The sequence below is a fragment of the Alcanivorax sp. P2S70 genome, from assembly GCF_000475295.1.
Taxonomy (GTDB): domain Bacteria; phylum Pseudomonadota; class Gammaproteobacteria; order Pseudomonadales; family Alcanivoracaceae; genus Alcanivorax; species Alcanivorax profundi.
On record NZ_AXBZ01000012.1, the window covers coordinates 1 to 56,949 of the forward strand.

General features: G+C 59.9%; 51 protein-coding genes and 1 riboswitch (1 of these 52 only partly in view). Of the genes, 23 read left to right on the forward strand and 28 right to left on the reverse strand.

The genetic code is table 11. The features are described 5' to 3' along the window. Positions 1 to 83: 83 nt before the first annotated feature. From Q672_RS22295 to Q672_RS22305, 3 genes are all read right to left on the reverse strand, one after another. Positions 84 to 446: a response regulator gene (locus Q672_RS22295; protein WP_022984653.1), complete on the reverse strand. Its 363-nt coding sequence runs from the start codon at positions 444 to 446 to the stop codon at positions 84 to 86. Between the two features lie 166 nt (positions 447 to 612). Then, the gene (locus tag Q672_RS22300; protein ID WP_022984654.1) at positions 613 to 4,221 is read right to left on the reverse strand and encodes an efflux RND transporter permease subunit; all 3,609 of its coding nucleotides are present in this window, start codon (positions 4,219 to 4,221) and stop codon (positions 613 to 615) included. Continuing rightward, on the reverse strand, positions 4,218 to 5,525 hold the full coding sequence (locus tag Q672_RS22305; RefSeq protein ID WP_022984655.1) for an efflux RND transporter periplasmic adaptor subunit: 1,308 nt from the start codon (positions 5,523 to 5,525) through the stop codon (positions 4,218 to 4,220). Before Q672_RS22305 ends, Q672_RS22300 begins: the two co-directional genes overlap by 4 nt. A gap of 245 nt (positions 5,526 to 5,770) precedes the next feature. On the opposite strand from Q672_RS22305, the gene ompR reads away from it, so the two are divergent. After that, entirely contained in the window at positions 5,771 to 6,481 is a 711-nt protein-coding gene (gene ompR / locus Q672_RS22310) for an osmolarity response regulator transcription factor OmpR (RefSeq protein ID WP_022984656.1), read from the forward strand. A 27-nt stretch (positions 6,482 to 6,508) separates the two neighbouring features. Further along, positions 6,509 to 7,825, forward strand: coding sequence for an ATP-binding protein (locus Q672_RS22315; RefSeq protein ID WP_031226144.1), 1,317 nt, complete (start codon positions 6,509 to 6,511; stop codon positions 7,823 to 7,825). Positions 7,826 to 8,250: 425 nt separating this feature from the next. On the opposite strand, the gene Q672_RS22320 is transcribed toward Q672_RS22315, so the two are convergent. From Q672_RS22320 to yrfG, 10 genes are all read right to left on the reverse strand, one after another. Beyond that, positions 8,251 to 9,459: an MFS transporter gene (locus Q672_RS22320; protein ID WP_022984658.1), complete on the reverse strand. Its 1,209-nt coding sequence runs from the start codon at positions 9,457 to 9,459 to the stop codon at positions 8,251 to 8,253. Between the two features lie 201 nt (positions 9,460 to 9,660). Continuing rightward, the gene (locus Q672_RS22325; protein WP_022984659.1) at positions 9,661 to 11,619 is read right to left on the reverse strand and encodes a CocE/NonD family hydrolase; all 1,959 of its coding nucleotides are present in this window, start codon (positions 11,617 to 11,619) and stop codon (positions 9,661 to 9,663) included. A gap of 116 nt (positions 11,620 to 11,735) precedes the next feature. Beyond that, the gene (locus tag Q672_RS22330; RefSeq protein ID WP_022984660.1) at positions 11,736 to 12,911 is read right to left on the reverse strand and encodes a PQQ-dependent sugar dehydrogenase; all 1,176 of its coding nucleotides are present in this window, start codon (positions 12,909 to 12,911) and stop codon (positions 11,736 to 11,738) included. Between the two features lie 157 nt (positions 12,912 to 13,068). Beyond that, the gene (locus tag Q672_RS22335; RefSeq protein WP_022984661.1) at positions 13,069 to 14,286 is read right to left on the reverse strand and encodes a lytic murein transglycosylase; all 1,218 of its coding nucleotides are present in this window, start codon (positions 14,284 to 14,286) and stop codon (positions 13,069 to 13,071) included. Between the two features lie 111 nt (positions 14,287 to 14,397). Beyond that, complete coding sequence (locus Q672_RS22340; RefSeq protein ID WP_022984662.1) at positions 14,398 to 15,297, reverse strand: YihY/virulence factor BrkB family protein; 900 nt, start codon at positions 15,295 to 15,297, stop codon at positions 14,398 to 14,400. A 145-nt stretch (positions 15,298 to 15,442) separates the two neighbouring features. Continuing rightward, on the reverse strand, positions 15,443 to 16,735 hold the full coding sequence (locus Q672_RS22345) for an NAD(P)/FAD-dependent oxidoreductase (RefSeq protein ID WP_022984663.1): 1,293 nt from the start codon (positions 16,733 to 16,735) through the stop codon (positions 15,443 to 15,445). 259 nt (positions 16,736 to 16,994) lie between these two features. Beyond that, the gene (locus Q672_RS22350; RefSeq protein WP_022984664.1) at positions 16,995 to 18,539 is read right to left on the reverse strand and encodes a phosphoenolpyruvate carboxykinase; all 1,545 of its coding nucleotides are present in this window, start codon (positions 18,537 to 18,539) and stop codon (positions 16,995 to 16,997) included. A 366-nt stretch (positions 18,540 to 18,905) separates the two neighbouring features. Further along, positions 18,906 to 19,760 (reverse strand): Hsp33 family molecular chaperone HslO, encoded by an 855-nt coding sequence (gene hslO, locus Q672_RS22355; protein ID WP_022984665.1) that lies wholly within the window; start codon positions 19,758 to 19,760, stop codon positions 18,906 to 18,908. A 48-nt stretch (positions 19,761 to 19,808) separates the two neighbouring features. Then, positions 19,809 to 20,195: an RNA-binding S4 domain-containing protein gene (locus Q672_RS22360; protein ID WP_022984666.1), complete on the reverse strand. Its 387-nt coding sequence runs from the start codon at positions 20,193 to 20,195 to the stop codon at positions 19,809 to 19,811. Between the two features lie 25 nt (positions 20,196 to 20,220). Further along, a complete protein-coding gene (yrfG, locus tag Q672_RS22365; RefSeq protein WP_022984667.1) occupies positions 20,221 to 20,874 on the reverse strand; it encodes a GMP/IMP nucleotidase in 654 nt (217 codons plus the stop codon). A gap of 62 nt (positions 20,875 to 20,936) precedes the next feature. Here yrfG and nudE point away from each other — a divergent pair, with 62 nt between their 5' ends. The 3 genes from nudE (at position 20,937) to Q672_RS22380 (ending at position 23,382) form a co-directional block, all read left to right on the forward strand. Beyond that, positions 20,937 to 21,482, forward strand: coding sequence for an ADP compounds hydrolase NudE (gene nudE / locus Q672_RS22370; protein WP_022984668.1), 546 nt, complete (start codon positions 20,937 to 20,939; stop codon positions 21,480 to 21,482). 68 nt (positions 21,483 to 21,550) lie between these two features. Beyond that, on the forward strand, positions 21,551 to 22,366 hold the full coding sequence (gene cysQ, locus Q672_RS22375) for a 3'(2'),5'-bisphosphate nucleotidase CysQ (RefSeq protein WP_022984669.1): 816 nt from the start codon (positions 21,551 to 21,553) through the stop codon (positions 22,364 to 22,366). Positions 22,367 to 22,488: 122 nt separating this feature from the next. Next, positions 22,489 to 23,382, forward strand: a complete 894-nt coding sequence (locus Q672_RS22380; RefSeq protein ID WP_022984670.1) for an alpha/beta hydrolase — start codon at positions 22,489 to 22,491, stop codon at positions 23,380 to 23,382. Here the strand turns inward: Q672_RS22380 and Q672_RS22385 are convergent. Continuing rightward, on the reverse strand, positions 23,379 to 23,618 hold the full coding sequence (locus Q672_RS22385) for a hypothetical protein (RefSeq protein WP_022984671.1): 240 nt from the start codon (positions 23,616 to 23,618) through the stop codon (positions 23,379 to 23,381). The two genes, Q672_RS22380 and Q672_RS22385, sit on opposite strands and share 4 nt — an antisense overlap. Before the next feature lie 205 nt (positions 23,619 to 23,823). Then, on the reverse strand, positions 23,824 to 24,060 hold the full coding sequence (locus Q672_RS22390; RefSeq protein WP_022984672.1) for a hypothetical protein: 237 nt from the start codon (positions 24,058 to 24,060) through the stop codon (positions 23,824 to 23,826). A 124-nt stretch (positions 24,061 to 24,184) separates the two neighbouring features. Here Q672_RS22390 and Q672_RS22395 point away from each other — a divergent pair, with 124 nt between their 5' ends. From Q672_RS22395 to Q672_RS22440, 10 genes are all read left to right on the forward strand, one after another. Beyond that, complete coding sequence (locus Q672_RS22395; RefSeq protein WP_022984673.1) at positions 24,185 to 24,517, forward strand: hypothetical protein; 333 nt, start codon at positions 24,185 to 24,187, stop codon at positions 24,515 to 24,517. A 253-nt stretch (positions 24,518 to 24,770) separates the two neighbouring features. Next, complete coding sequence (locus tag Q672_RS22400) at positions 24,771 to 26,270, forward strand: flavin-containing monooxygenase (RefSeq protein WP_022984674.1); 1,500 nt, start codon at positions 24,771 to 24,773, stop codon at positions 26,268 to 26,270. Positions 26,271 to 26,434: 164 nt separating this feature from the next. After that, a riboswitch (cobalamin riboswitch) is annotated at positions 26,435 to 26,648 on the forward strand. 111 nt (positions 26,649 to 26,759) lie between these two features. After that, on the forward strand, positions 26,760 to 28,592 hold the full coding sequence (locus tag Q672_RS22405) for a TonB-dependent receptor domain-containing protein (protein WP_022984675.1): 1,833 nt from the start codon (positions 26,760 to 26,762) through the stop codon (positions 28,590 to 28,592). 50 nt (positions 28,593 to 28,642) lie between these two features. Continuing rightward, on the forward strand, positions 28,643 to 29,533 hold the full coding sequence (locus tag Q672_RS22410; RefSeq protein ID WP_022984676.1) for a cobalamin-binding protein: 891 nt from the start codon (positions 28,643 to 28,645) through the stop codon (positions 29,531 to 29,533). A 55-nt stretch (positions 29,534 to 29,588) separates the two neighbouring features. After that, positions 29,589 to 30,500 (forward strand): iron ABC transporter permease, encoded by a 912-nt coding sequence (locus tag Q672_RS22415; protein WP_052017482.1) that lies wholly within the window; start codon positions 29,589 to 29,591, stop codon positions 30,498 to 30,500. Continuing rightward, positions 30,500 to 31,264 (forward strand): ABC transporter ATP-binding protein, encoded by a 765-nt coding sequence (locus Q672_RS22420; protein ID WP_022984678.1) that lies wholly within the window; start codon positions 30,500 to 30,502, stop codon positions 31,262 to 31,264. Before Q672_RS22415 ends, Q672_RS22420 begins: the two co-directional genes overlap by 1 nt. Positions 31,265 to 31,278: 14 nt before the next feature. Continuing rightward, positions 31,279 to 32,607 carry a cobyrinate a,c-diamide synthase gene (locus Q672_RS22425; protein ID WP_052017481.1) on the forward strand — a complete coding sequence of 443 codons (1,329 nt, stop codon included), beginning with the start codon at positions 31,279 to 31,281 and terminating at the stop codon, positions 32,605 to 32,607. A 22-nt stretch (positions 32,608 to 32,629) separates the two neighbouring features. Then, positions 32,630 to 33,241 carry a cob(I)yrinic acid a,c-diamide adenosyltransferase gene (cobO, locus tag Q672_RS22430; protein WP_031226152.1) on the forward strand — a complete coding sequence of 204 codons (612 nt, stop codon included), beginning with the start codon at positions 32,630 to 32,632 and terminating at the stop codon, positions 33,239 to 33,241. Positions 33,242 to 33,488: 247 nt separating this feature from the next. Further along, complete coding sequence (locus Q672_RS22435) at positions 33,489 to 34,958, forward strand: cobyric acid synthase (RefSeq protein ID WP_022984681.1); 1,470 nt, start codon at positions 33,489 to 33,491, stop codon at positions 34,956 to 34,958. A gap of 252 nt (positions 34,959 to 35,210) precedes the next feature. Further along, the gene (locus Q672_RS22440; protein WP_022984682.1) at positions 35,211 to 37,271 is read left to right on the forward strand and encodes an alkyl/aryl-sulfatase; all 2,061 of its coding nucleotides are present in this window, start codon (positions 35,211 to 35,213) and stop codon (positions 37,269 to 37,271) included. 68 nt (positions 37,272 to 37,339) lie between these two features. On the opposite strand, the gene Q672_RS22445 is transcribed toward Q672_RS22440, so the two are convergent. After that, the gene (locus tag Q672_RS22445; protein ID WP_031226154.1) at positions 37,340 to 37,828 is read right to left on the reverse strand and encodes an FKBP-type peptidyl-prolyl cis-trans isomerase; all 489 of its coding nucleotides are present in this window, start codon (positions 37,826 to 37,828) and stop codon (positions 37,340 to 37,342) included. Positions 37,829 to 37,999: 171 nt separating this feature from the next. On the opposite strand from Q672_RS22445, the gene moaA reads away from it, so the two are divergent. Together moaA and can are read left to right on the forward strand one after the other, a co-directional pair. After that, complete coding sequence (gene moaA / locus Q672_RS22450; protein WP_022984684.1) at positions 38,000 to 39,013, forward strand: GTP 3',8-cyclase MoaA; 1,014 nt, start codon at positions 38,000 to 38,002, stop codon at positions 39,011 to 39,013. Positions 39,014 to 39,034: 21 nt separating this feature from the next. Continuing rightward, entirely contained in the window at positions 39,035 to 39,682 is a 648-nt protein-coding gene (gene can, locus Q672_RS22455) for a carbonate dehydratase (RefSeq protein ID WP_022984685.1), read from the forward strand. A 162-nt stretch (positions 39,683 to 39,844) separates the two neighbouring features. Here the strand turns inward: can and Q672_RS22460 are convergent, their stop codons facing one another. The 8 genes from Q672_RS22460 to Q672_RS22495 form a co-directional block, all read right to left on the reverse strand. Beyond that, positions 39,845 to 40,579, reverse strand: a complete 735-nt coding sequence (locus tag Q672_RS22460) for a copper resistance protein B (RefSeq protein WP_022984686.1) — start codon at positions 40,577 to 40,579, stop codon at positions 39,845 to 39,847. Beyond that, entirely contained in the window at positions 40,579 to 42,486 is a 1,908-nt protein-coding gene (locus tag Q672_RS22465) for a copper resistance system multicopper oxidase (RefSeq protein ID WP_022984687.1), read from the reverse strand. The genes Q672_RS22460 and Q672_RS22465 overlap by 1 nt, the downstream gene beginning before the upstream one ends. 33 nt (positions 42,487 to 42,519) lie before the next feature. Next, a complete protein-coding gene (locus tag Q672_RS22470) occupies positions 42,520 to 42,966 on the reverse strand; it encodes a hypothetical protein (protein ID WP_152521816.1) in 447 nt (148 codons plus the stop codon). A gap of 14 nt (positions 42,967 to 42,980) precedes the next feature. Beyond that, positions 42,981 to 43,634: a LysE family translocator gene (locus Q672_RS22475; protein WP_022984689.1), complete on the reverse strand. Its 654-nt coding sequence runs from the start codon at positions 43,632 to 43,634 to the stop codon at positions 42,981 to 42,983. A gap of 190 nt (positions 43,635 to 43,824) precedes the next feature. Beyond that, entirely contained in the window at positions 43,825 to 44,331 is a 507-nt protein-coding gene (locus Q672_RS22480) for a DUF411 domain-containing protein (RefSeq protein ID WP_022984690.1), read from the reverse strand. Between the two features lie 39 nt (positions 44,332 to 44,370). Beyond that, the gene (locus Q672_RS22485; RefSeq protein WP_022984691.1) at positions 44,371 to 44,739 is read right to left on the reverse strand and encodes a cupredoxin domain-containing protein; all 369 of its coding nucleotides are present in this window, start codon (positions 44,737 to 44,739) and stop codon (positions 44,371 to 44,373) included. After that, on the reverse strand, positions 44,736 to 45,386 hold the full coding sequence (locus Q672_RS22490) for a class I SAM-dependent methyltransferase (protein WP_022984692.1): 651 nt from the start codon (positions 45,384 to 45,386) through the stop codon (positions 44,736 to 44,738). The genes Q672_RS22485 and Q672_RS22490 overlap by 4 nt, the downstream gene beginning before the upstream one ends. Then, positions 45,383 to 47,869 (reverse strand): heavy metal translocating P-type ATPase, encoded by a 2,487-nt coding sequence (locus tag Q672_RS22495; RefSeq protein WP_022984693.1) that lies wholly within the window; start codon positions 47,867 to 47,869, stop codon positions 45,383 to 45,385. Before Q672_RS22495 ends, Q672_RS22490 begins: the two co-directional genes overlap by 4 nt. 216 nt (positions 47,870 to 48,085) lie before the next feature. On the opposite strand from Q672_RS22495, the gene Q672_RS22500 reads away from it, so the two are divergent. Then, on the forward strand, positions 48,086 to 48,670 hold the full coding sequence (locus Q672_RS22500; RefSeq protein WP_022984694.1) for a hypothetical protein: 585 nt from the start codon (positions 48,086 to 48,088) through the stop codon (positions 48,668 to 48,670). 91 nt (positions 48,671 to 48,761) lie between these two features. Here Q672_RS22500 and Q672_RS22505 read toward each other — a convergent pair whose 3' ends face one another. Continuing rightward, complete coding sequence (locus Q672_RS22505) at positions 48,762 to 49,670, reverse strand: hypothetical protein (RefSeq protein ID WP_022984695.1); 909 nt, start codon at positions 49,668 to 49,670, stop codon at positions 48,762 to 48,764. 68 nt (positions 49,671 to 49,738) lie between these two features. Continuing rightward, on the reverse strand, positions 49,739 to 50,392 hold the full coding sequence (locus tag Q672_RS22510) for an HAD family hydrolase (RefSeq protein ID WP_022984696.1): 654 nt from the start codon (positions 50,390 to 50,392) through the stop codon (positions 49,739 to 49,741). A 203-nt stretch (positions 50,393 to 50,595) separates the two neighbouring features. Here Q672_RS22510 and Q672_RS22515 point away from each other — a divergent pair, with 203 nt between their 5' ends. Genes Q672_RS22515 through Q672_RS22525 form a run of 3 tightly spaced genes read left to right on the forward strand, consistent with a single transcriptional unit; the run spans position 50,596 to position 54,884 of the window. Next, positions 50,596 to 51,174 (forward strand): RNA pyrophosphohydrolase, encoded by a 579-nt coding sequence (locus Q672_RS22515; protein WP_022984697.1) that lies wholly within the window; start codon positions 50,596 to 50,598, stop codon positions 51,172 to 51,174. Then, positions 51,167 to 53,443: a phosphoenolpyruvate--protein phosphotransferase gene (ptsP, locus tag Q672_RS22520; protein ID WP_022984698.1), complete on the forward strand. Its 2,277-nt coding sequence runs from the start codon at positions 51,167 to 51,169 to the stop codon at positions 53,441 to 53,443. Before Q672_RS22515 ends, ptsP begins: the two co-directional genes overlap by 8 nt. 1 nt (position 53,444) lies before the next feature. Further along, complete coding sequence (locus tag Q672_RS22525) at positions 53,445 to 54,884, forward strand: M20/M25/M40 family metallo-hydrolase (protein ID WP_022984699.1); 1,440 nt, start codon at positions 53,445 to 53,447, stop codon at positions 54,882 to 54,884. A gap of 20 nt (positions 54,885 to 54,904) precedes the next feature. On the opposite strand, the gene Q672_RS22530 is transcribed toward Q672_RS22525, so the two are convergent. Next, a complete protein-coding gene (locus tag Q672_RS22530; RefSeq protein ID WP_081703612.1) occupies positions 54,905 to 55,720 on the reverse strand; it encodes an enoyl-CoA hydratase-related protein in 816 nt (271 codons plus the stop codon). Positions 55,721 to 55,733: 13 nt separating this feature from the next. Next, entirely contained in the window at positions 55,734 to 56,237 is a 504-nt protein-coding gene (locus Q672_RS22535) for a hypothetical protein (RefSeq protein WP_022984701.1), read from the reverse strand. Positions 56,238 to 56,312: 75 nt separating this feature from the next. On the opposite strand from Q672_RS22535, the gene Q672_RS22540 reads away from it, so the two are divergent. After that, the gene (locus tag Q672_RS22540; RefSeq protein WP_031226159.1) at positions 56,313 to 56,903 is read left to right on the forward strand and encodes a TetR/AcrR family transcriptional regulator; all 591 of its coding nucleotides are present in this window, start codon (positions 56,313 to 56,315) and stop codon (positions 56,901 to 56,903) included. After that, a protein-coding gene (locus Q672_RS22545) for a PaaI family thioesterase (protein WP_022984703.1) crosses the window boundary here: on the forward strand, positions 56,904 to 56,949 show its 5' end (the start). 377 nt of this gene lie beyond the right edge of the window; the window shows 46 of its 423 coding nt (coding positions 1–46); its start codon is at positions 56,904 to 56,906; its stop codon lies beyond the right edge, outside the window.

Genomic DNA, 56,949 nt, shown 5'->3' on the forward strand with positions numbered 1-56,949 from the left:
GCGCCCCTCTTTACCTTTTGACCCAGTAAGAGGGGCGAACCAGCCGGAAAGACTGAGCACGCAAGGCGTTATACCGAGGTTCCTTAGCCCAGTGCCTTGTTGATCATGGCCACCAGTTCGGCTTCCACCGGGGGTTTGACCACATAGCCAAAGGCGCCTTGGCGTTCGCCCCAGACCTTGTCGGTTTCCTGATCCTTGGTGGTCACCAGAATGACCGGGATGTTTTCGGTGCTGGGATCGCGGGTGATCTTCCGGGTGGCCTGGAAGCCGTTAAGCTCAGGCATGACCACATCCATCAGGATCAGGTCGGGTTTTTCCTGGCGGGCGATTTCGACCCCTTCCATACCGTTGCTGGCGGTGACGACTTCATGGCCCTGGCCCTGGACAATCTTGACCAGGTTGGTCAGTTGGGTCGGGGAGTCGTCCACCACAAGAATTTTTGCCATCTCTTGCTCTCCTCAATGCCGACGTATTTTACGGTCCGGGTCGGCCCAATTCTGTTTTTTTATGTGTGTAATTCTATCAATCCCGCATCATAGCAGTCATCGGGATAAAGGTAAGCTGTCGAATTCTGGCACTCAGGTGACGCAGAATGTCGCTCACGGGCCGTGGTTAGCGGGTCAGCGTGTGTGCGCTGCGCCGGGTCCAGAACAGCAGTGGCAGCAACACCAGGGCAATCCACAGTGTCGTTTTCGCCTGTCCCCAGAAGGCCAGCGCCAGACGGTTGCCTTCCGGTCCGGCCAGCGGTGCCACCATGGCCATCAGCAGGCCCCCTGCCACCACTGTGAGCAGCCAGCGTGCGGCGCTGTATGGTGCCTGTCTCTTGCGACGCAATAACTGCCACAGGAATATCGCCCCAAGACCGGTCATCAGCGCCCACAGGATCCCGACAGGAATGGCCAGCGCGAGAGGCCCGGATCTGGCGGTTTCCAGTAGCACCGGTAACTTGCCCAGTATCATCAATAACAGCAAGGGGGCGAAGATCATCACCCACCAGAGGTGCCCTCCAAGCCCTTGCGGACCGGGTTGCTGGCGGTAGTGAACCGGATCAAAACGCCACACCTGTTGGGCCAGATGCCCCCAGTTGGCCGGAGCCAGTCGTTGGCCCATGCCACGGAAATGATCCCGTTGTTCCTCGATGATCATCAGCATGGCGGGGACAACCAGAAGGATGAGGGCGGTGCCGAAAAACAGGCCGAAAACGATGCTCACGGCCATGGGTTTAAGAAATTGTGCCTGCAGGGAGGTCTCGAAGAGCATGGGGGTCAGGCCGGCAACGGTGGTAATGGAGGTCAGCAGGACTGCCCGCAAGCGCCTTACGCAGGCTTCCACGATTGCCTGGAAGCGCTCCATGCCCTCGGCGACCAGTTGTTGATAAAAGCTCACCAGAACGATGGAGTCGTTGACGATAATGCCCGACAGGCCGAACAGGCCCATGGCGGAAAACATGGAGAAATGAATGCCAAAGGGGGCGACGAAAAGGTGGCCAATCACTGCCCCGGTGAGCCCGAAGAAAATGGCCGTCATGATCGCCAGTGGCCACGAATAGGAGCTGAATACCCAGGCCAGCACGATGTAGATAATGGCCAGGCCAAGGAGTGCACCGGTCGCCATATCACGCAGGTTGTCGGCCTGTTCCTGCAGTTTGCCTTCGTAACCGATGCCGATACCGTATTTGGCCTGAAGCTCCGGCAGAATGCCGTTGTTGAGCGAGGCTATGATCTCATTGGCATTGCCCTGCTCCGGGTCCAGGTCAGCGTAAATCGTCACCGCCAGTTCGCCGTTCACCCGGCGCAGCAGGTCTACTCCCTGACGGGCTTCGAAGTGCACCACGTCGCGCAGGGGGATTGCTTCGCCCTGGGGGGTGATCACGGGCAGCCGCTCGATAGCACTGAAGTGACGGCGTTCGCTATCCGGCAGCATGACCCGGACCTCGATTTCATTGTCTTCTTCGTTATAAAGTTGCGCGAGGCTGCCATCAAAGGCCGCCCGTAACTGGCTGGCGACATCATTGAGAGTCAGTCCCAGTGCGCGCCCCTGGGGGGTGAGCTGGAACGTCAATTGTTCCTTGCCGTAGGGCAGGTCGTCGTCCACGTTGCTGACCCCGGAAAACGTCAGCAAACGTTCCTGTAGTTGCAGTGAGGCTTCCTTGAGAATGGGGGCGTCTGAGCCGGTCAGCTTGACCTCGATAGGCTTTCCGGGAGGGCCCGCTTCCGGTTGCGAAATGCTGAGTTGGTCCAGGCCAGGCGGCAGGGAGAGCTTGTCACGCCAGGTCTTGATCAGGGTCTCGTTGCTAATGTCACGGTCGGCACCGACATACACTTCCACGACCAGGGTGCCATATTCGTCGCCGAACTTGTCCTGCCTGCCCCCGGGGTTGGGGAAGCCCGCTGCAGCACCATGGTGGCTGATAACCGTCTGTACCAGATGTCCCCCCAGTTCTTCGTTGGCTTCATCCAGTTTCTGTTCCAGTTGTTTGAGGAACTGGTCGACCTGCTTGCGATCAGTGCCGGAGGAGAATTCCACCACGGCGCGCAATTGATCTCCGTCGACATTGGGGAAAAAGGTGAATTTGAGCCAGCCGGTGGATACCACGGTTAGAGCCAGCACAAACGCGCAGATCGCGGAAACGGTTACCAGATGACGGTTGCGGATGGCCCATTCCACCAGTGGGCGAAAGCGTTCTTCGCGTAACCGGTCGAAGCCGTCGTCGATGCGCTTGCGCATGCCGCTGGCCTTGATCTGTACGCCACGGAAGCTGTGGTGAAGATGGCCGGGCAGGACCAGAAAACATTCCAGCAACGAAGCCATAATGACGCAGATCATCACGAAGGGTACGTCAAAGGCGATCTTGCCCATGGCGCCGCTCATCATTCCCAGGGGCAGGAAGGCGGCGATGGTGGTGGTGCTGGAGGCGACTACGGGCCAGAACATGCGGCGGGCACCGCCCAGGGCGGCACGGGTGGCGGATTCGCCCTGCTGTAGGTGCGTCAGGGTATCCTCGCCTACCACAATGGCATCGTCGACAATGATCCCCAGGGCCAGGATCAGCCCGAACAGGCTGATCATGTTGATGGTGCCGCCAAACAGCCAGACCAGACCCAGCGTGGCCATGAACGAAACCGGAATACCCAGCATGACCCACCAGGCAACCCTGGCATTGAGGAAAAAATAGAGGGTGGCGACGACCAGTAACAGTCCCGAAATGCCGTTCCAGAGCAGGGTGGAAATCCGTTCTTCCACCAATTTCCATGCCTCGAAATAGAACGTCATCTTCACCCCTTCCGGGAGGGTGTGCTGGTACTGATCGCCCCACTCATGCACCTTTTCCGCCAAATCAAGCATGTCGCCGTCTTCGCCACGCATAACCTGCAGCTCGATGGCCGGATTGCCGCGATATGTCAGGGTTGCCTGGTCATCTCGCGGCCGACGCTCGATGATCGCCACGTCTCCCAAGGAGAGCTGCTGGCCATTTGCGGTGGTGAGCAGGGGTAGCCCGGCAAAGGTTTTTTCGTCTCGACGTTGGCCCAATGCCCGAAGCTGCTTGGCGGCATCATCCCGGCCAATGGTGCCGGCGGGAGTATCCTGGCTGAAATTGCGAACCCTGCTGCTGATGTCGCCCAGGGTCATGCGCAGATCGTGAAGGGTGCTGGCCGGTATCTGGATTGCCATTTCTTCTTCGGGCAGGCCGATGAACTCGACCTTTCCGATCCCCAGGGCCAGCAGTTCGTCTTCCATCTTGCGCACCAGTGGGCGCAATTCTTCGAGAGTGCCATTCTGGGTGGAGACCAGAATCGAGGTGACCAGTGAGTAGTTGGTTATTTTCTGGATGACGGGACGTTCAGCGTCCTGGGGCAGGTTGCGTACCGAGTCGATGCGTTGGCGGACATCATCCAGTGCCAGTCCAAGGTCTGTGCCATCCTCCAGCTCGATGAACAGCAGTGACATGCCTTGCTGGGAGCGGGCGATCAATTTCTTGGTGTTGGGCAGGGTGCGAATGGCCTGCTCAACCGGGATGGTGATGGAGCGTTGAATATCCTCCGGGCTGGCCCCTCGCCAGGGAATGGATACCGAGATGAAATCGAATTCGAAGTTCGGGAACAGCTGGGTATTCAGCCGCATCAATCCCAGGCCGCCGAGCAGCAGCATCAGTATCATCAACAGGTTGGCGGCAACCTTGTGTTCGGTGAAGCTGGCAATCAGACCGCGAGATTCGCTCACTGTCCTTCTCCTGCTGAGTCACTTTCTTCCGGAGCAAGAGAGGGGGTGTCGGCATTGCTGCCGGGGGCTGGCTGTGGCTCCACAGGCAGCCCCACAATGGCTTGGGGAAGCTGGGTGACCAACACGCGCTCTCCCCCCTGGAGTTCGGGCGCCTTGAGTAGCAACAAGGATGTCTCACCGTCCATGGCTTCACCGACAATGCTGGCCGGGGTGCGTTGCAGACGATTGTCGTTGTCGATGAGGTAAAGCCGGTTCAGCCCATAGAGCGCCGTCGCGGGCAGGGCCAGCAAATTCTCTCTGGCTGGCAGGGTGAGAGTAATGGTAATGGGTCTGCCCAGTGCCGCAGACGGGACGCCACCGGCAAATTCAAACAAGCCATCGATGCCGCCCCGGGCGTCAGCGGCGTCACCGGCGAGGCGCTTCAGGTTGAGTGGCAGGGTGCGGCCTTCCAGTATGGTGCTGGCGGTCAATACGCCCTGCAGCAACCCGTCGCGAACGGCGGGAAGGTGTCGCTCGGGAATCTGCGCGCGCACTTCCAGTTCGGTGTCGGCAAACAGGCTGATCAGGAGTTCTCCGGGGCGCACCCGCTCGCCGGGGGCCACGGCCACATTGGTAATCGTGCCGTCGAAGGGGGCCATCACGCGGGTGCGAGCGAGATCCATCTCGGCTTGTTTGAGTTGGGCTTCTGCACTGGCAAGGCGTGCTTCCATTCGGGCCAGTTCATTGCGGTAATCGCTGACGCTGAGTTGACGCTGGGCAAGGGACAGGTCCGCGCGGGCCTTGGCTTCTTCTGCTTCGTCCAGCTGGGTTTGGGAGACCAGTTTCTTGCCGCGCAGCGATTCCAGTCGCTCCAGATTGTTGGCAGCCAGTTGTGCCAGCTTTTGTTCCAGCGCCAGGTTCTCCTTGTCGCTATCGAAGCGTAATCGGGTGGTCTGCAATTGGGCTTTGGCCTCATCGCGGCTGGCTTTGGCTCGGTCGCGGGCGAGGGCGGTCTCGGTGTCGTCCAACTGGATCAGCAGCTCACCCTCGCTGACGCGATTGCCTGAGCGTACCGGGATGTCGGCAACATTGGCCGTTACCACGGCGGTCAGGCTGGCGGCACGCGGGGACTGGACGCGGCCAAACAGTTGTATCTGCGGGGAGCGAGAAGCGGGGTCTGCCAACACAAAACGCACCCGGTCGTAGTGCTGCGGGGTGTCACGGGTATCGGCTGCCGGTTTGAATACCGACAGAAGCAGGATGGTGACCAAAGTGCCAATGATGACACGGGGAACCGGTGGAATCTGTTTCAGGCGCTCGCGCAAGGTGAATCCCTTATCGATAATGATTCTCAGGTGGCGTACTGTAACGACTTCTTCGAGGGGCGCCTAGAGCGTGTCGCGCGGCTTGCCCATGATCCATCATCCCGCCACGGCAATGTTTTTATACAATCTGGTCAGGCCATTTTCTTGCACGTTCACTGCATAATGCGTAAATCAGACCCTGAATTTCCTGAAAATAGCTGATTTCAATGCCTGCGCCAGTATCGGCGGGGCAACCGGGAGGACCTGTGAGCGACCAACAAGACAAGATCCTCGTTGTGGATGACGATGCGCGCCTGCGCAGCCTGCTGCAACGGTTCCTTGAAGAAGCCGGTTATGCCGTCAAGGCAGTGGGCGATGCTGAACAAATGGATCGCGCCCTGTCCCGTGAAATCTATTCGTTGATGGTACTGGATTTGATGTTGCCGGGCGAAGACGGCTTGTCGATTTGTCGACGCCTTCGGGAGGCAGAGAACGCCATGCCCATCATCATGCTTACCGCCAAGGGGGATGATGCCGAGCGTATTGAAGGGCTCGATGCCGGGGCGGACGATTATCTCCCCAAGCCATTCAATCCGCGTGAGCTGGATGCGCGTATCCGTGCGGTGCTGCGTCGTCATATTCGTGAAGTGCCGGGGGCGCCGAGCAAGGAAGAGGGACGAGTGGCCTTCGGACCCTGGGAGCTGGATCTGGCTAACCGTACTCTCGCCCGGGAAGGTGACCCGCAGGGGCTGACTACCGGCGAATTCGCCGTGCTCAAGGCATTGGTACAGAATCCCCGCGAACCCCTTACCCGTGACAAGCTCATGAGCCTGGCGCGGGGGCGAGAATGGTCGGCCATGGAGCGCTCCATTGACGTTCAGGTTTCCCGTCTGCGTCGCCTGTTGGAGGACGATCCCTCCAAGCCCCGTTATATCCAGACCGTCTGGGGGGTGGGCTATGTGTTTGTCCCCGATTAATGTCCGCGAGCGTTGCTGCGAGAGATGATGACATTTTACCCCCGCACCGCCTTCGTCCGTTCTGCCATTGTGGTCGGACTGGTGATCGGTATCAGTCAGGCGCTCACATTGTGGTTCTTCGCCCGCAACGCCTACCTGCCCGGAATCCGTGAGTATGCCAGGCTAACGGTTCTGCAGGCTGAGCTGGCTTTCAGTGCCGACGGGCAGGACGACAATCGTCTGGCTGGTCGCCTGGCCAATGCCACCAGCATCGAAGTGGCAAAACCGAAGAACCTGCATGAGGGCACTATGCTGCTATCGCAGCCAGTGGTCAGCCGTTTTCGCGAAGAACTGGAAGAGCGCCTCAACGAAACGGTTACGGTCAGGCTGGAAGACAGTCGCCAGCCGGTGCTCTGGGTCAGCGCTCCTTCGTTTGAGGGGCGCTGGCTGCGGGTGCCGATGGAGTTCTTTCGCGACTATGATCGCTACCTGTTACTGGGCTGGGGGGTGACCGTGCCGCTGCTGGCCATCATTGGTGGCTTGCTGATCGCACGGGGGCTCAACCTGCCACTGCGGCGTCTCGCCCGCGTTGCATTGAAAGTGGGACGTGGAGAAGCTGTGCCGGTGCTCGATACCACCATTGGCCCGGAAGAAATCCAGACCGTGAATACGGCCTTCAACCGTATGGCCAGTGACCTGCAGCAGGCTCAACGTGATCGTGCCCTGCTGCTTGCGGGAGTCTCCCACGATTTGCGCACGCCTCTGACCCGTCTGCGTCTGTCGGCGGAATTCATGCAAGATGAGGAGTTGGCCAAAGGCATCATCGAAGATATCGAAGACATGGATGCCATTCTTGATCAGTTCATTTCCTTCATCCGTGATGGTGCCGATGAGCAACCGGATTTCGAAAATCTCAATGCCCTGATTCATGAGGTTGCCGGCAAGTACCCGGCGGAACAGATCCGTTTTGCCCTGGCTGATCTGCCCAGGTTGATGCTGAAACGTCTGACCGTGAAACGGATGCTGGCAAACCTGATTGGTAATGCGCTCAAGTATGGGGCGTCGCCAGTGGATATCCGGACAGCGGTTTCTGACAACGTGGTGGTGCTGTCAGTGCGTGACCACGGTAAAGGGGTGCGTGAGGAAGATATTCCCTTGCTGTTACAGCCTTTTTCCCGGGGAGAAAAAGCGCGCACCCTCAGTGGTAGTGGTCTGGGGTTGGCCATCGTGAAACGGATTGTGGATATGCACCATGGCGAGATTCGTCTCGCCAACCACGAGCATGGAGGATTGCTTGTAGAAATTCGCTTCCCGGTTACCGGCAAGTTTGTGCAGCCTGTGCCGCTGTCTGCTGGCGTGCGGTAACGGCATTTCGGTGGTTACAAAAAACTGCACTTTGTGCATCTGAGTGTGGACTGGTGCACAGTTTCATCCTGCTCCCGGGCGCATGCTGATTGGCAAATTGCACTCACGGCAAGGATGCCGGGTCTGCACGTAGGCGGCCTGAACGCAACGCGTGATGCACGACCAGGATTGTAATCAAGGCTCAGCCGGGATACATCGGCAGGCCCACTCAACAAAAGGAATTGGGAGAGCTCCAGCATGACCCCCTGCCCGTTGTCGGCACGCTATCGTTGTTAATTACCTGTCGCTGATTTTCTCAACAGTGAGAGCCTGTGCTGCCACTGGACTGAGATGCCGATAACCTGTTGCCAATGGATTTGGTGACAGGTCGTTGGGCCGCACTGACTGTGCGGCCCTTTTTTTGGTCTTCCTGCGGATGTTGCCGGTTACTCCGCAAAGCGGTTTTTGCCGTTGGACAGTGCGTTGCCGGAGAGTTCGCGCTGTTCCAGTGCTCGTCCTGCAAGGAAGATCAGCAATCCGCCAATGGCCAGTGCCGCTCCTACCAAGCCGGTGGTGGACCATTCGGCGCCACTCTTGATCGTGATGCCTGCCAGCCAGGCGCCGAGCGCGTTGGCCATGTTGAAGGCGGCATGATTCATGGACGCCGCCATGGTCTGTGCGTCTTCGGCCACATCCATCAATCGGGTTTGCAGCGCCGGCCCAAGCGCCATGCTGGTGCCGACCAGACCGACAAAGACGACCCCGGCCACCACATAGTCGGCCGCCATGAAGAAGCCCGCTTGTACCAGCGCACACCAGATCAGGATCAGCACTATGGCGCGCAACAGATTGCCGTCGGCGGCGCGCGCCCCGGCAAAGTTACCCACGATGGTACCAATGCCGAAGATCATCAGAACCAGCGGCCCCCAGCGTTCTGCCATGCCTGCCTGCTCGGTGAGGGTGGGCATCACATAGCTGAACACGGCAAACATGCCGCCGAAGCCAATACTGGCCACCCCCAGGGTGAAGAGCACCCGTTGCTTGACCAGGGCGGAGAGTTCTCTGGCCGGGCTGGCGTTGGGATCCGGGGCCTGCCAGGGCACCCACAGCCACACCAGCAGGGCGGTCAGCAGCGCAATGATTCCCACGCCCAGGAAGGCCACTTCCCATCCGAAATGGTTGCCGGCCCAGGTGGCCAGGGGAGCCCCAACCACAATCGCGATCGTCAATCCGCTCATGACGCGGGCGACCGCCCGGGCTCGCATGTGATAAGGGACGGCCGCCGCCGCGACGAGGGCGGCTACGCCGAAGTAGGCGCCGTGGGGCAAGCCGGCAAGAAATCGCAAAAAGACAAACGTCCAGAAATCCGAGGCCAGCGCGCTGGCCATGTTGCCTGCCGCAAATACCAGCATCAGCGAGATAAGCAGGGCGCGACGGGGAACGCGCGCGGCAAAAGCGGAAATCAGCGGAGCGCCCACGACTACGCCCAGCGCATAACTGCTGATGGCATAGCCCACATCGGGCACGGCCACCTGCAGGTCGGTGGCCACGCGGTTCATCAGCCCCATGATGACAAACTCGCCGCTGCCAATGCCAAACCCGCCCAGAGCGAGAGCAAGAGAAAGGCGAAGCATCTGGCCTTTACCAAGGGTCATGAGATCTCCAAATGGGGCAGCATTTTGAACGGGGTTCATTGTAGCGATGCTGGGCGCCGGGAGAAGGCTTTATCACTGGATAAGGCAAAAAAAAGGCCGTGATGGACGGCAAACAGTCCGTCCGGTGCCGGTGCTGGCCGTTTCGAAGGCCGCACCGGCACGCAGGAGGAGGCGGCCGGGGTGTCCGGCCTGGAAGGAGGGTTACAGGGCGCTGATCGGTACCAGCGGGATATTCACCCGCGATGGCATGGCCGGGGTGCTGTAAATCGTCATGGCGCCGAGCACGCTGGCGAGAAGGTCTGGTAGCGGGCTCAGACCATGGGGAAGGTCACTGGTGCCGACGCTGATGCGCAGCTTTTCCCCGGCCTGGATTACCGCACTGGTGGGGAACACTTCGACATCGGCCCGAAACGGTGTCAGCGGCGTCAGGGTTTTGCGGGATTCTGCGCTGAATGGGTGCCAGGGCTGAATCAATTTTCCATTCATGAAGCGAGAGCGGCTGGCCTCGAAGGCACTCATGGAGGCCATCTGGATGCCGTGGGTCAGCGGGCGGGCAATGCCGTTCTCGCCTACGACACTGACGCGTACCGTGACATTGCTATCCAGGGCGGTTGTGGAAGCCCAGATCTGACCGGTAATCGGACCGTTGATGGCCATATCTTCTTCCAGCGGCTCACTGGTGTAGACCGCTTCGAGCAGATTGGCGACGTTATCCTGACTGGCACAGGGCGGAAGAATCATGCCGAGTACGCCTGCGGTCCATTGGCTGGCACTGGCGGAGCAAAGGCCATTGAGCGGGGTCTGCAGCAGGCTGGTGCGGTTGTCGCGGGTGGGGGCTTGCTGGTCAAGGTGGCCAATGAGAGGGGCCGCAAACTGACCATGCAGGTAGAAGGTTTCGGCGCGTGCCTGCGGGTGTGGCCAGTCTTCCGCGGTAACATAGCGTTCGGCACCCGTGTAATACTGGGTGACCGGCGGAAACTGGTTGGCGCCGGTGTCGATGCCTTTCAGGTAATGGTCGAACCAGGCAAGCCGGATACTGCCAATGCCGGGCACGCCATCGGCAGGCAGCCCTTCAGCGGAGGAGCCCTGCAGGTGCTCCCAGGGGCCGATCAGCAGTTTGGCATCGGTGTGATCTTTCAGACCTTCATAAATCAGCGGCTCGCCACGCTGGAAAATATCGTTGAGGCCTCCGACCACAAAGGTGGGGGCGGTAATTCGGTCGATTTTCTCCAGCGGTGAACGGATGCGCCAGAATTCGGTGTCGTATTTGTTTTCGTCGCCGATCAGTGCACCGGCCACAACCGGCACCTGAAACTCGGTCAGGGCGCCTTGCAGGTGTTGTAGCAGGGTAGACAGGAAGTAGCCTGGTTCGCCGTTGTCCAGCCCTGCGGGGGTGGGAATGATGCCGAGCCCGGTCACCAGTGTGACCCACAGGGGGATGAACCCCGCGTTGACCTGGCCGCCACTGAACACGATATCCCGGTAGGCGTCCCCCATGGGGACGATGGCAAAGATAGCTTGCACCGCGGGGTCTTCCTGGGCCCCGGCCAGCAACCCGGTGATGCCCATGTAGGACGCACCATTCATGCCGATCTTGCCGTTACTCCAGGGCTGTTGCTTGATGTACTGGATCAACTCCGCGATGTCGTCATGGTCGGTCTGGCTGAACGCCTGCCAGCTGCCTTCAGAGGCGCCGGTGCCGCGAAGATCCACGGTGATGTAGGCATAGCCGCGACGGACCAGGGCATCATCGGCGAAGACGGCGGCTGTCAAAAACTGGTTGTAGCCGGTAAAGGTGGCGATGACCGGAAACGGACCCACGGCCGGATTGCCATTTTCGTCCGCAGGAAGGGTCACGGTTGCTGCCAGACGAATACCGTCACGCAGGGTTATGAGCTGTTGGGGCAGATTCGCTGTGCCGGGGTAGTCGGCATCACGTTGATAGGCTTGCGGCCATGTCAGGTTAACCTCATCAGACGGTGCCGCTGGCGTTGGCGGAGCATTGCCAGTGGGGGTGTCGGTGGGGGTGCCCTGCGCAGGGGCGCGGGCCGTGCTGGAGGAGCGATTGCTATCTTCCCCTCCACAGGCGGTCAGCTGCAGTGAAACGGCAAGACAGGTAGCCACGAGCCAGTGACTGGCTCGAAAAGACGAAACGTGCATGGTCCTTTCCTGTTCCGAATCTGAATCTGTCGATTCAGGTTGTTATATGAATGCTCGGATAACAGGGAACAGGATAGTTGGCACCTCAGTGCAACTCTGTTTGTCGCTGGTGCCTCTCAGTCACGGAACCCATGGGTTTTGTGACCGAGTGTTAAGGCCTGCTTCGCTGGGTCGACTCTCAGCAGTTTGCCGTTGTCGCTGTCGGTAAGCAGGTACAGGTAGCCGTCAGGACCCGCGCGAACGTCGCGAATGCGTTCGTTGCGGCCTTCCAGTACCCGCATTTCCCGGCGCGGTTGATTGCCGTCGAACTCGACCAGATTCAGGTGGGTGAGTTTCAGCGCTCCGCTGGCCACATTGCCCTGCCAGTGTGGATAGCGATCGCTGATGATGAATGCCATGCCCGCGGGCGCAATGGAGGGTGTCCAGTGCAGCAGCGGTTGTGCCATGCCGGTTTGCTCGGTTTTACCAATGCTGGGGCCGTAATATTCTCGCCCGTAGGTAATCACTGGCCAGCCGTAATTAACGCCGGGTTCCGGTGCGTTGATCTCATCACCGCCACGGGGCCCGTGTTCGTTTAACCAGGGTTTGCCGGTGCCGGGATGGAGCGCCAGCCCTTGTGGATTGCGGTGCCCCCAACTCCAGATTTCCGTGGCCTTGCCGTCTTGGCCTGCCAGCGGGTTGTCGGCAGGAATCCGGCCGTCGTCGTGCAGTCGCAGAAGACTGCCGGCGGGGTCATGGGTATCTTGTGCACGCTCGCGCTCACCACGATCACCGATGGTTAAAAACAGGTAGCCATCGTTATCAAACAGGATGCGGCCGCCAAAATGCTTGGCCGTATTGGTGCAGGACTTTTCTGCCACATAGATATCCTGAAACTCTTTCAGGGTGCCCGCGTCATAGATGCCGTAACCCACGGCGGTGGTGCCACCGCCATCGCCGCAGGGTTTGGCATAGCTCAGGTACAGGCGCTGGTTATCGGAAAAGTCCGGGTGCGGGAGCACATCGAACAGTCCGCCCTGGCCCACGGCGACCACCTCAGGCACGCCTTCTACGGGGGCGTCCTGCAAGGTGCCGGACAGCACCCGACGTAATGTGCCGCGCCGCTCGGTAATGAGCCACTCGCTCTCGGAGACAAAGCCAAGCGACCACGGATGATGGAGGCCATTGCTGATTTCGGTGGCGGTGACGCTATCGTCGCGTTGTGCTTCCAGAGTAGCGGCCGTGTCGGCGCAGGCTGTCACGGCCAGACTGGCCAGCAGGGTGGTGAGAAGCGGGGCGGGGGTGAGGCGCATGACAGACTCCGAATCGAATGTGATTCAAAGAATGCCATGCGTCTGTGACAGATAAAACCTCGGAAAGGCAGCCCTCACCACGCCTTGGCCCGTGATCATCATGCCGGGCAGGAGAGGCCTTGTCCGCTGGGGTTGCCTTATGTGTTTTCGTGGCCTCTCAGGGCAGGATACCAAGGTGAGTGAGCACATCCTGATCCGGAAAGCCGTCGGCAACCATGCCGTTGGCCTGCTGGTAGCGGGCCAGCGCCTTGCGTGTCCCAGGGCCAAGCAGACCGTCCACGTCGCCCGCGTCATGTCCCAATTGGTTGAGGGTTTCCTGTAGCTTGCTGACCTGCTCACGGTTCAGGCGTGGTGCTGGCACGGGTGCCTGGTGCAGGGCGCCGCCACCGGCGATACGGTCGGCCAGGCGGCCCACCGCAATCGCGTAGGATTCGGAACGGTTCCAGCCCATGATCACGCGAAAGTTTCCGTAGGCGAGAAAGGCCGGGCCGTTGTGCCCCGAGGGCACGATGACCGCAGCCTCAAGGTCGGCGACTGGCAAGGCGGCGCCGCCCGGCAAGGTGATACCCAGACGCGCCCATTCGCTCAGCGGCCGCTGGTTGGCAAAGCCGGTGAGCTGGAAGTCGAAATCGTCAGGCAGGGAGACCTCGCGGCCCCAGCGCTCTTCGCGCTGCCAGCCGAGCCCGCGCAGGAAGTTGGCGGCGGAGGCCAGCGCATCGCGCTCACTTTCCCACAGATTGCGGCGGCCATCGCCGTCGTCATCAAGGGCGTACTGGAGAAAGATCGCGGGCATGAACTGGGTCTGTCCCATGGCGCCGGCCCAGGAGCCCTTCATGATGTCCCGTTCCACATCGCCCGCTTGCAGGATACGCAGTGCATTGAACAGCTCTCCCTTGAAGTACTCTCCCCGCCGTCCTTCGCAGGCGAGGGTGGCAAGGGCATCCAGAGTGGGAATGTAACCCAGGTAGCCGCCGTAGTTGGTTTCCAGCCCCCAGAACGCCACCAGATAGTGGCCGGGGATACCGTATTCGCGGGTCAGCCGTTGCAACAGTGGCTGTAGTGCCTGGTACTTCTTGCGTCCGGTTTCAATGCGCGTGTCACTGACTCGCCGGGTGTAGTAATCGGCAAAGCTGCTGGTGAATTCCGGCTGGCTGCGATCCAGCTCAATAACTTTGGGGTTGAGTTGGATGTCCTTGAGATACTGGCTGATGGTCTGGGCAGGAATGTCTTGCTGGGTGGCCTCGGCACGCAGTTCGCCCAGGCAGAGTTGGAAGTCCTCTTCGCTGAGCGTTTTTGTGTCGGTTTGGCTGGTCGCCCAGGTTGTGCAGGGAAGCAGTAGCGGTGCGATAGCAAAGAGATTCAGCAGCGGTTTCATGATGAGGACGTTCGCTCCATGACTCGACATCGATGGGACAGGGGGGAGAAAGGATACCGCTCCTTGAGTCACGGGGCAGTAGTGGTGAAGTAAAATTTGAAAGGGAAGGGATTATTGAAGCCACTCCCGCTTGACCCGAATAGCGGTGCTGCGTGCCTTGACGTGATGCTGCCGTGCTTCGCAATGCGCCCGGGTCAGGGCCGCGCCAAACAGCAGGATCATTGAGGAGTAATAAACCCACATCAGTAGTACGACCAATGAGCCCGCAGCGCCGTAGGTGGAGGCGGTGGCGGTGTGTGCCAGGTATAACCCGATCAGGGCGCGCCCCACAGAGAACAACACTGCAGTGATCAGGGCCGCTGGCATCACATCCCGCCAACCCAGCATCACGTCGGGGAGCACCCGGAACATGGTGCCGAACAGCAAGGCAATAACCCCAAGAGATACCAGCATTTCCAGGGCCACCGCGAGGCCACCGTGAAAAGGCAGCCAATGCTCTGCATAGACCAGCAGGGATTGCACAACCACATTCAGCAATAGCGACACCAGCAGCACGAACCCCAATGACACCACCACGGTCAGTGACAGCAGGCGGCTTTTGATCAGTGCAATGATGGTGTTGCGGGAAGGCTTGGGCATGACCTCCCAAATGGAGTTCATGGAGCGTTGCATCTGGGCAAACACGGTAGTGGCTCCCACTACCATCACCAACAGGCTGAGTACCCCTGCCAGCATGCCCTGGCGGGGAGCCTGAGTGTTGGCGATGGCGTTGCGGACTTCTTCTGTGGCGGCGGGGCCGATGGTGCTTTCCAGCTGGGACAGGATCTCAGTCATGGCCGCGTCGCTGGTCATTACCAGTGAAATGACCTTGACGGCAAGAATGATGACCGGGGCAATGGAGAACAGGGTGAAAAAGGCCAGTGATCCGGCGTAACTGCCAGCATTGCCTTCCAGCCACAGGGTGACGCTGCGTTTGAGAATGCCGAACCAGTATAGAAGCGCGTCTATCATCGAACCACCGTCGCCCATGAACCCCGGGCAGTGTAGCGGGGGTGGGAGGTGGCTGCCAAGATTTCACCGCAGGAGCGCCGGTTATTCGCGCCGCCAGCGACGCTCCTGCGGCAGGGTGTGTTAGGCCGCAGGAGCGTGGGGGGGTTTAGTGCAGCTTGAGTCGCGGGCGTACCAGTTTGTTGAAGCGACCGGCGATCAGCAACATGATGGTGCGTGGCCAGCCGTAGAGCGCGGCCTGATGCATCCGGTACAGGCTGATGTACATCATCCGGGCCAGCCAGCCTTCCACAAAGAAGTTACCGCCTTTCAGGTTGCCCATCAGCATGCCCACCGAGCTGTAGTTGGACAGGGAGACCAGCGAGCCGTGATCCTTGTATTCGAACGGTCGGGGCTCGCGGTGCATCAGTAATTGCTGAAGGCTGCGCGCCACGTGTTGGGCCATTTGCTGGGCGGATTGGGCTCGCGGGGGGATCGGTCGCTCTGCCCCTTCCGGAATCAGGAAGGCCGCGTCGCCAATGATGAAGATGTTCTTGTGGCCCTTGGCTTGCAGCGTCGGTTCCACTTCCACCTGGTTGATACGATTGGTGGTCAGGCCCTCAATCTGCCCCAACCATTGTGGGCACTTTACCCCAGCCGCCCAGACCAGCAAGTCGGCCTTGATGGGGTCGCCAGCTTTGGGCACGAACGCCTCTTCCGTGGCTTCGGACACCATGACGCCGGTGCGCACTTTCACCCCCAGCGCTTCCAGCCGTTCAGTGGCGGTGGCAGAGACCCGTTCACTGAGGACCGGCAGGATGCGTGGGGCGGCTTCAATGATGTCGACCTGCAGGTGCTTGCGGTCCAGCTTCTCGTGACCATAGAAGTTGAGCATGGACACGGCATGGTGCAGCTCGGCGGCCAGTTCCACGCCGGTGGCGCCGCCACCGACAATGGCAACCGACACCGGCTTGCCTTCGTAGTTGGCGTGCAGGCAGGCGTTCAGGAAGCGCTCGCGAAAGCGCTCGGCCTGGGCGCGGCTGTCCATGAACAGGCAGTTGTCCCGTACCCCGGGGGTGCCAAAGTCGTTGCTCTGGCTCCCGGTGGCCAGCACCAGGTAGTCGTAGTCGAGAGTCCGCTCGGGCAGCACTTCCTTGCCGTGTTCATCAAACAGCGGCGCCAGGGTCAGCTGCTGACTGGCGGTATCCACCTGGGTCAGGGTGCCAGGTTCAAAGCGGTAATGATTAAGCTGGGCGTGGGCGCGGTAGTCCACCGCATCCAGGTCCGCGTCAATGGCGCCGGTGGCGACTTCATGAAAGCGCGGTTTCCAGACATGGATGCTGGAGGAATCCACCAGGGTGACGTCCGCTGTGCCGTTGTGGCCGAGCTTGCGGCCCAGTTTGGTGACCAGAGGCAGGCCGCCGGCACCGCCGCCAACGACAACAATTTTGGGTTTGCTCATTGAAGCTCCTGTCGGGCTCTCCGGTTAGCGTGGAGCAGCCAGTCAAATTCATGTGTCGTTTCTGAATTATTCTTCAAAGGCAGGCCCTTGTGGGGCGGCCGGCGCAGACCTTCCCTGTGCCGGAAATGCAAAGTCTGAGCCAGCGTGGTGCTTCGGTCCAGACCGGAAAATTCCCTATCTTCCCGTGCACACGGGTCTGTGTGCCGGGCGATAATGAAAAAGCCCGCCGGTGGCGGGCTTTTTCAGCGATTCACACCACTCAGGCCTTGGGGCCAGCGGCGCGGATCTCGTCGGACACATCCGCGTACTTGTCGGCAAAGTTCTTTTCGAACTGCTCGGCCAGGTCGCGGGCGCGTGCTTCGTAGTTTTCCGGGTTGGCCCAGGTGTTCTTGGGCTGCAGCAGGTTGCTGTCGACGCCGGGGACGACTTTGGGGACGTCCAGGTTGATGATGTCCAGGTGCTCGGTTTCGGCATTGTCCAGCTCGCCGGACAGGATGGCGTTGACCACACCACGGGTAGTGGGGATGCTGAAACGCTCGCCTTCACCGTAGGGGCCGCCGGTCCAGCCGGTGTTCACCAGGTAGACGGTAGAGCCGAATTCTTCCATGCGCTTAATCAGCAGCTCGGCGTATTCGCCGGCACGACGGGGGAAGAACGGTGCGCCGAAGCAGGTAGAGAAGGTGCTCTTGATGCCGCCACCAGAGCCCATTTCCGTGGAGCCCACCAGTGCGGTGTAGCCACTCAGGAAGTGGTAGGCCGCGGCTTCCTTGGACAGCTTGGAGACAGGCGGCAGAACACCAGTCAGGTCGCAGGTCAGGAAGATGATGTGCTTGGGCTCACCGGCACGGTTTTCGTCGACTTTCTTGTCGATGTTTTCCAGCGGGTAGGCCGCACGGGTGTTCTGGGTCAGGGAGACGTCTGCATAGTCGGCAGTGCGGGTTTCGTCATTGATGATGACGTTTTCCAGTACCGCGCCGAACTTGATGGCATCCCAGATAACCGGCTCGTTCTTCTGGCTCAGGTCGATACACTTGGCGTAGCAACCCCCTTCGATGTTGAAGACCACATCCTTGCCCCAGCCGTGCTCATCGTCGCCGATCAGATAACGGGCCGGGTCGGCGGACAGGGTGGTTTTACCGGTGCCGGACAGGCCGAAGAACAGGGCCACGTCGCCGTCTTCGCCCACGTTGGCAGAGCAGTGCATCGGCAGTACGTCTTTTTCCGGCAGCAGGAAGTTCTGCACGGAGAACATGGCTTTCTTCATTTCACCGGCGTAACGCATGCCGGCGATCAGGATCTTGCGCTGGGCGAAGTTGAGGATCACGCAGCCATCGGAATTGGTGCCATCACGCTCCGGCTCACACTGGAACTGCGGGGCGTGCAGGATCTGCCATTCTTCCTTGCTGCGCGGATTGTACTTCTCCGGGCGGATGAACATGGTATTGGCGAACAGATTGTGCCACGCGGTTTGCGCAGTCACTTTTACGGCCAGGTAATGATCCGCGTCGGCACCCACGTGCAGGTGGGAAACAAAGGTGTCGGTTTCCGCGGTGGCGGCGGCGACACGGTCCCACAGGGCGTCGAACTTGTCAGCGGGGAACGGGCGGTTAATGGCGCCCCAGTGGATGTGCTCGCTGGTGCTGGGCTCATCGACAATGTAACGGTCCATCGGGGAACGACCTGTGCGGTGGCCGGTTTCCACTACCAGGGCGCCGGTATCGGACAGGCGGCCTTCGTTGCGCTGGACAGCCAGCTCTACCAGCTGGGCCGGGCTGAGGTCGTTATAAACAATCGGGTCGGTCATGGTCATTCCTGGGCTCGTAGCCGTGGTGGGCGAGGTGTGCCACACCGGGTTCGCATTGCGGGTAACAGTGCCGGTCTCGTGCCCGTGACTGCCACCGGGCAAGACCAAAAGGGACTGATGGGACCCCACCAGTCAGCACAGGCGCGCGATTATGCCAGAAAAGAGAATTAGTGGCGATTCCCCTTCGGACTGATGGGTCACGCGCTAAAGGAAGTGAATAGTTAACAGTTAACAGTGAATAGTGCGCGGTTTTGGGCCGTTAGGCCCTGAAATGCCGGAGGCCGCGCCGATGAGTGGGCGCGGCCTCCGGAGGCTGGGAACCCCTGGACGAGGTTCGCGTCGCTTTTCACTGTTCACTATTAGCTGTTAACTGCTTTCCCGGATCATCTCCGCCAGATCCACCGCATCGAAAGTTTCCTGGTGGCGACAGAAGTCGCAGGTGAGGGTGACCTCGCCGTCTTCGTCCAGCAGGGTCTGCAGTTCCAGGTTGCCGAGGGACAGCAGGGCGTTACGGTTGCGTTCGCGGGTGCAGGTGCAACCGAATTGCAGGGCCTGGGCTTCCGGGAGCTGGGGCGGCGTGTCGTGGAACAGGCGATGGAGGATGGTCTGGTCGTCCAGATTGAGCAGTTCTTCCAGCGTCAGGGTGGTGGCCAGGGCCTCAAGGTGCTCCCACATCTGGGCGTTGGCATCGGTGCCGGCCAGCTGGTTGGGCAGGCGCTGCAGCAATAGTCCGGCGGCGCGATTGTTCCCGCTGGCCAGCCACAGCCGGGTGGGCAGCTGCTCGGATTGCCGGAAGTACGCTTCCAGGCACTGGGCCAGGGTGTCGCCGGTGAGCGGGACGATGCCCTGATATTGCTGGCCTTGCTCGGGAATGATGGTGATCACCATGTTGCCGTCGCCGATCAGGGTACGGATATCGCCCTGGCTCCAGTCCTGACCCTCGCTGTGGCGGGCCACGGCACGCAGCTCGCCCTCATTGGTGCATTCGGCCAGCAGCAGGGATACCGGGCCATGGCCCTGAGCCTGCAGGGCAAGGCGCCCCTTGAACTTGAGGGTGCTGGCCAGCAGGGCCACGGCGGCCACGGCTTCACCGATCAGCCCTTGCACGGGCAGTGGGTAGTTGTGCCCTTCAATAATCCGGCTGACGCTGCTTTCTACCTGTACCAGTTCTCCGCGGATGTCGGAGTCGGGGAAAAGAAAGCGCTGCTTGTGGTCTTGCATGTTGCTGTCCTGAGTCGGGTTTTCACGGGGGAGGCCGCCGCGAAAAGGTTATTCCAGATTGTCTCGTCGGAAGCGCTGGATATCCCGGCGCTCCTTCTTGCTGGGTTTATGGTCGGGGGCGGCTGCGGCTGCCCGGGCCAGTTTGCGCTGTTCGCTGTTCATTTCCCGTTTGGCCACACTCTCCGGGGTTTCCTCGTAGAGGGTCTGGGCCACTTTGGCCGGGCCGCGCTTGCTGCTCAGGTCGCGAACGATGACCTCGAAATGTTCAGTGCCCTTGGTAATGGTAACGGTCTGACCGGGCTGCACCGCCTTACTGGGCTTGGTGCGGCTGCCGTCGATATGAACCTTGCCGCCCTCAATGGCGGTTTTGGCCAGGGTGCGGGTCTTGAAGAAGCGGGCGGCCCACAGCCAGGAATCAATGCGTACGCTTTCCATCCGTCTCTCTGTCAGGCCGGTGTATTCAGGGAAGTACCGACGCAAAGTCATCAATGGCCACAAACGGGTCGGTGTGCTCGCGCCGTGGCAGGCTGGAATCCGGGTGCAAGATGCTGACCGGTTGCCCGATACCGTATAGCTGAGCGCTGTGCAGCACCGGCAGTGAGTCATCCACCAGCAGCGCTTTGGCCGGGTCGAACGGCAAGTGTCGCTGCAAATGCTGCCAGAACGACTGGGCTTCCTTGGGGTGGCCATAGTCGTGGCTGGATACCAGCTCATGGAAATAACGGTCGATGCCGGTTTGTTCCAGCTTCACGTCCAGGGCGTCGCGGTGGGCATTGGTCACCATGACGATCTGTTTGCCGGACTCCTGCAATCGCTGCAGAAAGGTTTCTGCTCCGGGTCGCACCGAGATGCGGTCACGGGCCTCTCTTTTCAAGCGGGCGATTTCCAGCCCGAGCTCAGCAGTCCAGAAATCCAGGCAGTACCAGTTGAGAGTGCCCTGATGGCTGGCAATCCAGTCGTGGATGATGCGGTCAGCTTCCTGCTGGGGCAGGCCCAGTTGGCGGGCATAGGCCTCGGGGACATGGCGTTGCCAGAACCAGTTGTCAAAGCTCAGGTCCAGCAGGGTGCCGTCCATATCCAGTAACACAGTGTCGACAGAATGCCAGTCAATCATGAATTTCCTGCGGGTTCGGGTTAGTCTTGCCGTCCGGAAGGCGTCGTCGTTCTGAGGTAATTATGGATGAGAAACCGGAGATTCTCGACACCCGGCTGGTGGCCAAGAGTCGTCTGTTCGGGATTGAGGAGCTGCATTTGCGCTTCCGCAACGGGGTGGAACGCACCTATGAACGGTTGCGTACGCCGCCAATCGCGGCGGTCATGATGGTTCCGCTGCTCGATGAGGAAACGGTGGTGTTGATCCGTGAATACGGTGCCGGTACTGAACGCTACGAGCTGACCTTGCCCAAGGGAGCTTATGAGCATGGTGAGGATTGGCGCGATGCAGCCAACCGGGAATTAAAGGAAGAGGCCGGTTACGGCGCCCGCAAGCTTACCCTGCTGAAAGAACTGACCCTGTCGCCGGGATACATGGGGCACCGTATCAAGGTGGTGCTGGCCGAGAACCTGTATGAGGAATCCCTGCCTGGCGACGAGCCTGAGGAATTGGAAGTGGTGCCCTGGAAGCTCTCTGAGCTGGATCGACTGATCGAGCGGGATGATGTGACCGAGGCGCGTGTGATCGCAGCGTTGCTGATGACCAGGCGGTTGTTGGAAACGCGTTGAATATTAAGCTGTAGACGCGGTGTCAGCCGCGCAAGGCTTGCCAAAATCTGAATGACAGGAAATCTGGAATGACCGACTTTACTGCCCTGCTGAACCCCCTTGCCGATATCGCCCGCGAGGCGGGACAAGCCATCCTTGAGGTCTACGAGCGGGATGACCTGGGCGTGGAAACCAAGGATGACAAGTCACCGATTACCGAGGCCGACAAGGCTGCCCATGAAATTATTGAGGCACGCCTGAAGGCGCTGACCCCGGATATCCCTGTTTACTCTGAGGAATCCGGTGATATCGCTTATGCCGAGCGTAAGGGCTGGCCGCAGTTCTGGTTGGTGGATCCGCTCGATGGCACCAAGGAATTCATCAAGCGCAATGGCGAATTCACGGTGAATATTGCGCTGGTTCGCGCCGACACTCCGGTGCTGGGGGTGGTGCATGTGCCGGTGACAGGCGTGACCTACCTGGGGGGGGAAGGCGTAGGCGCCTTCAAGGAAGATGCCGGTGAGCGTAAAACGATTGCCTGTCGTGCCCGAACAACGCCGGTGGTCATGGTGGCCAGCCGCAGCCATGGCGGTGAAGCGGTGGAAAAACTGGAAGCCTTCATTCGTGAAGAAGTGGGCGAGGTGGAGCGTGCTTCCATGGGTTCATCGCTGAAACTGTGCCTGGTGGCCGAAGGCAGCGCAGATATCTATCCGCGATTGGCGCCGACCAGTGAATGGGATACCGCTGCGGCCCATGCAGTGGTGACGGCTGCTGGCGGTGTGGTGGTGAATACCGCATTCGAACCTTTACAGTACAACAAGGAAGATATTCTTAACCCGTTCTTCCTGGTGCTGGGCCAGAGCGTAGAAGAATGGCGTTTTATCGCCCCTGCAATTGAAGGTTAAGAGGTTGTGCATCGCAGAGCTCACTGAAAGCACAGAGAAGAGCCCCTCGTTTTTCCTTTGCTCGGTGAACTCTGTGGCCTCTGTGGATAGCAGTGTTATCTGCCCTGAATATGGAGCAAGCCATGAGTGAAAAGCGTGAGCTGCGATTTGTCAGCGCGGGCCAGTCCTGTCGCGGTGATCTTTATCTTCCTTCCGGGAAGGGGCCCTTTCTGACGGTGGTCATGGGGCACGGGTTTGGCCTGACCAAGGCCTGTGGTCTGGATCCGTTTCGGGATGCGTTTGTTGAAGCCGGTTACGCGGTTTTTCTGTTTGATTACCGACATTTTGGTGAAAGTGAGGGCGTGCCTCGGCAGGTGCTGATACCCAACCGGGAGGTGGCAGATTGGCAGGCCGCGTTGGCCTGTGTGCGCAAGCAGCCAGAGGTGGATAACCAGCGTATTGTGCTCTGGGGGACTTCTTTCGGCGGTGGGCTGGTGACGGTTGTAGCGGGGCGAGAACCGGTCGCCGGCATTATAGCCCAGTGCCCGATGATGGACGGATTGGCATCGGTGTTGGAGGTGGTTCGCTATGCGGGCATCGGTCAGGCGTTGAAAATGAGCGGGGCGGGGCTCCTGGATGTGGCCCGCAGTGTGATTGGGATGGAGCCTTATCTGATTCCCTCTGCCGGGAAACCGGGGGAGCTGGCGGCCATGAGCAGCCATGATGCCTGGGAAGGGTATACCGCCCTGATGCCCGGTGAGGTGCCTAACGAGGTGGCTGCGCGCATTGCGTTGGTACTGCCGTTGTTCCGTCCGGTTATGCAGGCCAGCAAGGTAACTTGCCCGGCATTGGTACTGATCTGTGAGAAAGATACCGTAGCCCCGGCTTCGTCAGCAGAAAAGGCCGTGCTGGCTATGGCGCAACCCACGGTAAAACGTTATCCGGTGGGCCACTTTGATGTTTATCAAGGCGACCCGCGCACTGTCAGCCTGAAGGATCAGTTGGCGTTTCTGGCAGGGTTGTCCGGCGAGGCTTAGCCGGCAAGCAGAGACAAAAGGCTGCCGGTCAAGTTGTCAGAGGCGACCACCGCACTGGTGGCAATCATGCTCAGGTTGATGCAGGGCATGATCAGGCCGATGGCGATCAGGTTGATGGCAGCAGGTTGTCGAATACGGCCAAACCATAGCAGGATCGACAGTAGCAGGGAGAACGTCAGAGGGACGGTAAGCCAGGGGTGTTCAGTGAGCACCGTCCAGAGAGTGGCAAGTTCCATGATTCCTATCCCCTTCCTTTTATTGTTTTTGTCATGGCGGTCAGGACTCTCCCCCCAGAGAGTCCCGCGCAGTATGCAGGAGCTTTTCGGGGTGCCAGTGTGCCCCTGGTCACAATTTCATAAGGGGATTGCGAGATTGGATCTCACGTGCCACTTTCTTTATGAAAAAGAAAGAATAAAAAATATGAAAAAATAGACCTCCTTGTTAAGAGGGCAGCAAGGCGACCAGGGATTCGGCCAGTGATTCGTTGGCACTGAAAACCAGAATGCCCAGCAGCCCCAGCTGCATAGACGGCAAAATGAATGCGACGATGAGCACATTGGTGGTGCTTTGCGGGAGGCGGCCGAACCAGATCAGGATGCTCAACAGCAGGGCCAGAGAGAATGGGGCCACAAGCCAAGGGTGCAGAGTAGCAAAGTTTAACCAGTCACTGAGCGGCATGGGAGCTACCTGTAGGCGGTTGGGTATCTTTCGTTACAGAAAGTAACACTGGCTGCAGAGAACAGGCAATGCGTACTGGCTATCGAGGCAAGAGGCATTGCCTTTTATCAGGGAAGGAAGGCAGATGAAGCACAGATACAGGTGCGTGATCTTGTGTGTGTTATTGCCGGCGGTGGTGTTTGGGGGGCAGTTCCATTATTCGCTGGAGCAGTTTGCCTTGATATCCGGTTATGAGGGGTGCGTTCGTCAATTGGGCAGTAGTTTGAGTGCTGGGCAGCGAGATGCCCTGGCCGATAGCCTGCTTCGTCGACGGGGTCTCAGCTACCAGCCTCGTCGTGTGGAAAACGACCGGCGACTATGGGCTTATCCGGAGTATGACAACCAGCGTCGTTTGCTTGGCTACATGGCCGAAGCCTACCGACTGGAGTGCCTGGAGCAGAATCAGGGACGTTATTGAGTCTTGTCCGACAGCCGGCTGGCCTGATTTGACCGCCCGATTGCCCCTTCCAACCCCGGTAATTTCGCTGCCTGCCCCCGTTCACGGTCCGCAGCGGCACGGAATTCGGGCTCCACAGCCAATCGACTGTCCCGTTCGGGGCTTTTACCTACTGGCCGGTACGGCTATTCTGGATCCCTGTTAATTGTGACATTGACCAATGTCAATGTTTGCGCGGCTGAAACCAGGCAGCCTGTAGCCAGAGGTAAACGATATGTCCAACAACCATTTTGATGTCCTGATTATTGGTGCCGGCCTTTCCGGTATTGGTGCAGCGTGCCATCTGACCCGCAAGTGCCCGAATCATACCTATGCCATTATCGAGCGCCGCGAGCGCATTGGTGGCACCTGGGATCTATTCAAGTATCCCGGTATCCGGTCAGACTCCGATATGTTCACTCTTGGCTACAGCTTCCGTCCCTGGACGGAGTCCAAGGTGCTTGCTGACGGCGCATCCATCCGCAATTACGTGGAAGACACCGCAAAGGAATACGGGGTAACCCGCCATATCCGCTTCGGACGCAAAGTCATGACCGCCGATTGGTCCAGTGCCGACAAGCGCTGGACGGTGCAAACCACCCATGAAGATAGCGGTGAGTCCGAAACCTTTACCGCCAACTTCCTGTTCTCCTGTACCGGTTACTACAACTACGATCAGGGTTTCCGCCCGGATTTCCCGGGGGAAGACAGCTTCAAGGGGCAGATCATTCATCCGCAGCACTGGCCCGAGGATCTGCAATGTCAGGGCAAGAAGGTCGTGGTAATCGGTTCTGGTGCCACCGCGGTCACCCTTGTGCCGGCCATGGCCAAGCTTGGGGCGAAAGTCACCATGCTGCAGCGCTCGCCAACCTACGTAGCCACCGTGCCAGAGCTGGATCCCATTTCTGCCGGGCTACGCCGTTTCCTGCCGGAGATGGCGGTGTATCGTTTAGCGCGTGCACGCAATATTGGCCTTCAGCGGATGATATTCAAGCTGGCCAAGCAGCGTCCGAAGCTGGTGCGCCGTGCTCTGCTGGCGGCCGCCCGTCGTCAACTGGGTGATGATTTTGATATGACCCACTTCCGTCCCAGCTATAACCCGTGGGATGAGCGTCTGTGTGCAGTGCCCAATGGCGATTTGTTCAAGAGCCTGCGCAAGGGTGAGTCGGAAGTGGTCACCGACCATATCGACACCTTCACCGAGAAAGGCATCCTGCTGAAGTCCGGCAAAGAGCTGGAGGCGGACATTATCGTCACGGCCACTGGCCTCAACATCCAGATGCTGGGTGGTGTCCAGGGAACCGTTGATGGTCAGCCGGTGAATCCGCAGGACACCATGGTTTATAAAGGTGCCATGTTGAAGGATGTGCCGAACATGGCGCTGATCTTCGGGTATACCAACTCCTCCTGGACGTTGAAGGCGGATCTGGTGTGCGAATATGTCTGTCGCCTGCTCAATCACATGGACAAGACCGGAATCCAGGTGGCCACCCCGCGTGACAACGAAGGCTGTGAGACGGATAACAACTTCCTGGAAATGCAGTCAGGCTACATTCAGCGCGCCACCAACGAACTGCCACGCCAGGGCTCCCGCCAGCCGTGGCAGGTGGTGCAGAACTACTTCTACGATCTGCCGCGCTTGAAAGCCGGTGCCATCGAAGACGGCGTGTTGGAGTTTTCTGACCGTAAGCCGGCCAGGAAAAAAGGATTGGTGGCCTCCCTGCTGGGAGCCTGATCACCGATCCGGCAAGATCAAAAGGCCACCCTGGAAACAGGGTGGCCTTTTTTGGGTTCATCGCACTGTTGGCGTTCAGGATAGAGACTGGGATCTCGCTCAACTCGTTATGAGTTGCTCTCAAGTTGGCGGCTTTTGATTGCCAAATCCCTTCACCATTGGTAATTTCGCGCCACCTTTTCGGTGCCCGCCCTGAATACAGGGTGGGGTAAACGGGAAGTCGGTGATGCCATTTGGTGAAATCCGACGCTGCCCCCGCAACGGTGATTGAGTCAACGATAGTCGAAGTGCCACTGTGCGTGATGCATGGGAAGGCGATTGTCGAGAGGTGCTCCCTCGCTCATCAGCCCGGAGACCGGCCGAATTGGAACCAGGCGTTGCGGCGGGCGATGGCGGGGAATCGTGGCGTGTCTATCGCCAACCCCATGTTGTGTCTGCCGCGGCTGAATTCAGGCCGTGCGGGTGGGCACGGCAGAGGGGATCACTTCCATGACGTTTCGCTTTCTTGCTGCCGGTGCAGCCGTTTCCTTTTCCCTGTTGCCGCTGGCAGCACTCTCTCAATCGACGGATAGCCCGACCCGGGTTGCCATGCTGGATCCGGTGGTAGTCACACCCACTCTCGCCAGCCGAACGGCCGATGCGTCGTTGTCTTCGGTGACCGTGGTCGATGAAAAGACGCTACGCGAGCAGCAGCCCACAGACATGGCTGACCTGCTGCGAGGGCAGCCAGGTGTGGATACCACGGGCAATGGCTCCTTTGGCAAGAATGCCAGCGTGTTCATTCGCGGGACGTCAAGTGATGCCACATTGCTGCTGGTAGATGGAGTGCGTCTGCGTTCGGCGACCGCCGGGAGCCCGGCTTGGCAGTACCTGCCTCCGCAAATGATGCAGCGGGTAGAAATTGTGCGTGGGCCGCGGGGGAGTCTCTACGGTGCGGATGCCGTGGGAGGCGTAGTACAGATTTTTACCCGTGATGAAGGGACCTGGCTGAACATGGGCGGAGGCAGTTTCGACAGCTGGAATCTGGGCGCCGGCAGTTCTATCCGTCACGGCGGCACCACGGCCACCGTAGGCGCAAATTACTTTGATACCGATGGCACCGAGCTGCGAGAAAACAGTGACGACCGTGGTTATGACAATGCCTCTGGATTGCTCAAGCTCAGCCACCAGTTTGGCGACAAGGGGAGCGTGGGGGTGTTCGGTTTCCGTACCGAAGGCAATACCGAATACGAAGGCAGTACCCCGGAAGACCAGCGTGAGATCGATTACATGCTGCAGGTGGCCGGGGTGAAAGGGGACCTGTGGCTGAGCGACAGCTTGCAGGTCAAGGCCCTGATCAGCGAAGCGAAAGATGAAAGCGAAGATTTCGATGACGGTCTGAGCAATGGCATCTTCGATACCCGCACTCGTACCGCAAACCTGCAGACCGTTTTGGTGGCAGGTGACCACCAGTTCATAGTGGGAGGCGAATATCAGAGTGACGAAATCACCAGCTCCAACGATTACGATGAAACCCGTCGCGACAACAAAGCGGTCTTCGGGCAGGCGCTGTTGAATTTCGGTGCGCTGGATCTGCAGGGTAGCCTGCGTCATGACGACAACGATGCGTTTGGCAGCAAGGTGACTGGTGCGGCGGCGGTGGGCTACAAGCTGGATACCCATCACCGTCTCCGCGCCAGTTATGGCACTGCATTCAAGGCACCGACCTTCAATGACCTGTACTTCCCGGACTCACCGCCGTTCTACTACAGCAACCCGAACCTGAAACCGGAATCCTCCGAAACCGGTGAGCTGGGTGTGCGCGGCCAGTACAGTGTGTGGTACTGGGATGCGGCGCTGTATCGCACCAATATTGACGATCTGATCAGCTACGATGCCAGCCGCGGTTCGTCCTTCAATGTGGCCAAGGCTACCGTGGAAGGCGGCGAACTGGCCATGGGCCTGGAATGGCAGCAGTGGCGGGCACAGCTGGCGCTTTCTGCGCTCAAGCCGGAAGACGAAGAGACGGGCAACATCATCGCCCGCCGCGCCCAGCGTATGGGCCGTGTGGATGTGGATCGCCAGATCGGCCAGTTCTCCCTGGGGGGAACCGCCAGCTTCCAGGGTCACCGCTATAACGATGCGGCCAACACCCAGCGTCTGTCCGGCTTCGGTCTGCTGGATCTGCGTGCGGGCTGGGAATTTGCCGAGCACTGGACCGGGCGCGTGGTCGTCGAGAACGTACTCGACAAGGAATATGCCACCGCCCAGAACTTCAGCGGATGGAACTATCTCAACGCCGGGCGTTCCGTAATGGTAAGTGTCAGCTACGATACCCCATAACGAACTGAGCGGCGGAGACACCATATCTCTCCGCCTTTGACTGCAGGGTGATGATGACGTTTCGCAGAACGATGTTGATTGGCTTGGTGATACTGCTTGGCTTGCCGTTACCGGCGATGGCCCAGCTGTGTGTGCAGGACGATGCAAGTCAACAGGTCTGTCTGAAGCAGCCTGCGCGCCGCATCATTGCCCTGTCCCCCGGTGCCACCGAATTGCTGTTTGCCGCCGGGGCTGGTGAGCAACTGGCCGCCGCGGTGAGCTTCAGTGATTATCCGCCAGCGGCGCAGAAGTTGCCCCGGGTGGGGAGCTACCAGCGGTTGGATCTGGAGGCCATCGTGGCACTCAAACCGGACCTGATCGTGGCCTGGCGAAGCGGTAACCCCATGGGGGATGTGGCGCGACTTCAGGACATGGGATTTCCGGTCTACATCAGTGAGCCCCGGCAGTTCGAGGATGTGAGCGCCACGCTGGAACGGTTTGGGGTGCTGGCAGGTACCGAATTGGTCGCCCAGGGTGCCGCAAACGGGTTTCGAGCCGGCATTGCCGCCCTGCGGGAGCGTTATGCCGACGCGGCTCCGGTGACGGTGTTCTATCAGGTCTGGGACGACCCTTTGATGACAGTCAACGATAGCCACCTGATCAGTGAAGCCATTCGCATCTGTGGCGGCGTCAATGTCTTCGGGGGGCTCGGCGCCCTGGCCCCGCGTATCAGTCGTGAAGCCGTACTGGAAAAAAATCCCCAGGCCATCGTGGCGGGCGGAATGGGGGAAGATAACCCGGCCTGGCTGACTCCCTGGAAAGCCTTCCCGTCGTTGCTGGCGGTGCAGAAAGGCAACCTCTTCTTTGTGGCACCGTCCACCTTGCAGCGGCCCACCCCGCAGATGCTGGCGGGTACCCGCACCCTGTGCCGCCACCTGGAGAGTGCCCGTGCCCGCCACTAGTCGCCGGCCGCTGTCGGCGTTGGTGGCACTGGGGCTGGCCGGGTTACTGGCGTTGATGGTGGCGCTGTCGGTGGGCAGTGTCTCCATGTCGCTGCAAGAGCTGTGGGCAGTACTGCTGGGGCGCGGTAATGCCCTGCATGACACCCTGGTGTTTTCCCTGCGTGCTCCCCGTGCCCTGTCGGCGTTTGCCACCGGCGGCTTGCTGGCGTTGGCCGGGGCGCTGATGCAGGTGCTGTTACGCAATCCCCTGGCGGACCCATATGTGCTGGGGATTTCCGGCGGTGCCGCAGTGGGGGCGTTGCTGGCCATGCTGCTGGGGTTTGGGGCGGTGCTGGTATCGGGCTCGGCGTTTGCAGGAGCGTTGTTGTCCACGGTGCTGGTGTTTGGTCTGGCCCAGGGGCGAGGCAGCTGGACGCCCACCCGGTTGTTGCTGACCGGGGTAGTGATTGCTGCTGGTTGGGGGGCAGTCATTACCTTCATGCTGACACTGAGCCCCACGGAAAAACTGCCCGGCATGCTGTACTGGCTGATGGGCGACCTCAGTTATGCGGATTCGCCACAGGTGGCCTGGCTGGTGCTGGTGCCGGCGGTGTTGCTGACCCTGCCGCTGGGGCGCAGCCTGAACGTGCTTGCCCGCGGGCCGTTACAGGCGGCGGCGTTGGGCGTGGCGGTCAAGCCGCTGGAGTGGGGCGTGTATGGGCTGGCCAGCCTGCTCACGGCGGTGGCGGTGACCACCGCAGGCAGTGTCGGTTTTGTGGGGTTGATCGTTCCGCATATGCTGCGGCTGGTGCTGGGCAACGATCAGCGCATCATTCTGCCGGCCAGCGTGCTGGCGGGCGGCGCCCTGCTGACCTTTGCCGACACCCTGGCGCGCACCCTGATGGCCCCGGAGCAATTGCCGGTGGGCGTCATCACGGCGCTGTTGGGGGTGCCGACCTTCCTCTTCCTTCTGTACCGGAGCCGCTGATGAGCGTACTCGAAGCCCGGGAGCTGGTGGTGGATATTCCCGGCAGGCAGGGTGGCGATCCATTGACGGTACGGATCCTTCCCGGGCAACGCTGGGGAGTGTTGGGGCCCAATGGGGCGGGCAAGACCAGCTTGCTGCATACCCTGGCCGGGTTGCGGCCGCCGCGCTCCGGCACGGTGCTGGTCGATGGCGAGCCGTTGGCAGTGCTGCGCAGACGGACCCTGGCGCAGACCCTGGCGGTGGTGTTTCAGGAGCGACAGGACAGTTTCCCTGCCACCGTGCTGGAGACCGTGCTGATCGGCCGTCACCCCTTTCTGTCGCCCTGGCAGCGCGAGGGCGCGGACGATGTGCGGTTGGCCCATCAAGCGCTGGATGCGCTGTCACTGTCTACCTTGAAAGATCGGCTGGTCAGCACGCTGTCCGGCGGCGAGCGTCAGCGGGTGGCCATTGCCACGGCGCTCACCCAGCAACCGGGGATCTGGCTGGCAGACGAGCCTACCAACCATCTCGACCTGCATCACCAGGTGGCAGTGATGGAGCTGCTGCACCAGCAGGCGGAGGCCGGTGCGGGGGTGTTCCTGTGTCTGCATGACCTCAATCTGGCCGCGCGCTGGTGTGATCACATTCTGTTGCTCTATCCCGACGGGGAGCTGTGTTTTGGCCCGGCGGATACCATGCTGGTGCCCGAGGCGCTGGAGCGCCTCTATGATCAGAGTCTGTCGGTGTTCACTGTGAACGGTAAGCCGGTATTCGTGCCGGCATGACAGGGCCCCCTGTGATGGCCACGACTTCTCCCGCTTCCGCTTTTCAGGCAACGGTCCCTGCTGCCCTCATTAGCGCGCCGGGGTCGGGACAGGGAAAATCGTTGGTGACGGCGGCGCTGGCACGGCTGCATCGAAACGCCGGCCGGCGTGTGCAGGTGTTCAAATTTGGTCCGGACTATCTGGACCCCATGGTGCTGGAGGTAGCCAGCGGGTCGCCGGTCTATCAGTTGCAGCCCTGGATGACCGGTGAAGAGGAATGCCGCTGGCGGCTGGCCCGGGCGGCCAGCGAGGCAGACCTGATTCTGGTGGAAGGGGCCATGGGCCTGTTCGATGGCACGCCGTCCAGTGCCGATCTGGCGGTGCTGGCGGGGATCCCGGCGATTCCGGTGATTGATGCCTGGGGGATGGCCCAGACCTTCGGGGCGGTGGCCCTGGGGCTGGCCCGGTACCGTGAGGCCTTGCAGGTGACCGAAGTGATTGCCAACCGGGTGGCCAGTGACCGTCACGCGGCCTTGCTGGCGCAAGGGTTGCCCGCGAGCCTGTCGCTGCTGGGGGCGATCCCCCGCCATGAAGCAATGACCCTGCCTGAGCGACACCTCGGTCTGGTGCAGGCCGGAGAATTGAGCGATCTGGAGACTCGGCTGGATGAGGCGGCCGCAGTACTTGAACAGGCCGGATTGGGGCGGTTGCCCGCGCCGGTAAACTTTTCCGCACCGCCACCGGAACCCGTGCCTGCCCTGCTGGCGGGCTGCCGCATTGGCATCGCGCGGGATGCGGCCTTCGCGTTCCTGTATCCCGCCAACCTGGACCTGCTGCGCGCCATGGGGGCGGAGCTGGTGTTCTTCTCGCCGTTGGCGGACAGCGGCCTGCCCGCCGTGGATGCGGTGTGGTTACCGGGCGGTTACCCGGAACTGCACGGGGAAACGCTGGCGAACAATGTCGCCATGCGCCATGCCTTGCAGGCGCACCACCAGGCGGGCAAGCCCCTGCTGGCAGAGTGCGGTGGCTTGATGGCCTGCCTGACAACACTGGTGGACGGTGAGGGGCGCCAGCATGCCGGATTCGGTTTGCTGCCGGGTACCGCCACCCTGACCCGGAAATTACAGGGGCTGGGCATGCACGCCTGGCATCATGGCGGTGTTCAGCTACGCGGCCACACCTTTCATCACGCCGTGGTGGACACCGCATTGCCACCCACCTGGCACAGTGAAAAACAATCCGGCACCGGGGGAGAAGCGATCTATCAGCAAGGCCATCTGTTGGCCAGCTTCTTCCACGGTTATTTCCCGTCTGCCCCCTCGCTGGTGGCAGATATTTTTACCGGTCGGTTGACCGCATCGTAATTCACAGACAACGGGGCACCTCATGAAACCAGACCCGAAAAGCCAGGAGCGCCACGCGTGGCGGATGGCCAAAAAACAGGAAATCATGCGTGAACGCATCGCCAATGCGGACAAGGACCAGGGTGTGTTGCTGGTGCTCACTGGCCCCGGTAAAGGCAAGAGCAGTTCCGGCTTTGGCATGGTGGCACGGGCGCTGGGGCATGGCATGAAGGTGGGGGTGGTGCAGTTTATCAAGGGCGCATTCAGCACCGGCGAAGAGGCTTTTTTTCGAGACCTGCCCAACGTGGATTATCACGTCATGGGCGAAGGTTACACCTGGGACACTCAGGACCGCGAGCGCGATGTGGCCGCCGCCAATGCCGCCTGGGATATCGCCGCGAAGATGCTCAAGGACGACCGCTACGATCTTGTTTTGCTGGACGAACTGAACATCGCGTTGCGCTACGAGTACCTCGACCTGGACCGGGTGCTGGATGATCTGCAAAACCGGCCTGCCATGCAGCATGCTGTGGTGACGGGACGCTATGCCCCCAAGGAACTGATTGAGTTGGCCGACACCGTCACGGAAATGAAAGTGGTGAAGCATGCGTTCAAGGATCAGGGGGTGCGGGCGCAGAAGGGCATCGAACTTTAGTGAATAGTTAACAGTTAACAGTTAACAGTGAATAGCGAAAACCCGAACCGGATAGGTATGAAGTAGTGGCGGGAAGTTCAAAGTTGAAAGTTCAAAGTTTAAAAATAAAAAAAGCACAAAGTAGTGCCTTTATTTGGGGCTGCGATCGCGGCTTGATGTCTGGGTGCGGCCTCGTCGCTGTGATTACGGGAGGCACCGTATCGCGTTTCAACTTTGAACTTTCAACTTTCAACTCCGGGTCTTCGCCATGCTGAGTTTGATGGTTCAGGGCTGCACCTCTGATGCGGGGAAGAGCACAGTGGTGGCGGCGTTGTGTCGGTGGTTTGCGCGGCGGGGGTGTTCGGTGGCGCCGTTCAAGCCACAGAACATGGCGCTCAATAGTGCGGTGACGGTGGATGGCGGGGAGATCGGGCGATCTACTGCTTTGCAGGCGTTGGCCTGTGGTGTTGAACCGCATAGTGACATGAATCCGGTGTTGCTCAAGCCGCAGACCGATATGGGTGCGCAGGTAATTATTCGAGGTCAGGTGCTGGGCAATATGCAGGCGCTGGATTATCACGCTTATAAAAAAACGGCGCGCGATGCGGTGCTGGCGGCCTGGCAGGATTTATCGTCCCGTTTTGATGTGATCATTGTGGAAGGGGCGGGGAGTCCGGCGGAAATCAATCTGCGTGACAACGACATTGCCAACATGGGTTTTGCCGAGATGGTGGATTGCCCGGTGATACTGGTGGCAGACATTGATCGCGGCGGTGTCTTTGCTCATCTCACCGGTACGCTGGATCTGCTGTCGGAAAGCGAGCAACGGCGCACGCTGGGATTTGTCATTAACCGCTTTAGGGGCGATCTGTCGCTATTGCAGGGTGGCCTGGACTGGCTGGAAGCGCGCACCGGCAAACCGGTTTTCGGGGTGCTGCCCTATTTGCATGGGCTTACTCTGGACGCGGAAGACGCCGTTGATGAACGGGGTGACCATGGCGTCGGTGCGCTCAAGGTCGTGGTGCCGATGTTGCCGCGGATGAGTAACCACAATGATTTCGATCCGTTGCGTGTGCATCCGCAGGTGCAGCTGACCTTTGTGAAAATGGGTGCCCCCTGGCCCGATGCCGACCTGATTATTCTCCCCGGCAGCAAGGCCACCCGTGCGGATCTTGCCTTCCTGCGTGAGCAGGGCTGGGACAGTAAAATCGCGCGGCATCTTCGCTACGGCGGCAAGCTGCTGGGCATTTGCGGTGGCTTTCAAATGCTTGGGGAATGTATTGATGACCCCGATGGTCTGGAGGGACCCGCCGGCAGCAGTGAAGGACTGGGCTGGCTGGGCATGACAACCCGACTGGTACCCGGCAAGCAGCTACGCAATGTGCAGGGGCAATTGCTGCTCGCCGGTACGCCCATTCGCGGTTATGAAATGCATAATGGCGTCACGGAGGGCGAAGCGCTGCAGTCACCTATGCTGCAGCTGGATGGCTATAAGGATGGTGCCGTTTCCGACGACGGCGCCGTCATGGGTTGCTACCTCCATGGCCTGTTTGATTCGCCGCAAAGTACCGATGCCCTGCTTGCCTGGGCAGGTCTGGATGCAAACGCGAGTGTTGACTACGTCATGCATCGCGAGCAGCAGCTGGATCGGTTGGCCGACATGCTGGAGGGGCATATGGATATGGCCTTGCTACTGGCAAAGGCTGGCCGTCCCGCCGGCGATGTTGGCCCCTGGTAGGGACCCCCGTTGCCTCCCGGCATTTTCATCGTCCTGACATCGCTTCTTTCTATGCTTGTCTCTCCCTCGCAATCCGAAAAGGCACTGTTTTTGTGAGGGTTATGCAGGAAAACGCCAGGGCTGGTGCGCTAAGTGATTTTCTTTCTGAACTTTACTCATCTTTGTTAGTTGGTGATGATGGATGATCAGGACGATTGTCCGGCGTGGCCGACAGGGGATCCTGTTAATGGAATTGTTGATAGGGAAGCAGCCATGAAAAGCGTATTACTCTATTCCGCTCTTGCTGCCAGTCTGGTGTTGACCGGCTGCGGTGATGACGGTGATCAAACCGCAGGGCAATCCGGCGATACGGGTGCGCCAGTAACCAGCGATGCGGCTACGGCGGAAAAGACAGACACCGGCGCCGGAGAAAAGGAGGGGCCCAAGCCCGCTGAAGCAGCCACCAAGGATAGCAATCAGGCCCTGAAAGAGTACTTGCCGTTCTCGGATAACACGTCTTTCGAGCTGGCCCATAAGGGATTCATCGCGCCGCTTCCCAAGGAAATGATCAAGGGTGAAGAGGGCAATCCGGTATGGGATCCGGCCAAGTATGATTTTATTGAGGAAGGCTCGGAAGCACCGGAAACGGTTAACCCGAGTCTGTGGCGCCAATCCCAGTTGTTGAATATTTCCGGTTTATTTGAAGTGACCGACGGGATTTATCAGGTTCGTAATCTCGACCTGTCCAACATGACGATTGTGGAAGGCGAGAAAGGCCTGACCATCATGGATCCGTTGGTATCTGCAGAAACCGCCAAGGTGGCGCTGGACCTCTATTACGAGCATCGCCCGAAAAAACCCGTGGTCGCTGTAATTTATACCCACAGCCATGTGGATCACTATGGTGGCGTTCGTGGTGTGGTCGATGAAGCGGATGTCAACGCGGGCAAGGTGGACATCTACGCCCCGGTGGGCTTCCTGGATGCCGCTGTTGCCGAGAATGTGATGGCCGGTAATGTCATGAGTCGCCGCGCCAGTTACATGTATGGCAACCTGCTGCCGCCCAGCCCGCAAGGTCAAGTAGGCGCCGGGTTGGGGACCACCACCTCGGCCGGTACGGTTACTCTGATTCCTCCCACCAAAATCATTGAAAAGACCGGTGAAGTCCACAAGATTGACGGGCTGACGTATGAGTTTCTGAATGCGCCAGGTTCTGAGGCGCCGTCCGAGATGCTCTATTACATCAAGGAAAAGAAAGCGCTCAATACTGCTGAAGATTCGACGCATACGCTGCACAACACCTACTCGCTGCGCGGTGCCAAGATCCGTGACCCGCTGGCCTGGTCCAAGTATCTGAATCAGGCGCTGGATATGTGGGGTGATGAAGTGGAAGTGATGTACGCCATGCACCATTGGCCAGTGTGGGGCAAGGACAAGGTCAATACGCATATCAGCACACAGCGAGATATGTACCGGTTCATCAACGATGAAACCCTGCGGCTGGCCAATCAGGGCTACACCATGGTGGAAATCGCCGAGCAGATCAAAGTGCCGGATGCCATTGCCAGGAATTTTTCCAATCGAGGGTATTACGGTTCCATCAATCACAACGTGAAAGCCACTTACGTCATGTACCTGGGCTGGTTCATCGGTAACCCGGCTACCCTCAATGAGCTACCGCCAGCGGATGCCGCCAAGCGTTACGTGGACATGATGGGGGGTGTGGATGCCTTGCTGGACAAGGCCCGCGAGTACTACGAGAAAGGCGAGTACCGTTGGGTTGCTGAAGTGGTTAACCATGCAGTGTTTGCAGACCCGGATAATCAGGCAGCGAAAAACCTGCAGGCCGACGCCCTTGAACAGATGGGGTATCAGGCAGAAAGCGGCCCGTGGCGTAACTTCTATCTGAGTGGTGCCCAGGAGCTGCGTAATGGTGTGGCCCAGTTGCCAACGCCGAACACTGCTAGCCCGGATACGGTGCGAGCCATGGATGAAAGCCTGTTCTTTGACTTTCTTGGCGTGCGTCTGAATACCGAAAAAGCGGAAGGAAAACATCTCAAGCTGAACTTCGTGTTTACTGACAAGGACAAGCAGTTTGCCGTGGAAATGGTCAACGGCGTGTTGAATCACAGTGAAGGGCGCCAGTTTGATGAAGCGGATGCCACGATCAGCATGACCCGCGATACCCTGAATGGGTTTATGCTTCAGGAAACGACCCTGGAACAAGCTGTTGAAGATGGTGAGGTGACGGTCGAGGGTGATCAGGCCACGTTGACGGAACTGGTGTCTTGCCTGGATGACTTCGAGTTCTGGTTCAACATCGTCACACCGTAACCGCGCTTTGGTATGACAAAAAAGGCTCCTTCTCAGGAGCCTTTTTTATGGCGTGTCGTTATTAACGATCAGTGATCGTGACCGCCCGGGCCGTGTACGTGGCCGTGTTCTTTTTCTTCGGCTGAGGCTTCGCGTACTTCGGTGATTTCTACGGCGAAGTTCAGGGTCTCACCGGCCAGCGGGTGGTTGCCGTCTACGGTGACTTCATCGCCTTCCACAGCGGTGATGGTGAAGATGCGCGGACCGGCTTCGGTCTGGGCCTGGAACTGCATGCCCGGCTGCAGGTTGTCTTCGTTGCCTTCGAAGGCGGTTTTCGGCACCTGCTGAATCAGTTGTTCGTGACGCTCGCCGTAGCCTTCTTCCGGGGTGACGGTCACATCCAGCTTGTCGCCAGCCTGCTTGCCCAGCAGCGCCTTTTCCAGGCCCGGGATGATGTTGCCGGCACCGTGCAGGTAGGCCAGGGGTTCACCACGCTCGACAGAAGAGTCGATGGTCTGGCCGGCGTTGTTGGTCAGGGTGTAGTGGATGGACACTACGGCATTTTCAGAGATTTGCATGGAAACCCTTTTGGGGTAGATGAATTTGGAATGCAGGGCCATGACAACGCCCCTACACCCGGAAAGACGGCCATTCTAACAACAGCACGGCGGGGCTGACCAACCGGGGGGCCGCTGAACCGATAAACGCGGCCACGACGGTCGGGCATGGGGTTTGCTAAAGTAGGGGTCATGACGCATCCGGATTCCCCTTCGTCCCCGGTCCTTGAGGACCGTTTCGGACGCACCATCGACTACGTACGGCTGTCGGTCACCGACCGCTGTGACTTTCGCTGTGTGTACTGCATGGCGGAGGACATGACCTTTGTGCCGCGGGCGCAGGTGCTGACCCTGGAAGAAATGGGGAGACTGGCGAGGGTGCTGGTGGCGTTGGGGGTCAAACGCATTCGCCTCACTGGGGGGGAACCGTTGGTGCGCAAGGATGTGGCGCACCTGGTGCGCGACATTGGTGCAATCCCGGGGCTGAGTGAACTCAATCTGACCACTAATGGTTCGCGACTGGACCGGTTTGCGGATGAGCTAAAGGCTGGCGGGCTGGATCGTATCAATATCAGCCTTGATTCCCTGAACCCGGACCGTTTTCGCGAGCTGACCCGCACCGGCGATCTGGCGCAGGTGCTCAGAGGCATTGATGCGGCGCGACAGGCGGGCTTCCAGCGGATCAAGCTGAACAGCGTTATCTTGCGTGGGCGCAATCACGACGAGGTGCCGGCGTTGGTGGATTTCGCCCTGGAGAAAGGGCTGGATATCGCGTTTATCGAGGAGATGCCGCTGGGGCAGATTACCGAGCATGATCGGGGGCTGGAGTTCGTGTCCTCCGAGGAGCTGCGAGATGACTTGTCGAAAAGGCTGAATCTGGTTCCGCTGGCGGAGAAAACCGGCGGCCCGTCACGTTACTGGCAGGTGCCGGGAAGTGACAGTCGCATTGGCTTTATTTCCCCTCACTCACAAAACTTTTGCCATTTGTGTAATCGGGTGCGGATCACCGCTGAGGGGCGTATGCTTTTGTGCCTGGGTCATGAGCACAGCGTGGACCTGCGCGCGGTGCTGCGAGCCCACCCGGACGACGATACCCCCCTTCGCAATGCCATTGTCGATGCCATGGCCATCAAGCCCGAGCGGCATGACTTCACCCTGGATCCGGGGGAGCAGCTGGTACGATTCATGAATATGACCGGCGGTTAAATACGGAATAAGCGAGAGACCATGAAATCCCTGCCTGAACTGTTTTCCAACAACGAAAAGTGGCGTCACGAGATTGAGCAGCAGCACCCTGGCTTTTTCAAGGCGCTGGGCGAGCAGCAGAGCCCGGAGTATCTCTGGATCGGCTGTGCAGACTCCCGGGTGCCGGCGAACGAAGTCGTGGGCCTGATGCCCGGTGAGCTGTTTGTTCACCGTAACGTGGCGAACCTGGTCAACCATACTGACTTGAACCTGCTGTCGGTGCTGCAGTTTGCCGTGGACGTGCTCAAGGTGAAGCACATCATGGTGGTGGGCCACTACGGCTGTGGTGGCGTCAAGGCCTCCATGGAAGACGCCCCTCACGGCCTGATCGACAACTGGCTGCGCCAGGTGCGCGAGCTGTACCTGCGCAATCGCAAGAATCTGGCGGAGCTGCCGGATGACCAGGCGCGCCTGGACAAGATGTGCGAGCTGAATGTCGCCCGCCAGGTGATCAATGTGTCCAACACCACGGTTGTCCAGGAAGCCTGGCGTCGTGATCAGCCGCTGACCATCCATGGCTGGATTTACGGTATTGGCGATGGCTGCCTGCGTGATCTGGATATCCAGATTCAGGGCAACCAGGAGCTGCGTACCCTGGAAGCAGACGAATACGGCAGCTGCTCCAGCTGATGAAGCCGCAGGGCGGCAATGCTGCCGCCCTGCACCCCAACGGATTGGCAATCTATCGTTTGTGAGCAAAGCTCCCACAGGGACAAGTTACTCCTGTAGCCCATCCACACTGTGGGAGCGGTGGGACGACCGCTCCCACTTTGCGGCGTGAGCGCCTGTCCCTCAAAACCAGAAGCGCAGTCCTGCCACCAGCATGCCCTGTTCGGTTTTTTCGCCACTGGCGCGGGCCAGGTCGGCGGTGTCGCCGTAGCGCTTTTCCCAGTGAACGCCGATATAGGGGGCGATCTCGCGGCGGATTTCGTAGCGCAGCCTGAGCCCGGCTTCCAGACGGGTGAGTCCGTTGCCTACACGTAGCTCCTCATCTTCCTTGCCGTAGACACTGGCCTCCAGACTGGGTGACAGCACCCATTTCTGGGTCAGCATCAGCTCGTATTCGGCTTCGACCCTTAGCTCGGTCAGGCCGTCTTCGCCGACGAAGAGATTGGCGTCCATTTCAAACTGATAAGGTGCGACGCCCTGCAGACCAATGCTGGCCCAGTCCCGGTTGGGATCATCGGGCTGCCAGTCCCGGCGTACGCCCAGCTGCCAATCCCAGAAGGGCGCAAAGGCGCGGCTCCAGGCCAGTCGGGTTTCCGCGCTTTCAGTGGCGGGGCGCTCGTCGTCGTGTTCCGGTGACATGAGCCGTTCGCCTTCGCTGGAAAAGAACAGCTTGTTGATGTCGCCGCCGTACCAGGCTCCCACTTCCCACCCCATCACGCGGCCTTCGTCGCTGTCACGGGCTTCCAGTTGATCAACCATGACGCGGCCGAAACGTTGGGGGTGTTCGCTCATGGCATACAGGGCGGGGCTGGTCGAACTCAAGCCCACCAGCATCATTAACGAGGTAAAACGTTTCATCAGTGGTGTCCTCCATGCCGGGCGTGGGGATCGTCGGGCGGCTCGCCTGCTGCGTTTGGGTGGGGGGCGGGTACCACGCGTACTTCCCGGAACATGCCTGCTTCCATGTGGTAGAGCAGGTGACAGTGGTAGGCCCAGCGGCCGAGGGCGTCGGCGCGGACCAGATAACTGAGCTTTTCGCCGGGTTTGACGGTGATGGTGTGTTTGCGCAACAGCTTGCCGTTGCCCAGCTCCAGGTCGCTCCACAGGCCATGCAGGTGGATGGGGTGGGTCATCATGGTGTCGTTCACCAGCGTGATGCGCACCCGTTCGTTGTGGTACAGCTCCAGGGGCTCGGCGTCGGCGAACGCAATGCCATTGAAGCTCCACATGTAGCGGCTCATGTTGCCGGTCAGGTGCAGCACGATTTCACGGTCCGCGTGAAGACTGTCGACAGGGTTATCGACGGTGCTGCCGAGGGTGGTCATGTCCGCGTAGGTGAGCACTTTCCACGGCCGGTCGCGCAGGCCGATGCCCGGGTCGGCAAGCATGTCGCCGGGGGCCATGGCGCGCATGTCCACGCCGGGTCCGTATTCGCTGGGAGGATGCTCGATGGCGCTACCCCGTGGGGGCAGGTCCGGGTTGCTGTTGTCGACGGCGAAGGGGGGCGGCGGGGGCGTTGATGTTTTGGCGCCATGATGCTCATGGCCCATGGCGCTGTGATCCATTCCGTCCATCTTGCCCCTGTCATGTGCCATGCCGTGCTGCATGCCGCCATGGCCGCTTTCGCCATGCATGGCTCCCATCCCCATTTCGGTGTGTCCGAGCAGGGGCGGCGGATCCATCTCCGGCACCTTGGCGGTCAGGCCCGGGGCCGGGGTCAGGGTGCCGCGGGCATACCCGGAACGGTCGATACTCTGCGCGAACAGGGTGTAGGCCTGGTGAGCGTCGGGCTCGACGATCACGTCGAGAGTTTCTGCCACGCCCAGTCGCACTTCATGAAAAGGCACCGGGGTAACCGGCTGGCCGTCCATGGCAACCACGGTCATGTCCAGGCCGGGGATGCGGATATCGAAGAAGGTCATGGCGCTGGCGTTGATAAACCGCAGCTTGATGCGCTCACCGGGATTGAACTGGCAGGTCCAGTTGCCGTTTGGGGTCTGGCCGTTCATCAGGTAGGTGTAGGTATAGCCGGTGACATCGGCCAGGTCGCTCTGGCTCATGCGCATGCTATTCCACATGTGCCGGTCCTTGAGCGTCTGGATCACCCCTTTGTCGCGAAAGTCCCGCAGGGTGTCGAACACGGTGCGTTCGTTGAAGTTGTAGTAGTGACTCAGTTTCTTGAGCGTGGCGTAGAGCTGTTGCGGGTCTTCGTCGCTCCAGTCAGACAGCAGCACTACCTGCTCGCGGTCAACCGTGTGGGGATACGGGGTCTTCGGGTCAATGATGATGGAACCATACAGGCCGGTCTGTTCCTGAAAGCCGGAGTGGCTGTGGTACCAATAGGTGCCGTTTTGTACCACCGGGAACTGGTAGGTGAACGTTTCCCCCGGTTTGATGCCATCGAAAGACAGGCCGGGAACGCCATCCATCTGATAGGGCAGCAGCAGGCCGTGCCAGTGAATGGAGCTGGTTTCTGGCAGCAGGTTGGTGATCTTTAGCGTGACGGTGTCGCCTTCGCGCCAGCGCAGGGTCGGCCCGGGGATGCCGCCGTTGATGGTAGTGGCCGGTCGGGTCTTGCCGGTGAGGTTCACATCGGCGCCGCCCAGGGTCAGGTGAAAGGTGTCACCGCGCAGTTCAGGGGCGCCGGTGTGGCCCTGACGGGCCAGCAGTTGCCGGGGGGCAAGGCCCAGTCCCAGGCCGGCGGTACCCAGCGCGAGTCCCTGCACGAAGCGTCGGCGCGGCAGGGAAAATCGGTTCTTTTCCATGTTGGTCTCCAGAAGGTTTGAGGAAAAACGGGCTCAAACTTTCCGGGACGGTGGGCGAAGGGGGAGACGGTGGATGCCGGGAAACTCTTTTGGGGCCGTTGCAGAGTCAAAACGCAGGGCGGGAGGTTCCTGGCTGGCAGGCAAGTGCAGCAGCAAGGCGGTGCTGACCTGACACAGCGTCAGACACTGGCAGGTGTCGCCGTCTTCGCAGTGGGGGCGGTTGTCTTTGGGGGCCGGTCGGTGCAGGGCGTGTTGGCTGTGCTCCGAGGGGCTGGCAGCGGCGGGTGATGCCTGATGGTGGCAATGGGTCAGGGTGCTGTGATCCATCATCATCGCGCCGGAGGGCGGATGGGGGCCCGGCGCCATGCTACCTGCCGTTGCCACAGCATTACCCGTCACCAGCATCAGGGCGGTGACGAGCAGGGCGACCAGGGCCCTGGTGCGGGTGTGGCAACGCAGGAACAACATCATAGCAGGCATTATGAACCGGGGGGCTACCCCCAGGTCAATGCTGGCGGATCCAGCCATAGCGTCTGAGTGACGACGCTGCAGGCAATCACCACCAGCAGTACGGCGGTGCCCCGTTCCACCCAGTGATGGTGTTCGCGCAACCAGGGTAAAAAGCGGCTGCGACCCAGTAACAGGGCGACCAGCACGTACCAGGCACCGTCGATGATCATGGCGGTGAGCGCAATCTGGATTCGGGCGGGCTGGCCCATCTCCGATGACAGGAACTGGCTGAACAGGGCAAGGAAGAACAGTGCCACTTTGGGATTGAGGAAGGCCACGGCAAAACCGTCCCAGGCAGCGCCATGTAACACGTTGGGCGGGGGGGAGGTGTGTGCCGGTGCCTGCGCTTGGCGGCTGGCCTGCCAACTTTTCCAGGCCATCCACAACAAAAAGAGGGCCCCCAGCAAGCTGAAGGCCAATTCCAGTCCCGGGTAGCGTTTGAACAGCACCGCCATGCCCGCCACGGTGGCGGCTGCCCAGATGCCTACGCCCAGGGCATGGGTGAGGCCGGCAATCGCGCCGGCCCGGGCACCGCCATGCAGGGTGTGTCGGGTAATCACCGCCAGACTGATGCCTGGCGTCATGGCGCCAAGGGCGCAAATGCTGGCGAGCAACAGCCAGTCGTGTAACGGCAGCATTCAGAGTCTCGTTAGGTGAAAGCGGGCACTGTAACGGGTTGGTGTGACAGGTTGAAGTGAAGAGCAGCTGCGAGCTATCAGCTTTGAGCTGCGAGCCAAACAATAAAATCTCAAAAACGTTTGGTGCGCGGGCAGGGCCTTGGGATATTTTAAGCCCTTTCCGCGACTGGTCGCTCGCAGCTGTTAGCTGTTAATTCCCCGGATGGTGGCTGAAGACTGCCATGCCGTCTTCATCGAACAACAACACATCGTAGGTATCCACGCGATCGCCCATCTCCATACCCGGGGAACCTACGGGCATACCAGGAACGGTCAGGCCCTTGCCTTCGGGGCGCTCGGCCAGCAGGCGGTCCACGTCGCTGGCGGGGACATGGCCTTCGATCACGTAGCCATCAATAAAGGCGGTGTGGCAGGAGCCGCCACCGGGGAGAATGCCGGCTTTTTCCTTGATGGCCTGCATGTTGTCGGTGTCGTGCACTTCCACGGTGTAGCCGTGCTCTTTCATATGATCCACCCAGGCACCACAGCAACCGCAGGTAGGTGATTTATACACTTCCAGCCGCTTGCTGCCGACCTTGTCGTCGACGGATGCGTGTTGCTGTGCCTTGGCCGGCTCGCGGGCTTCAGGCTGGACGGGTTCCTGTTCGCCGCACGCAGCCATCAACAGAGCAGTTAAAACAACCAGAATTTTTTTCACGGCAAGTCCTCATCATTGTTTACGTGTTGCGTGTTGCGGTCAGTCCACAACCAGTCTGCCCTGATACATCTGCATCTGACAGGTGAAACGGTATTCGCCGGCGGCGGGATTATCCAGTGTGATGGTGGTGATTTTGCCGGTGTCCAGAAAGGCACTCATGTCCAGCCCGTGAAAGACCACCTGTTCCGCACAGGGGGAGGGATCCTTGCGCTGGAAATGCAGGGTCAACGGTTGCCCGGCCCGGGCATGGATAACGGCAGGATCATAGACGCCGTTATCCACGATCACCGTGGTTTCGCTGACGATCTGCTGCGAGCGTGTTTTGCGGCCACCGGGTTGTGACAGCCAGAACCAGCCAATGATCAGGGCGATCAGCAGCAGGCCGGCAAGATTGATCAGCAGGGTCATGGTTGGCTCTCCGGTTTTCGGGCGGTGACCACCAACCCGGTTTTGTGCATGATCTGGCCGAGAACACTGACGCTGTCTTCCGGGTGGCGGGTCATCGCGGGTTGTTCAAAGCCGGCATTGGCCAGTGCCTGCATAAGGTCCGGTCCTTCGTAGGTCAGAAAGCCATGCTCGAACACGGGCAGGGTCGACATGCTTTGCCGGTCCCGCAAGCCAAGGCAGAGTTGGCCGCCCGGCTTCAGGTGTTGGTAAATCGCGTGCAGGGCTGGCGCGAGAGGTTGCCAGAAATACACCACGTTGATTGCCAGAATGCCGTGGTAGTGATTTTCCGGCAGGGGCGCCTGGCGAATATCACCGTGGGTAAAACGTACTCCGGGCCTGAAGCCGTGCAGGGCATCGGCGGCCTTCACCATGTCAGCGGACAGGTCCAGACCGGTGTAATCAAGATCCGGAGCTTGTGCAAGCAGCGTGGGTAAATGCCCGGCACTGCCGGGGCCGATTTCGAGCAGCCGTTCGGCACCCTGCAGCGTCAACGCGGCGTAAGTGTTGGCGATGATCGGTTGATTGCTGCTGTTCATGTTGCCCGCCACGGTGGCGCCGTCGGCGCCTGTGGGCTGACGTAACTGGGCGGCGAGTTGTTCGGGCGTCATGATTTGGGTTCCTTGCGAGGGGTGAACAGACGAAGCCGGTTGGCATTGGTGACCACAGTGACGGAGCTGAGTGACATGGCCGCACCAGCAATCACCGGGCTGAGTAAACTGCCGGTGAAGGGATACAGCACCCCGGCGGCAACTGGCACCCCCAGGCTGTTGTAGACGAAGGCGCCAAACAGGTTTTGTTTGATGTTGCGTACGGTGGCGGTGGAGATCGCCATGGCATCTGCCACCCCGTGCAGGGAACCGCCCATCAGGGTAATGGCGGCGGATTCGATGGCCACGTCGGTGCCGGTGCCGATGGCAAACCCCACATCCGCCTGGGCCAGTGCCGGGGCATCATTGATACCGTCGCCGACCATGGCCACGGTGCGACCTTCCTGCTGCAGGGCCAGGACTTTCTTCGCCTTGTCTTCCGGCAGTACCTCGGCCATGACCTCATCGACACCGGCCTGTTTGGCGATGGCTCTGGCGCTGGCTGCGATATCGCCGGTGATCATGATGACGGTCAGCCCTGCGTCTTTCAGCCGTGCGATGGCCGCCCGTGAATCGTCCTTGATGCGATCGGCGACACCGATAATGCCTAACAGGGTGTTGCCTTCGGACAGAAACAACGGGGTGGCCCCCTTGTCGGTCAGGGGCTGGCTGTCGAGGGTAATGCTGACCCCCTCACTTTCCAGCCAGCGACGATTGCCCAGTCGGTACGCCTTGCCTGCCAACGTGGCGGCGACCCCCTTGCCGTTGAGTGCCTGAAACTGGCTGGCGCTTTCCAGTGACAGCTGTCGCTGTGCGGCCTCGTTGAGGATGGCCATGGCGAGCGGATGCTCCGAGCCGCGTTCCAGGCTGGCCGCCAGCTGTAGCACAGACGTTTCCTGTTGGCCGTCAGCACAGACGATATCGGTGACCGCGGGTTTGCCTTCGGTAATGGTGCCGGTCTTGTCGAGGACGATGGTGTCCAGGGTACTGCTGGTTTGCAGGGCCTCCCCCTGACGAATCAGGATGCCATGCTCGGCCGCTTTGCCGACGCCGACCATCACCGACATGGGCGTGGCCAGACCCAGCGCACAGGGGCAGGCAATGATCAGTACCGTGGTGGCGCTGATCAGCATGTGGGTGATGCGCGGGTCGGGCCCCAGGTTGAACCAGACCAGCGCCGAGATTACCGCAATGATCATGATGGTGGGGACAAAGACCGCGGAGACCTGATCGGCCAGCCGGCCAATGGGGGGCTTGCTGCCCTGGGCTTTTTTTACCAGTGCGACAATTTGCGATAACGCCGTATCGCGCCCCACGGCAGTGGCTTTGTACAGCAGGGTGCCGCCTTCATTCAGGGTGCCGGCACTGACCCGGTCCCCTGGTGTCTTCTCCACGGGCATGGGTTCACCGGTGAGCATGGATTCATCGATACGGCTTTGGCCTTCCTGTACCTCGCCATCCACGGCAATTTTTTCCCCGGGGCGCACGCGCAGCAGATCGCCGGTTTGTACCTGCTCCACCGGGATGTCGGTTTCCTTGCCGTCACGCATCACCCGCGCCGTCTTGGCGCCCAGATCCAGCAGTCGTTTCACGGCCGCGCTGGTCTTGCCACGAGCGCGGACTTCCAGCGCCTGACCGAGGTTGATCAGGCCGATGATCATGGCACTGGCCTCGAAGTACACATGCCGGGCGGCCTCGGGCAGGGCGGTTGGCACCAGCACCACGACCATGGAATACCACCAGGCGGCGCCGGTGCCCAGGGCAATCAGGGTGTCCATGTTGGCGTTGTGATTGCGGAAGGCTTTCCAGGCGCCGATGAAAAAGTGGCGCCCGGCGGTTGCCAGGATCGCAAGAGTGGCAACGCCGATTGCCAGCCAGATCCACTGACTGGGCTCGCCCGGGCGTACCATCATGTCACCGCCGAGCAGGCCCCAGGCCATCAGGGGGACGCCCAGGCCAAGCCCCAGCCACATGTGGCGCAGCAGTTGGCGGTAGTGCGTCTGTTGCTGGGCCTCTTGAGCCTCATCGTCGCCCTCATTGGCTTCGCTGGCGCCATAACCGGCGGCCTCGACGGCCTGTATCAAGGTGTCGGGACGGGCGTGGCCGCGGACGCGGGCAGTGCGATCCGCAAAGTTCATGTCCGCCTGATCGACACCGGGGGTGTTGCGCAGGGCGCTTTCAATGGTGCGTACGCAGGACGCACAGGTCGCCCCGGTAATATTGAGAATGATGTCGACAGCGTCGCCGGTCTCGGCAGGAGGGTGGGTGGCCTGTGACGTCGGATGGCATGCCGGAGTCTTTGCAGGGGCATAGCCTGCCCCGGCAATGGCATCCTGCAGCTGCGCTTTGCTGGTACGGTCGTCGTCCTGATGCACCTGTACCTGTTGCGTCTCCAGGTCCACCTCAATACCCCGAACCCCCGGCAGCGTTTGCAGAGCGCGGCGAATCTTGTTGGCGCACCCCTGGCAGGTCGCACCGGCAATGGGAAGAATGTGATGTGACACGGGTCTTCTCCCTGATGAAGTGGGCTCTGTCACAAATTGTCTAACCTTGGGGTAACCCCGGGGTCAACCCCTGTGCTATAAATCCGCACCGCCATTGAAAATTTTTATAAAACACCGGAAATAGCGGAACTGATCCGGGGAAATGCTCTCAATAGAAACACTACACTGAGGCAACTTTGGATGCCGTTGATTCAATTGCGAACGAGGACGACTTTTATGTTGAAAAAAACTTTGCTTGTGTCAGGGATTGCACTGGCTGTTGCCGCCCCTGCGATGGCTGAGCAGCGCACTTCTTCCGTGCGTGACAATGGTTTCTCCTACTCGTATGGCCAGCTGGCCTACGATCGCTGGGATTTCGACGGTGATTGGGATGCGGATGCGCTGAGCGCTGAAGGCAGCTTTGGTCTGGACGAGCATATTTTCCTGCGTGGCGCCCTGCGTTTCTACGATGGCGATTACGATATTGATGGCAAACAGCTGTCCGCAGGTGTCGGGTTTCACACCCCGTTGCAGCAAGGTCTGGACTTCGTGACCAGCGCGGACATCATTTACGATGACCGTGATTATCGTTTCGGAGATGACGATGATGTGGGTTTTGAGGTTCGTGGCGGTGTGCGTCATGCCACCACCGAAAAGCTCGAGCTGTCCGGTGGTCTGACCTATATCGACCTGTATGACGATGATTTGGGTGTTTATGGTGAGGGGCTCTTTAAGGTGACTCCTGTTGTGGATCTCGGTGCCCGAGTGGTTGTGGCCAGCGATCGCGATTCCATTGGTGTGTTCGGTCGTTACAACTTCTAAACCGGTTGTTGTTAGCGCCTAAAAAAGCCCGCCGGGGAATCCCGGCGGGCTTTTTTAGGCTTATTGTGCAGGCGATGAGATCAAAAGGCGTCTACAGGGTGGTGGTTTCCTGCCATTGCATAATGGCTTCCCAGCCGCTGTCGTGGCTTTGTTCCAGGGCCTCTCTAATGCCCGGCTGGCTGCGCTCCCAGTCTTCGATGACGCTCTCCGGCAACGCCTGAAGTCCGCTGAGCAAGTGGCTCTCCAGACCGTCCCGAATGCCCTCGGGAATAACCAATTCATTGTCTTCCAGGGGGAGTGCCTGTTTTTGCTGGCGGCCCAGCAGGGTGCCAAGACCGCAGTGAAGATCTGCTGCGGTCAGAGTGGCGTCACTGATCAATGTTCGGTAGTCCGCGATCAGCTGTTCGCTGGCAAGCGCAAGCCACTGCCGGCGACGAGCCATGCTGTCCTCTTCGCCGATGAAAGCGTTCAGGGGCTTGGGCAAAGCAGCCGTGCCATTGAGCACCACGAACAATGCGGCAAAGCCCAGGCTGGCCTCGGCGCTGTCGGTAGCGCCGTGCTGGGTGCGTAGTGTCTTGCGAGACATTTCCAGATACGGGTCACTGATCAGACCTGAGTCGGGCCACTCGGGCAGGGCGTCAATATAGCCGGGGTAAAGTGGCCAGCTATCCAGGCGGTCCAGAATAAGCTGTTGCTCCAGCTGGCAGGCCCGCGCGGCGGGCAGAAGGTAGTGTCCGGCCAGTGTTTTGTACCACTGTGTCAGTTTCTCCCGCAGTTGTTTCAGTGAGGCGTTTTCCGGATTTCGATCAAACTGGCTCAGAGCGTGCTGCCACTGGGCTGCGGCTTGCTCAAACTGGTCGCTGCTGGTTTGTTGCCAGTCGGCAACAGGGATGCCCGGGAGCAGGGGGGAGTCCTGTTCCGGCGGTGCGGAGTCGGTGTTGCTGGATTGTTCGCAAGCCATCAGGAGCAAAGCCAGCAAGCTGGCCAGCAAATAACGCATGGTTCCCACTTTATTCCTGGTATGTGTGAGTCGTTGGTAAGGGTGTGTCGTTCACGGCGTGAAGCGTGCTAACGCAAGCTGATAACCGGCCATCCTCTTTCGCGTGCTTCCCGCTCCAGGGTGGCATCCGGGTCCACGGCTACCGGGTTGTCCACCTGTTGAAGCAGTGGCAGATCATTGTGGGAGTCACTATAGAAGTAGCTGCCATCAAGGGTTTCGCCGTGGTCGTCCAGCCATGCCTGTAAGCGGCTGACCTTGCCTTCGCGGTAGCTGGGGGTGCCGTCGATGTCGCCGGTAAAGCGTTCCTTGCGCCGCTCGGCCACGGTGGCGATAAGGTGATCAATGCCCAAGCGGTCGGCAAGTGGCGCGGTGACAAAATCGTTGGTGGCGGTAATGATCATCAGGGTGTGGCCTTGTTGGCGATGTTTTTCTACCAGTTCCGCCGCCTTGGGCAGCCACATCTCATCGAGTTTTTCAGCCAGGAACTGTTCGCGCCAGAAGTGCAGCTGGGCCATGTCATTGTCTGCCAGCACTTTCAGGGAGAAGCGCAGGTACGCCAGGATGTCCAGACGACCGTTCTGGTAATCCACATAGAACTGGTCGTTGGTTTCCTTGTAATGCTCGGCGTCGACAATGCCTTTTTCCACCAGCCAGTCGCCCCACAGGTGGTCGGAATCACAGCCAATAAGAGTGTTGTCCAGATCAAAAATCGCGAGTGTCATGACCTCTCCTCAGATGAGGGCTCATTCTAGGGGATGCGGATGACAAGTCATAGCGGCGGGAAAGTGCTCACACGAGCAAAAGGTATGAAAGTTGCAGTAATGCGAATTGATTGCAGGTTGCCCGACAAGGTTTAATGGGGCTATGACACTCGGACTAATCCTCATGAAACGCATGGGGATTCGAGCCTGACACCAGAGAGATCATGACAGGCATTATTGATGACAACGGATTCCGGTTGAATGTCGGGATCATTATTGCCGGCCGGGACGGCCGGGTTTTTTGGGGCCGCCGCATGGGCAATCGCGATGCCTGGCAATTCCCCCAGGGTGGCATGATGCCCGGTGAAACCCCGGAAGAGACTCTGTTCCGTGAGCTGGAAGAGGAAGTTGGCCTGCGCCCGGAGCACGTGGAAATCATTGCCAGCACCGAAGGTTGGCTCAGCTACCGTTTGCCGCGCCGTTTTCTGCGTCGTCCGCTCAACCGTCCCGACAGCCGTCCGCACTGCATTGGCCAGCGCCAGAAGTGGTTTCTGTTGCGTCTCACAGCAGCCGAAGAGGCGATTGATCTTTTTGCCAGTGACAGCCCGGAGTTCAAGGCCTGGCGATGGGTCAACTACTGGTACCCTATTCGCAAGGTCGTGCACTTCAAGCGCGGGGTGTATGCCCGTGCGTTGCGTGAGCTGGCACCGGCCCTGAAAAAAGAGGTCGGATCGCTGTCCGGCAAGAAGGGAGCGCGACAGCGCCCCCGGACGGCGAAACCCGGAGGGGCTTCCGATGCTTGATACCCTGCGCCGTATTGTTCAGGAAGTGAATAATGCGCCGGACATTCGTGCCGCTCTGGATCTGATGGCGAAGCGCGTGCGTGATGCCATGGGCACCGAGGTTTGCTCCATATACCTGCGCGACGAAGATGACCAGCGTTACGTGTTGATGGCTTCTGAAGGTTTGAAACAGGAAGCCGTGGGCAATGTCAGCCTGGGATTGTCGGAAGGACTGATTGGCCAGGTTGGCATGCGTGAAGAGCCGGTTAACCTGGAAGATGCTTTCTCGCACCCCCGATTCCACTACCTGGCGGAAACCGGGGAAGATCCTTTCCATGCGTTTCTGGGCGTGCCGGTGATGCACCACGGCAAGGTTCTCGGAGTCATGGTGGTGCAGCAGCGTGACGTGCGCCGCTTTGACCAGAGTGAGGAAGCATTTCTGGTGACCATCTCGGCCCAGTTATCGGCGGTGATTGCCCATGCACATGCCTCCGGTGTGTTGTTCGACCAGCTGGATACCGGTGGAGTGGATCTTCCCAGTTTCTATGACGGTTTGCCTGGCTGCCCGGGAGCTGCCATCGGCTATGGTGTCCTGTTGTTTCCCGAAGCGGATCTGGCGTCGGTGCCGGACCGCCAGGTCGACGATGTCGGGAGCGAGATCGCGCGCCTGGATGATGCGCTGGTGCGCACCCGTCAGGAAGTGCGGGATCTGGCCGAGCGCGCCTCAAAATCGTTGGGTGCGGAAGAACAGGCACTGTTTGATGTCTACCTGCGGATGCTGGATCGGCATGCGCTGCCGGCTGAGGTGATTACCCAGATCCGGGAAGGGCAATGGGCGCAAGGTGCCTTGCGGGACGTGGTGGACCAGCACGTTCGCAATTTTGAAATGATGGACGATCCCTACCTGCGCGAACGGGCCGCTGATGTGCGCGATCTGGGTCGTCGGGTGCTGGCCCAGCTGCAAAGGCAAGGGCGCAGGCATGTGATATTCCCCGATGAGTGTATTCTTCTGGGCGAGGATATTTCTGCCCCAATGTTGATGGAGGTGCCTCGCGAACGCATTCGCGGGATTGTCACCACACGGGGCTCGCGCAACTCACACATGGCCATTGTCGCCCGTGCCATGGGGATCCCTACTGTGGTGGGGGCCCAGAATTTGCCGCTCAAACAAATGGATGACAAGGAAATCATCGTGGATGGTTTCCGTGGCCGGGTGGTGGCCAACGCGTCACCTGAGCTCAAGGCGCAGTTCGAGGAAATTATCCGCGAAGAAGCAACGCTGCAGGCCGGTCTCGAAAAACTGCGTCATGAGCCTGCCGAAACGGAAGATGGCTTCCGTATCCGGTTGCAGGTGAACACCGGGTTGATGACGGATATCAATCGTTCCCTTGAGCGTGGTGCAGAAGGCGTTGGCCTGTACCGCACCGAAATCCCTTTCATGGTGAGAGACCGTTTCCCGTCTGAAGAAGAGCAGCGGGTGATTTACCGCGAACAGCTATCGGCTTTTGCGCCTCACCCGGTGACCATGCGCACCCTTGATGTGGGTGGCGACAAGTCGCTGAGTTATTTCCCGATTGAGGAAGAGAATCCATTTCTGGGTTGGCGGGGCTTGCGGGTTACCCTGGATCACCCGGAAATTTTCATGGTTCAGGTACGCGCCATGCTCAAGGCAAGCGAGGGGCTGGATAATCTGCGCATCATGCTGCCCATGGTCACCAGCGTGATCGAGGCGGAAGACGCCCAGCACTTTATCCACCGTGCCTGGCTGGAAGTCCGCGATGAAGGGCTGGACATCCCCATGCCGGAAGTGGGGGTCATGATCGAGGTGCCTGCCTCTGTTTACCAGGCCCGCGCGCTGGCCCAGCGGGTCGATTTTCTTTCGATCGGCACCAATGATCTCACCCAGTACCTGTTGGCCGTGGACCGCAATAACCGGCAGGTGGCCTCGCTCTATAATTCCTATCACCCCGCTGTGCTGCACGCGATCCTGCATGTGATCGAGCAGGCGAAAGAAGAGGGCAAAACCGTCTCGGTGTGTGGGGAAATGGCTGGCGAACCTGCCTCGGCGTTGTTGCTGATGGCCATGGGGGTGGATGCGTTGTCCATGAACGCCTCCAACCTGCTTAAAGTGAAAGCCGCGATTCGCCGGGTGAAGATTTCCTTCGTGCGCAAACTGCTCAGTGAAGTGCTGGCCATGGATAACGGTGAAGTGATCTCCGCCTACGTGGACTTGCAGCTGGACAAGGCCGGCCTCGGTGACTTGCTGCGAAACCGCAAGGCCATCAACTGACATGTTCAAGCGTGGGCTGCTGGCTGTCCTGACGCTGCTGGCGTTACTGCTGCTGGTTCTGGTGGTCAGGGCGCTTGTGCTGCCAGCGCCAGCCCTCTCTTCCAGAGTGCTGCCGTCTCTGCCTGAACAAGACCGCGATGCGCAGGTTGAGCGCTTGGCCCAGGCGATCCGGTTTCCCACCCTGGCCGACCGGCCGGAAGCCTTCGACGCGTTTCATGCCTTTCTGGCAGAGGCCTTTCCCTTCACGCATGAGACCCTGTCACTGAGGCCCTTCGGTCACAGTCTGCTTTACCATTGGGACAGTGGGCATGATTGTGCGCCAACGTTGCTGCTGGCCCATCAGGATGTGGTGCCGGTGTCGGCCATGGCCGAGTGGCAACATCCTCCTTTTGACGGGGTGGTGGATGAGCGGTTCATCTGGGGGCGCGGTACCCTGGATGACAAGGTCAGCGTCATGGCGATTCTGGAAGCGGTGGAAGCCATGCTGGCAGAAGGCAGGCAGCCTGCCTGTGATGTGTGGCTGGCATTTGGCCACGATGAAGAAACCGGCGGTGCCCAGGGCGCGGCGCGAATGGCGGCCTGGCTGCAAGAGCAGGGTGTGCGGTTTGAATTGGTGCTGGATGAGGGCGGCATGGTGTTGCCAGGTGCCACCCTGGGCATCCAGCAGCCGGTGGCGCTGATCGGCATCGCCGAGAAGGGTTATATCAGTGTAACGCTGGAGGCCCACGGGGAGCCCGGGCATTCCTCGCGCCCGCCCGCGCAGACGGCCATTGGTGACCTGGCGGTTGCCATTGCCCGGCTGCAGGCGAATCCCCGCCCTGCGGGCTTGAGCCTGCCGACCCGCTACATGCTGGAAACCGTCGCTCCTGAACAGGCGTTTGCCCGCCGCCTGGTCTTTGCCAACCTGTGGTTGTTTGAACCACTGGTGGTGCGCCAGCTGGCCGGGAATCCGGAAACCCATGCGCTGATTCGCACCACCATGGCGCCCACCATGCTCAGTGGCGGAGTGAAGGACAATGTGCTGCCAGCCACGGCCAGTGCGGTAATCAACTTCCGGCTGGCTCCGGGTGAAACTCAGGAAAGCTTGCTCAATTGGGTGGAGCGTCACTTGCCCGAAGGGGTGTCCGTTTCCATCAAGGAGGGGTTCTTCGCCGAGCCATCCCGCATCTCCCCAGCGAACAGTGACGCCTTTGAGCGGGTGGCATCCCTGGCGCAGGCCCTGCCCGGCGACCCACTGCCGGCCCCGTTCCTTATGATCGCGGGCAGTGATGCCAGGCATTACCAGGCGCTTTCGGAAAACGTGCTGCGTTTTCTGCCCGTGTCGCTGCAGCAACAGGATATCGCGCGTTTCCACGGTCCCAACGAGCGCCTGGCCCGTGACCAGTATCCGGATATGGTCCGCTTTTATCTGGGGCTGCTCTCCTCTGGTTCTGCGCAGTAATACCGCGTCGTGCGATCCGGTCAGTCTCCGCTGAAGACCGCCGGGCGTTTGTGAAGAAAGGCGCTGATCCCTTCCCGGCCATCCTGCCCATAGCCCAGCATGCCTTGAAGCCTGGCTTCACTACCCAGTTGCTCGTCCAGATCCTGTTCACTGCTGTGGTCGATCAGCGCCTTGATTCCTGCGAGCGCCCGGGTGGCTTGTGCAGCCATCTGACAGCCCAGGGACATGGCGGCCCCCATTAGCTGGTCATCGTCATGAACCGCATTAATCAGCCCCCATTGCTTCGCCGTCTGAGCATCCAGTGGCTCGCCACTCATCATCCATTGCAAGGCACGAGCGCGGCCAATGGCGCGTGGTACAAACCAGGTGCTGCCGGCATCGGGGATCAGACCCAGTTTGATAAAGGCCTGTATGAAGCTGGCCGAACGGCCTGCCAGAACGATGTCGCCAGCCAGAGCAATGCTGCAACCGGCGCCGGCGGCAACGCCATTGACGGCAGTAATGACCGGTTTTTCCATGCCGCGCATCAGGCGGATGATGGGGTGATAGGTCTCATGCAGGGTGGCAGCAAGGTCGGTGGCCTGCTCCTGATTGTCTGAGCCATTGAAGTGGGACAGGTCTGCGCCAGCACAGAATCCCCTGCCGCTACCGGTCAATATCAGGCAGCGACAATGCGGATCCTGCGCGGCCATGGACAGTGACTGATGCAGATCGATCAGCAGCTGTGGTGACAAGGCATTAAGACGTTCCGGTTGTTTCATGACAATTACGGTGACAGGCCCGGTCTGTTTGACCTCTACGCAGGGGCTCGCGTCGTTTGCTATTGCAGTGCGCATGTTCTACGTCCTCTTACAGCCACCAGGTTTGAAAGTCCGAGGGCCATGCCCACTCCAGCGCGAAAATGGTGATGCCGTAGAACGCCACCAGCTTGATCCAGATTCTGCGGAAATAGGGCAGGGAGTCGGGATGGAAGCGCACTTGCATCCATAGGGAGTACACGAACAAGGCGGAAGCCAGCACGGTCTGGATGGCAATGATGGCGTTGATGCGCGGAAGAACATCCACGGGGTTGGCAAAGAGGTAATGGCCAAAAGACAGCCAGTTACCCACCACAAATCCCTGAATCAGTGTGTAGACCCGATCAGGCTGGCTGCCCGATAGCGTGGTGTGCGCCCGCCGTGCCGCCAGCGCCAGCGGAAACCAGAGGGCGGCAACAATCGGGGCATTAAGCCAGGCTGGTTCCGGGTACTGATCGAAGAAAATGACATTGTCGAAGAAGTGAAGGGTGCAGCCTGCCAGTGTCAGCCAGAGCAGCATTTTGAACACGGTGTAGTGACGTTGTGTGGCTTCCATGTGAGTTCCTATAACGGTTGTTATAAATCTTGAGGGGATGCTAGACTATGACAGTCGTTATAGCAAGGGTGTGAAATGAGCCAGTCAGACAAGAAAGTGGCAAGAGCAAGGTTGGTGGCAGGAGCGGCGGATCTGTTGAGTCGAAAAGGCATGAATGGCACCAGTATCCGGGAGTTGGCCAAACACTCCCGGGCACCGCTGGGGTCCACGTACCATTATTTTCCGGGCGGCAAACAGCAGGTGATAACCGAGGCCATACAGTTTATTGGCGACAAGGTGTCGGCGGGGTTGGCTCATTCCCTTAAGGCGGGTCCGGTCAGTGGGCTGCGTGGCTTTCTGGCGATTTGGCGGGAAGAGGTGGTGCGTTCCGAATTTCGTGCGGGGTGCCCTGTCCTGTCTGTGGCGGTTGAGGAACCGGCGGGTGAGGACGAAATGGCCGCCTTGCTGGTGGCGAACGCCGTGTTTAATGACTGGATGCATCTGATGGCGGCGGCGTTGCGGGAAGAGGGTGTCAGTAAGCCGCAGGCCGAGCAGATTGCCACGTTGGTGGTGGCGTCGGTGGAAGGCACGATCGCCCTGTGTCGAGCCCAGCGTAGCGTCAAGCCTCTGGATCAGGTGTCACGGCAGCTGGAAATGTTGATCAAGAACGCGATAAGGAAGGATTGAATGATGACGCCTGAAGAGAATGCCGCACGGTTTAACCAGGCCGGCG

Excerpts from the sequence above, each read along its gene's own strand:
- Q672_RS22425 (WP_052017481.1), top strand. The coding sequence starts at position 31,279 with ATGGCCACGACTTCTCCCGCTTCCGCTTTTCAGGCAACGGTCCCTGCT.
- Q672_RS22415 (WP_052017482.1), top strand. The coding sequence starts at position 29,589 with ATGGTGGCGCTGTCGGTGGGCAGTGTCTCCATGTCGCTGCAAGAGCTG.
- Q672_RS22485 (WP_022984691.1), bottom strand. The coding sequence starts at position 44,739 with ATGACCCTGCTGATCAATCTTGCCGGCCTGCTGCTGATCGCCCTGATC.
- Q672_RS22510 (WP_022984696.1), bottom strand. The coding sequence starts at position 50,392 with ATGACACTCGCGATTTTTGATCTGGACAACACTCTTATTGGCTGTGAT.
- ptsP (WP_022984698.1), top strand. The coding sequence starts at position 51,167 with ATGCTTGATACCCTGCGCCGTATTGTTCAGGAAGTGAATAATGCGCCG.
- can (WP_022984685.1), top strand. The coding sequence starts at position 39,035 with ATGAAATCCCTGCCTGAACTGTTTTCCAACAACGAAAAGTGGCGTCAC.
- Q672_RS22465 (WP_022984687.1), bottom strand. The coding sequence starts at position 42,486 with ATGGAAAAGAACCGATTTTCCCTGCCGCGCCGACGCTTCGTGCAGGGA.
- Q672_RS22410 (WP_022984676.1), top strand. The coding sequence starts at position 28,643 with ATGATGACGTTTCGCAGAACGATGTTGATTGGCTTGGTGATACTGCTT.
- hslO (WP_022984665.1), bottom strand. The coding sequence starts at position 19,760 with ATGCAAGACCACAAGCAGCGCTTTCTTTTCCCCGACTCCGACATCCGC.
- Q672_RS22400 (WP_022984674.1), top strand. The coding sequence starts at position 24,771 with ATGTCCAACAACCATTTTGATGTCCTGATTATTGGTGCCGGCCTTTCC.
- nudE (WP_022984668.1), top strand. The coding sequence starts at position 20,937 with ATGGATGAGAAACCGGAGATTCTCGACACCCGGCTGGTGGCCAAGAGT.
- Q672_RS22390 (WP_022984672.1), bottom strand. The coding sequence starts at position 24,060 with ATGCCGCTCAGTGACTGGTTAAACTTTGCTACTCTGCACCCTTGGCTT.
- Q672_RS22335 (WP_022984661.1), bottom strand. The coding sequence starts at position 14,286 with ATGAAACCGCTGCTGAATCTCTTTGCTATCGCACCGCTACTGCTTCCC.
- Q672_RS22320 (WP_022984658.1), bottom strand. The coding sequence starts at position 9,459 with ATGACCCTTGGTAAAGGCCAGATGCTTCGCCTTTCTCTTGCTCTCGCT.
- Q672_RS22515 (WP_022984697.1), top strand. The coding sequence starts at position 50,596 with ATGACAGGCATTATTGATGACAACGGATTCCGGTTGAATGTCGGGATC.
- Q672_RS22445 (WP_031226154.1), bottom strand. The coding sequence starts at position 37,828 with ATGCAAATCTCTGAAAATGCCGTAGTGTCCATCCACTACACCCTGACC.
- cobO (WP_031226152.1), top strand. The coding sequence starts at position 32,630 with ATGAAACCAGACCCGAAAAGCCAGGAGCGCCACGCGTGGCGGATGGCC.
- Q672_RS22345 (WP_022984663.1), bottom strand. The coding sequence starts at position 16,735 with ATGAGCAAACCCAAAATTGTTGTCGTTGGCGGCGGTGCCGGCGGCCTG.
- Q672_RS22525 (WP_022984699.1), top strand. The coding sequence starts at position 53,445 with ATGTTCAAGCGTGGGCTGCTGGCTGTCCTGACGCTGCTGGCGTTACTG.
- Q672_RS22405 (WP_022984675.1), top strand. The coding sequence starts at position 26,760 with ATGACGTTTCGCTTTCTTGCTGCCGGTGCAGCCGTTTCCTTTTCCCTG.
- Q672_RS22380 (WP_022984670.1), top strand. The coding sequence starts at position 22,489 with ATGAGTGAAAAGCGTGAGCTGCGATTTGTCAGCGCGGGCCAGTCCTGT.
- Q672_RS22535 (WP_022984701.1), bottom strand. The coding sequence starts at position 56,237 with ATGGAAGCCACACAACGTCACTACACCGTGTTCAAAATGCTGCTCTGG.
- Q672_RS22435 (WP_022984681.1), top strand. The coding sequence starts at position 33,489 with ATGCTGAGTTTGATGGTTCAGGGCTGCACCTCTGATGCGGGGAAGAGC.
- Q672_RS22385 (WP_022984671.1), bottom strand. The coding sequence starts at position 23,618 with ATGGAACTTGCCACTCTCTGGACGGTGCTCACTGAACACCCCTGGCTT.
- Q672_RS22440 (WP_022984682.1), top strand. The coding sequence starts at position 35,211 with ATGAAAAGCGTATTACTCTATTCCGCTCTTGCTGCCAGTCTGGTGTTG.
- Q672_RS22490 (WP_022984692.1), bottom strand. The coding sequence starts at position 45,386 with ATGACGCCCGAACAACTCGCCGCCCAGTTACGTCAGCCCACAGGCGCC.
- cysQ (WP_022984669.1), top strand. The coding sequence starts at position 21,551 with ATGACCGACTTTACTGCCCTGCTGAACCCCCTTGCCGATATCGCCCGC.
- Q672_RS22540 (WP_031226159.1), top strand. The coding sequence starts at position 56,313 with ATGAGCCAGTCAGACAAGAAAGTGGCAAGAGCAAGGTTGGTGGCAGGA.
- Q672_RS22460 (WP_022984686.1), bottom strand. The coding sequence starts at position 40,579 with ATGAAACGTTTTACCTCGTTAATGATGCTGGTGGGCTTGAGTTCGACC.
- Q672_RS22395 (WP_022984673.1), top strand. The coding sequence starts at position 24,185 with ATGAAGCACAGATACAGGTGCGTGATCTTGTGTGTGTTATTGCCGGCG.
- Q672_RS22330 (WP_022984660.1), bottom strand. The coding sequence starts at position 12,911 with ATGCGCCTCACCCCCGCCCCGCTTCTCACCACCCTGCTGGCCAGTCTG.
- Q672_RS22295 (WP_022984653.1), bottom strand. The coding sequence starts at position 446 with ATGGCAAAAATTCTTGTGGTGGACGACTCCCCGACCCAACTGACCAAC.
- Q672_RS22325 (WP_022984659.1), bottom strand. The coding sequence starts at position 11,619 with ATGCACGTTTCGTCTTTTCGAGCCAGTCACTGGCTCGTGGCTACCTGT.
- Q672_RS22505 (WP_022984695.1), bottom strand. The coding sequence starts at position 49,670 with ATGCGTTATTTGCTGGCCAGCTTGCTGGCTTTGCTCCTGATGGCTTGC.
- Q672_RS22360 (WP_022984666.1), bottom strand. The coding sequence starts at position 20,195 with ATGGAAAGCGTACGCATTGATTCCTGGCTGTGGGCCGCCCGCTTCTTC.
- Q672_RS22315 (WP_031226144.1), top strand. The coding sequence starts at position 6,509 with ATGACATTTTACCCCCGCACCGCCTTCGTCCGTTCTGCCATTGTGGTC.
- Q672_RS22530 (WP_081703612.1), bottom strand. The coding sequence starts at position 55,720 with ATGCGCACTGCAATAGCAAACGACGCGAGCCCCTGCGTAGAGGTCAAA.
- Q672_RS22470 (WP_152521816.1), bottom strand. The coding sequence starts at position 42,966 with ATGCCTGCTATGATGTTGTTCCTGCGTTGCCACACCCGCACCAGGGCC.
- moaA (WP_022984684.1), top strand. The coding sequence starts at position 38,000 with ATGACGCATCCGGATTCCCCTTCGTCCCCGGTCCTTGAGGACCGTTTC.
- Q672_RS22340 (WP_022984662.1), bottom strand. The coding sequence starts at position 15,297 with ATGATAGACGCGCTTCTATACTGGTTCGGCATTCTCAAACGCAGCGTC.
- Q672_RS22350 (WP_022984664.1), bottom strand. The coding sequence starts at position 18,539 with ATGACCGACCCGATTGTTTATAACGACCTCAGCCCGGCCCAGCTGGTA.
- Q672_RS22500 (WP_022984694.1), top strand. The coding sequence starts at position 48,086 with ATGTTGAAAAAAACTTTGCTTGTGTCAGGGATTGCACTGGCTGTTGCC.
- Q672_RS22420 (WP_022984678.1), top strand. The coding sequence starts at position 30,500 with ATGAGCGTACTCGAAGCCCGGGAGCTGGTGGTGGATATTCCCGGCAGG.
- Q672_RS22475 (WP_022984689.1), bottom strand. The coding sequence starts at position 43,634 with ATGCTGCCGTTACACGACTGGCTGTTGCTCGCCAGCATTTGCGCCCTT.
- yrfG (WP_022984667.1), bottom strand. The coding sequence starts at position 20,874 with ATGATTGACTGGCATTCTGTCGACACTGTGTTACTGGATATGGACGGC.